Below are 46,458 nucleotides of genomic sequence, written 5' to 3' on the forward strand. Positions count from 1 at the left end.
GCGGTGCCGGGCGTGGATTACCGTTTTTTCGTATCAGAGCTCATTCCTCACACTTCAGGGGTGATGGCGAACCCTCCCATCACCCACCACGGTGCCTCGCGAAGGGGTTCCGGGGGGACTTGGATCCCGCTCGTGGTTGTGGAATACAACGCGGTGTAGTGCACGTTGTATGGAGACCACTGGCGGGCGTCGGGGGTATACGCCCCCTCAATCAGTGTGTTTCCGTCGTTTCCATAGGTGGGGGGGTAGAACGGTGCGAGAATCCCCTCGATCGCGCCGAAGTTATCCGGGAATGTTAATACACATTCGGCGGCGAGCTCGCGGGCTACATGCGGCTGGTTGCCGACCCATGCTGCTGCGCTGTCCAGACGCATTTTCCCCCAAGTCCTCTTTATCCGGTACACATTGGACACAGTCACCGCGTATGATGCGGTCCTGTTATATCGGTCCACCACGGTCACTCGTGCGGTCCCCCTTTTGAGCCCGGCTACCTTCCCGTTCGCATCCACACTGGCAATACTCGGATCGGCCGAGGTGTAGGTATACGGGGCCGCACCACTGATGGGCACCCGAGTCTCAACGTTGCCTTCCACCTCCTTCGTCGGCCAGCCATAGTCCTGAATCAATTTGAGCCCATCCAGCACCATAGGCGTCGGATCGATGATCAACTCGGGCGCCGTCTCCACCTTCACGATGCGTGGCGCGGATGACTGCTCCGAACCATACAGGGCTTTGGCGGTCAGGCTGTGCGTCCCGTCGTCCAGGTTCTCCAGCGTATGGGTCCAGACGCCACTGGCGTTGACAGGACGACGGCCTTTGGAGGTGGCGCCATCAAAGATTTCGACTTCCAGGTTCGCGGTTGCCGTGCCGGTCAAAATGACAGTGGTGTCGATGGTGGTGCTATTGTTGGGGATGTCGTTACCTTTGGAGTCTTTCACCGAGGTGATCGCAGGCGTCACCGCTATGGCCACTTTAAAGGTCCTGGCCGCCGATACCGGACTGCTGCCATACAGGGCTTTGGCGGTCAGGCTATGCTCCCCGACACCCATGCCCTGAACCCTGCGGGTCCAGACGCCACTGGCGTTGGCCGTGCTTCGGCCTTTGGACGTGGCACCATCGAAGATCTCGACCTCAAAACCGGCCGTAGCCGTGCCGGTAAGGTTGACATAATCGTTGACGATGGTAGTGCCGTTGGCGACTTCGTTGCCGTAGGCGTCCTTGACCGAGGTGATGACGGGAGTGGCCGCGTTGGCGACCGTCAGCGTGCGTGCAGCCGACACCTGACCTGCGCCGTACAGGGCGGTGGCAGTGAAACTGTGTGCCACCGCGCCCAGTCCGGTCATGGTCAGCGTCCATTCGCCGGTGGTGGCATCGGCGGTGGCTTCGTCCTTGACCGTTGCGCCGTCCTTGATCTGCACCTTTTGCCCTTTGCTGGCCGTGCCGGTGAGTTTGACCGTGGTGTCGACGGTGATGCCACCTTGCGGGATCAGGTCCCCCTTGGAGTCTTCGGCCTTGGTGATGGTCGGGGCGACCGAGGCGGTCACTGTCAGAGTCCATGCATCCGATACCTGACCCGCGCCGTACAGTGCTTTGGCGGTGAAGCTATGCGCCCCGACGCCCATGCCCTTGTTCTCGAACGTCCAAACGCCACTGGTGTCGACTGGGCGTGTAGCCAATGAGAAGCCTCGGTTAAAAATCTCTACCTCCAGGCCCGCGGTCGCCGTACCGGTCAAATTGACCGTGGTGTCTACGGTGGTGCCGCCGTCGGGGATGTCGTTGCCCTTGGAATCCTTGACCGAGGTGATGACGGGAGCGGCCGCGTTGGCGACCGTGAGGGCGTACGGGTCTGACACCAGACCCGCGCCATAAAGCGCTTTGGCCGTCAGGCTGTGCGCCGCGCCCGCCAGCCCGCTGACCAGCAACGTCCAGATCCCGGTTGAAGCATCGGCGGTGGCTTTGCCTTTGGAAACCGTACCGTCGAACACCTCAACCTGCAGACCTTTGCTCGCCGCACCGGTCAGGGTGACCGCTGTCTCGACGGTGGTGCCGCCATGCGGAATTTCCACGCCACTGGGCGAGCCTTTGATCGAGGAGATGGTCGGGGCTTCTGCTATTGGCAAGATGCTCAACTTCAAGATTGGCGACCTCCCGGCCTGCCCACCATCACGATTCAGGTTCCAGCGAAACTCGATGTCCTTGCCTTGCCGTGCTGTCAGGAACTCGGGAGTCAGAAGGGTATTCACCCGCTTATTCACGTTGAACGCCACTAACGGAAACTGCGGCGCCCCGGCCGGCGGATTGACCTCCACCAACCTTGCCCGGTCGCCGGGCAATGCACCCAGGTACTCGATGCGCATGGTTACACCTTCGAGATAAGCCGGAATATCAATCGGACTCACCGCCGGCGACACCAGAGAAGGTGGTAGCAAATCAATCGTGTCCCCTCCCGTCACCTGAGCCGTGGTGGTTTTCGAGGTGGCAATGACTGCCCCGGTTCTTACCAACTCATACCTGGCCCGCACCACGCTGTCAGCGATGACCTTGGCGTTGGGCACCAGCAATTTGTAGGTGAAAGGAATCCGCCCAACGCTGGTTTCCACGGTGTGCTGCACAACGGGGCCGCTGGGTGGGGTAGCACTGTAAAGCATACGGATCACGTCGTTGAGCTGCCACAGCGGGGCAAAGGCATGCACCAGCACGCTCAGGTCTTTGCTGCCGAGTTTGTCCAGATCGATAGTCGCCGGATCGTCGTTGGGGTCGTCCGGATCTTCCGTCACGTCGGGCGCCACCAGACGCTGTTGTGTGAGGTTTACATCCACTGGCACGATGCCTGACCACGGGGAATCGGTGTCCGGTCCATTGCCGAGCTGGTCGGTGACGGTGAAGGAGAATACGAAGTTGGGGTGATCTCCCGCACGTATAAATACCTCTTCTTCAACCATCACACAAAGCGTGGTGGGCTCACTTGAAGGCGTCGCCGGCGCTTCCGAAACGCTGACAGTGCGGTAGACGTCCTGACCGTTGCAGTTCAGCCATATCACGTCGTGGGCACGGCAATAGGGGTAGGCAAAACAACACAGCACGCCTTGTTTGGCGCGCTCTGCGTCGATGCCCTCTTCAAGCACGTCTGCCGGCAGGATCAGTCTCAGCTCCGAATGCGCGCCATCGCCAGGAGTAACGTCTTCCATCCCGGGCCGAATAGTGTTGTAAAGCAGGGTCAGCGCCGGCGTCGAAGTGCCGATATTCGAACTGCCACGGGTGATGGTGTAAACGAGTTCGTTAATTCTGTCCGGTAACAACAGGCCTTTGTTGATGTACAGCGTGGTGATGAAGTTCTCTTCACCGGCATTGATGGATTTGCTGTTCCCGGACAGCCCGTTCAGTACCAGCGTGATGACATCGCCAGGTTGCAGCGTACCCGCGAGCGGCGGATCGATATCGACTTTCAGGCCCATGGGTTTGAGGTCATAGACATGCTTGGGCACGCCATAATGGGCGCCGATCACCGGTGTTGTTGCCTCTGGGGCACGGGGTGGTGACAGTGCCAACACGGTGTTCTCGGGGAGTTCGCGGGTGTTCATGACGGAGTCTCCTGAGCGGGAAAAGGCCAGGAGCTATCAAAGCGTTTTATCGAGGGATGTACACCTGTCAGATCTGACAGGTGCAGACAGGTTTGAGACAAACGGTCGAAGTGCGCTGACTGAAAATACAAAACCCGCCGCCCCGGTTGATCGGGGTGGCGGGTTTTTTATGCCAGCAGAGTGTGTGTTGTCTGCGAGTCAGTCTTCGCGAGCAAGCCCGCTCCCACAATTGATCTTCGTTGCTTTGAGCATTGAGTTCGCTTAACTGATGGTCATTATCCGCGGCGGCCCGTTTCTTATTGAAAGCGAGGCTCGGAGTGTGATGCGCGGTTCGTAATACTGCTAGGCCAAAGTGTCGCGCTCAGCGAAGATTCTTGCCATTTGTGCCGCGTTTTCGGTGCCCCAGGTGCACAGTGGCACGATCGCTTCAGCCAGGCTGCGACCGAGTGGGGTCAGCGCGTAGTCCACGCGCGGCGGCACTTCCTTGTAGTCGGTCCGCGCCAGCACATGATCGGCTTCCAGATCCTTCAACTGCTGGATCAGCACCTTGTCGCTGACGCCCGGGATCAAACGCTTGAGCTCGCCATAGCGTTTCGGGCCGCTGCGCAGGAAAAACAAGACCAGCGGTTTCCACTTGCCCGAAATGATGCGCAGCGTGGCGTTGAGCCCGCAACCGGTGTCGCAGATTTCAGAAGTCGTCGTCATATTTTGATACTTACCTAAAGGTGCATACTTGTCCTTAGGTTACCTGAGCTGCATCCTCGTTCTCAAGCAAGCAATTTCCTGCTTGGGTACAACGCCAACGAAGGATGCACGCATGACCAGACTGAATGGAAAGACCGCGGTGATCACCGGCGGTGCCACCGGCATAGGCCTCGCCGCAGCAAAACGCTTCATCGAGGAGGGAGCCTTCGTGTTCATCTTCGGCCGCCGCCAGGAAGCGCTCGATGTCGCCGTGGCCGAGCTCGGACCGAATGCCCGCGCGGTAAAGGGCTCGGTCTCCGATCGGGCCGACCTCGACCGACTGTACGCGGCGGTGAAGGCCGAGCGCGGAACCCTCGACATCGTCTTCGCCAATGCCGGGGCGGGGAGCCCGCTTGCGCTCGGCAAACTCACCGCCGAGCACATTGACGAAACCTTCGACACCAACGTGAAGGGCCTGATCTTCACGGTCCAGAAGGCGCTGCCGCTGATGGGCCAGGGCGGTTCGATCATCCTGACCGGATCGAGCGCCGGCACTACGGGCGCCCCCGCTTTCAGTGTCTACAGCGCGAGCAAAGCGGCAGTGCGCAATCTTGCGCGGACCTGGGCGGAGGATCTGAAGGGCACGGGTATCCGGGTCAACGTGCTGTCGCCCGGGCCGACCGCGACCGAACTCGCCAAGGCCGCGCTGGGCGAGGAAGGCATGAAGGTCTTCGCTTCGATGAATCCACTCCAGCGCATGGCCGATCCGGCGGAGATCGGCGCGGCGGCCGCGTTTCTCGCGTCGCAGGACAGCAGCTTCATGACCGCCAGTGAGGTCGCCGTCGACGGCGGCCTGGCGCAAATCTGATTCGCTACGCCCCGCCGGTCACTCGATCGATATTCGGAGCCCGCCGGGCGTAGTAAACCCAAGGAGAATATATGAACTACGCAATTATCGGTTTCGGCAAGCTCGGCCAGGCCCTGGCCAAGGCGTTTGCCCGAAGCGGCATCGAAGTATCCGTTGCAACCACTCGCGATCCGCAAAGCTTTGCCTCCACTGCAGCCGCGATCGGACCAGCGATCGTGCCAGCAACACTGGCGCAAGCCCTCAAGGCGGACATCGTCTTTCTGGCTGTCCGTTTTGAGTCTCACCGAGAGGTCGCGAAAGCGCTGCCGACCTGGAAGGGCAAGACCATTATCGATGTGACTAATGCCTACGGCGTGCCTCCTGAGCAACTGGGAGGGCAGCCTTCTTCCAAAGTCATTGCGCAGGCCTTCACGGGTGCAAGACTGGTCAAGGGCTTCAACCATTTGGTCGCCGGCGTGCTTGACCAGAATCCGGCCATACAGGGCGGCAGGAGAGTCGTGTTCCTGGCGAGCGATGACGACGACGCCGCAACGGAAGTCGGTACGCTTGCTGAAAATCTCGGTTTCTCGCCGATCAAACTTGGCGGGCTTTCGGAGGGTGGGCTGCTAGTGCAGGCGCGCGGAGACAGCTGGGGGCAACTGATCTTTAAGAACTTGGTAAGGTTCGATTGACGATCCGTGATCACAAATTTTGATGCGATCCGGCCTCGTGGACAAAAGGCAGCCCTGCCTGATTGAAGCGAGGTCGACGACGGCAGAAAGCCGCGATCCGATTATCTGGCAAGCGTGCTTTGAACTTAAGCATCGAGGTGAAAAAGTCCGCTTCTGGCCGGTAGTTGTCCTCACATGTCCAGAAACGGGAATTGGTAAGTGCTTTAGCCAGTAGACGTCAGGTTATGGCTGAAAGACGGGCATTCTGAATATTCCCTCACCAGTACAAAAATCACACTTGTCTATGACGCTGTGTGTCATACAGTCTTTCGCGTGGCATTCATCCCGCATTTCAAGGATTTTCAATGAACGTTCATTTTGTGGTCCACGAAGCATTCGAATCGCCCGGCGCCTACGAGACCTGGGTTCGGCAGCGTGGCCATGAGGCGGGTTATTCACGCGTCCATGCCTTTGATGCGTTGCCTGCGAGCGTGGAGAACATCGACTTGCTGGTGGTGTTGGGCGGCCCGCAATCGCCGGCGACGACCCTGGAGGAATGTCCGCATTTCAACGCGGCCGCCGAGTGCGATTTGATCGTTAGAGCGATCAAGGCGAACAAGGCAGTGGTGGGGGTGTGCCTGGGGGCGCAATTGGTCGGTGAGGCGCTGGGTGCTGCGCATGGTCACAGTCCGGAAAAGGAGATCGGCAATTTTCCGATCAGGTTGACGGCAGCGGGGAAGGGCAGCGCCAAGGTTGCGCACTTCGGCGATGTGCTTGAGGTGGGGCATTGGCACAACGATATGCCGGGGCTGACGGCGGACGCGAAGGTCCTCGCGGTCAGTGAGGGCTGTCCGCGTCAGATTGTCGAGTACAGCGATCTGGTCTACGGCTTTCAGTGCCACATGGAATTCACTGCGGATGTCGTGGAGCGCTTGATTGCCGCGTCCGGTGAAGAGTTGGCAGCCGCGCTGGATCAGCGTTTCGTTCAGCAACCGGCGGCGCTTCGCAACAACGTCTATGAGGCGATGAACCTGAAACTCTTCGAGTTTCTCGACCAGTTGGTTGCGCAGTATCAGCGGCAAACCAAGGGCTAGACACTCAACAAATGGCGCCGTCAAACCACGATTTCACGGCGCCCTGTGCTCAGATCCAGACGTCGTTGTCCGCCGTGCGCTCCCCACCTTCGTGCCCGGTGTTACGCACACCCCGAGGCTCGATCATCATCAGTCGCGCTTCTCCCTCTGCTGCCGTCCGATGTTCGATTCCGCGCGGCACGACGTACAACTCACCCGGCTCGATGTAGACGCTGCCATGGGGCAGATCGATCCGCAGCGTGCCTTCGATCACGATAAAGGCTTCATCGGTTTCCGGGTGGGAGTGCCAGATGAACTCACCTTCGATGCGAACCACCTTGAACTGGTAGTCATTCATTTCGGCGACCACTCGCGGGCTCCATTGCTGGTCGATCAGTGCGGCTTTTTGCGCCAGATTGATGGCGTGCAGACTCGGTTCTTTGCGGGTGTGTGGCATGACAGATCCTCTCTCAAACGGGAGTCGTCAGCCTAGCGAAGGGGCGATTGGCAATGCTTGTACGATCCTGCAAGTTGACCCTGTGTCCGCACGCGCTCCAGCCAACGCGACGGAGATACACCATACGTGCGGGTGAAGTGTCGGGTCATGTGACTTTGGTCGTGAAAACCCGCCGCCAGCGCGGCATCCACCAGCGAGAATCGGTCAAGCACCAGCGTGCGCAATACATCCAGGCGGCGCAGGGTCACGAAGCGATAGGGGCTGGTGCCGAACAGCACTCTGAAGTCCCGGGAGAGGCTCCACTTTTCACGGCCGCTGGCGTGCTCCAGCATCTCCAGCGTCACGCTCTGGTGCAGGTGGGCCATGATGAATTCTCTGGCGCGCTCGGCCGCCGGGTAATCGAGCAGTTTGCGTCCACGAGGTTTGCCCGCCACCGCGCGCAGGGCCATTGCCAGATCAAACAGGGCGTCCTGTTCTTCCAGCGGATCGAGTGCGTGATCCATCGCCTGCACGAACGCTTCGCTGGCCCGATACAGACGCGGATCGCTGGAGAGGCCGCCGGCGATGAAGGGTAACGGCTCACCCTTCAAAACCTGCTGAATCAGGGCCGGGTCGATATAGGCCATGCGATAGTGGAAACCTGCTTCGGTCCCGGCCATGCCGTCGTGCAGTTCATCCGGATGCAGCAGCAAGGTGTTTCCCGGCAAGCCGTGGCGCAGGGTGCCCTTGTAGTGAAAGCTCTGCACGCCGGAGAGTGTGCGGCCGATCGAATAAGTGTCGTGCCGATGTGGCTGGTAGCCATGGCCGCCAAACCAGGCCTCGATGCGTTCTATCCGCCCCGGCTGAGTGCTGCGCACTACCCAATCGGAACCTGGATCTGGTTTGGACTGTTCCATGGTTTCACTGTCCCTGAAGGAGAAAGCCAGCTGCGAAGGATGATAGCGAACCTTATCGAAAGCCGGGTGCTTACAGCTCCATCACCGTTGCCCCCGCGTGTTTTGCGCCAGACGCTCACGCCAGTTGCCACCGTACGTGCGCAGGCACTCTTGCTCGGAGTCGAAACGCACACAGCGGTCTGAAGGGCGCAGGTCGATGTCGGCTTCCCTCAGTGCGGTGGCCGTCAGTTCGAAGATGCGTGTTTTGGCTTGCGTCAGGGCGAGCGTTTTGTCTGCTTCGGTTTCGAACACCCAGATGACTGTCAGGGTTTCCGGCAAAGCGTTCAGGTCAGCGGTGTGGGTCAGCCAGGTGAAGCCTTTGATTTCACCTTTTGCGGTTTCACATGCGTCAGTGAGCGTGGCAATCAAGCGCCGCTCGATCCGCGCCAGTTCACGTTTTCCAGGGGGCATTGCGGGTTCCTTTGCGGATAATGGCCAGCGATCAACAGCGCTCATCATATATTGCCGGCAACGTGTTCTGGAGTCGCACTCAGGTTGCTTTCGACATTCAGTTGAGGATAACTGGAGCACCGTCCCTTGAATAAGGAGGCCCTGATGGCCACTGCCCACGTGTTCATTGCCGTCAGTCTGGATGGCTTCATTTCGCGCCCGGATGGCGGGATCGACTGGCTTTTGCAGCGTGATGATCAGACAGAGGATCATGGCTATTGGACCTTCATTGCCGACAAGGATGTGATCGTGATGGGGCGGGGTACCTATGAGAAGGTGATGACCTTCGACACATGGTTCTACGATCGGCCCGTGGTGGTGCTGTCCGAACAGTTGGTGAATACGCCGGTGCCCGAGGCGTTGCAGGGTAAACTGCGCTTTTCCAATCGCGCACCCGCAGAGCTGATGGCGGAACTGGCGAGCCAAGGCGTCGCGCGGGTGTATGTCGACGGCGGGCAGATGGTGCAATCCTTCCTGCGCGACGGCCTGGTCGCGGATATGGTGATCACCACGGTCCCTGTGCTGATCGGCTCGGGAAGGTCGTTGTTCGGGGAGCTTGCGCAGGACATTGCATTGGAACTGGTCTCCAGCCGCAGTTTTCCTTCGGGCCTGGTACAGTCGACCTACGACATCGTGCGCGGCTAGCGTACGCCACGCATACCAGACGCTTCGCGTATCGCCTGCACGTGCCGCAACTAAAAACAACGCGCGGGCGCAGCGAGGTGCAGCTGCGGTAACATGCCTCACCTCATAACCAACGAGCATTGAAAATGGATTCTCACTCGATTCTGGCCTTCACCCTCGTCGCGGCGATTGCCATCGCCAGTCCCGGACCTGCGACGCTGATGGCGATCAATAACAGTCTGGCGCACGGGCAGCGCAGTGCGATCTGGTCGTCGCTGGGCAATGCCAGTGGCCTGTTCTGCCTGTCGGCGGCGGCGATGCTGGGGTTGGGCGCGTTGCTGGCGAGTTCCGAGTGGTTGTTCAACGCGGTGAAAATTCTCGGTGCCGGCTATCTGTTCTATCTCGGGCTCAAACAGTTGTTCAAGAAGGGCCCGATGTTGCCCGACGGCATTGCCGATGACGTGAGCAAGAGCAGGCCGACCCGTATGAAACTCTACAAGTCGGCGTTCCTCACGGCGGTGACCAACCCCAAGGCGACGATGTTTTTCACCGCGCTGTTCCCGCAGTTCATCGATCAGGGCGCGACGTTGTTGCCGCAGTTCCTGATCCTGACGTCGATCTTCATGGCGTTGTCGGTGACCTCGCTGAGCCTGTATGCCGCGCTGGCCTCCCGGGCCAAAGGCGTGCTGACCCGGCCCGCGTTGTCGCGTTGGGTCAGCCGGGTAGTGGGCACTACGTTCATCGGTTTTGGTGCGGCAATTTTGACCATGCGCCGGCAAACCGTTTAAACCCTGGAATCAATCCAGGTCGCTGGCCTGATGCCGTTCCGCGACCTGGCTCGCCTCGTCACCCCAGGTGCGATTGACGCGTTGTCCACGCTTGACCGCCGGCCGATTGGCGATTTCTTCTGCCCAGCGTTGCACGTGGGTGTACTCCTGAGCCGCTAGAAACTCGGCAGCCGAATACACGTTGTTGCGCACCAGTTGGCCGTACCACGGCCAGACCGCGATGTCGGCGATGGTGTAGCTGTCGCCGGCCAGATAGCGGCTCTCGCCGAGGCGGCGGTCGAGCACGTCGAGCTGTCGCTTGGCTTCCATGGTGAAGCGGTTGATCGGGTATTCGAGCTTCTCCGGCGCATACGCGTAGAAGTGCCCGAAGCCGCCGCCCAGATAAGGCGCCGCGCCCATCTGCCAGAACAGCCAGTTCAGGGTTTCGGTGCGGCCTGCCGGATCTTTCGGCAGAAAGGCGCCGAATTTTTCTGCCAGATACAGCAGGATCGAACCGGATTCGAACACCCGAATCGGCGGCTGCGCGCTGCGGTCGAGCAGTGCCGGAATCTTCGAGTTCGGGTTGATCTCGACAAAGCCGCTGGAGAACTGATCGCCTTCGTTGATGCGAATCAGCCACGCATCGTATTCGGCACCGGTGTGCCCCAGTGCGAGCAACTCTTCCAGCAGGATGGTCACCTTCACGCCGTTGGGCGTCGCCAGTGAATACAGTTGCAGCGGATGTTTGCCAACCGGCAGCGTCTTGTCATGCGTCGGCCCGGCAATCGGGCGGTTGATGCTGGCGAACTGGCCGCCGGACGGGGCTTCGTGTTTCCAGACTTTGGGCGGTACGTAGGGCGCTTTACTCATGAAATGGGCCTCATCGTGATTGTGCCGAGAATGACCTGACGGGTATCAGACGCGACAGCATAAACGCTCTGGCTCAAGTCTGCGCAACCCCCGGAATCATCAAGCAGGCCGCCAGGCCAATCAGCGCCGCACCAATTACCTTGTCAATGACCTGCTGTTTTTCCAGCATGCGCCGGCGCAAGCGTTGCGTAGAAAAAAACAACGCGACCAGGCTGAACCACGCCCAATGGGTGAGCGACATGAACAGGCCATAGGCGAGGTTTGCTGTCAGGGAACTGCCGGCCTGCACCACCTGGCTGTACGCAGCCACCACGAACAACATGGTTTTCGGATTCAGCGCATTGGTCAGGAAACCGGAGCCGAACAGCTGCCATGCACCCGGTGCCGAGGCACTGGCCTCAGCCAATGTCAGCACGGATTTATGGGTGAAGGATTTGATGCCCAGATACACAAGATACCCACCGCCCAACAGTTTCATCGCCATGAACAGCATGGGTGATTGCGTGATGATCAGCGCCACGCCGAACACCGTATAAAACACATGCACCTGAACGCCGCAGGCAATACCCAGCGCGGCCAGTAAACCGCTGCGCCGTCCGTAGGCATAGCTGTTGCGGGTCACCATGGCAAAGTCCGGGCCGGGGCTGATCACCGCCAGGATGGTAATGGCGATTACCAGAAACAACTCATTCATCAATCCGCTCCTTCGCGCCTGGATATCCATTTGCGCTACTTGAATTCACAGATACTGAATTCACCAGCGGTTTCTGCAGGGAACCGTTGCGAATACGTAACTGGCGTCGCAGGCTGCGAACGGCGCCATGATGGACAATTGTCATTGGCAAAAAAAACGATTTATAGTCGCGAAAATCTGTGAGAAATCATCGTCTATATGAACCTGCCTCCGTTGGCTGCTTTGCGCTTCTTTAACACCGCTGCCCAGACCCAGAGCTTCGTCAAGGCCGCGGAGTTGCTGCACGTCACTCACGGCGCGGTCAGCCGGCAGGTGCGCTTGCTGGAGGAGGTGATCGGCGTTGAATTGTTCGAGCGACGCAATCGGGCGATTTTTCTCAATCACGCGGGACGCTTGCTGTTCAATGTCACTGCGCCGATGTTCGAGCAACTGCAGAGCACGATTTATCGCTTGCAGCGTGAAGTCCACGATGACGTGCTGGTGGTGTCCTGCGAGCCGACCATCGCCATGAAGTGGCTAATCCCGCGCCTGCCCGATTTCCACAATGCGCACCCGCATCTGCAAGTGCAATTGCTGACCGCTGGCGGGCCGATTGATTTCGCCCGTTCGGGGGTGGATCTGGCGATCCGTCGTGACGATTTCCATTGGGATGCAACCGTGCATGGCGTGACGATTTGCGAGGAGTGGATCGGCCCGGTCTGCGTCCCGTCCAGTCGTCCCGCAAGCGATCATTTGCGCGGTGCCTGCTTGCTGCGCAGCAAGACGCGACCGCAGGCGTGGGACAACTGGCTTCGACTGGCTGACATGACCGCGACGGATGTCAGTCGGGTCGACTACGAGCATTTCTACCTGTGCATTCAGGCAGCGTTGGCGGGGCTGGGGATCGGCATGGTGTCGTTTCTGATGGTGCAGGACGAACTCAAGTCCGACCAGTTGATCGCGCCATTCGGTTTTGTGCGCGACGGTTCGAGCTATTGCCTGTTGTCACCGCGACCATTTGAGCAGAGCGCCAATGCCATGCTGTTTCGCGAATGGGTAACGCAGCAGATGAGCGCGTGCGTTCGGCAACTTGGGGATGGAATTATGGTTTGCTCACCCGAGTCTGTTTAACGCCGCCATCAGTCGCCGCTATGTACCGTCAGTGCCGGGGAAAATCGGCCTGTGACCGACGGTTCAACGCTCGCGATGTGGCCAGTGATCTTGAATTTCATACCACGAAGCTTTGGATGTCACCTCGACATGCTGCTGTTTGTCAGGGATGAAAGCCGTGTCCAGTGTTCCCAGCGCTATTGAGATCCAGTCCGAGAACTCGCCTTGGCTGCGTGACCAAAACAACGAAGCGCCGCAGTGAGTGCAAAATTGGCGCAGCACTGCTTCAGAGGATGGATAGGACTTGATGTCGTCGGTGCCCCGCAGCAATTCAAGATCTTTGCGCAGTACGCTGCCATAGCTGGCAAATGCTGCACCATGGCTTTTGCGGCACTGACTGCAATGGCAGTGAGTAACCGCTTTTGGTTTTGAGTTGATCTGGTATTTGACTGCACGGCAAAGGCAACTGCCTCGCAAGGTCTGGGAAGCGCTTTTGAGCGAGTCCGGATCGAATGATGTGTTGGCGATCTCACTGATGTCAGGTGCCAGCTGCCATTGACCGCAGGTGTCTGTGATCTGGCGTACCACCCATTGCTGCGGGCCAGTCCAGGATAGCTCGAGGTAGGGGCCTGCAAGCTCCGCGTCGGCGATCAGCACGCTCGCTTCATCCGCCGGGCCGGGGCACATGCCCCCGGCCGCGAAAGGTACACGCGCAAGCATCAGCTCGTTGAGCAGGCGTACGAGCTCGGCGTGGGACGTGAAGGTTATCTTGCGTTCTCCGGCTGCAACACCGGCAAACAGCAGATGGCCCGTCATCGAGTCGGTCGAGTTGATCGACGCCAGATGTACGGGGGGCTGCCCTGAGCCTTTTGCATAACGTGGCGTGTTCACTGCAAATCCTTTTCATCAGGTGTGTGAAACGAGGTGGCCAAAGCATTTTCCATCGGCCAGCGCGTCTTCAAATGTTCCGTCAAATATTCCATGAACGCTCGAACCTTCGGCGTCAGCGCCGCACGTTCCTGCACGCAGGCATAGATTTCCATCGGTTCGCCGTAAGCCTGGTTTTCAGCTTGGTATTGCTCGAACAGCGGCAGCAGCTGACCGCTTTCGAGATAGGGGGCGGCGACGAATTCGGCCAGGCGCGTGACGCCCGCACCGTTGACGGCCATTTGTGCCAGGGCGTCGATGTCGTCGCTGATGGCGGTGGCGTTGATCGGGGTGTCGTAGTGCTGGCCGTCGCGGATAAAACCCCAGCGCAGAAAGCGCCCATCCAGTGGGTAGCGGAACGCCAGGCAGGCGTGGTGCTGCAGGTTTTGCGGGGCTTGCGGCACGCCGGCGCGCTCAAGGTAGGCAGGGGCGGCGCAGAAGACGAAGGGCAGGGACACGATCCTGCGTGCAACGATGCCGTCTTCCAGTTGCGGCTTGATCCGCAGGCTCAGGTCGATGTTGTCCTGGATATGGCTGATCTTGCCATTGGTGGTCGACAGCTCCAGCAGCAGGCGCGGGTGCAGTGCGGCGAAACCGGCGATCAGCGGTGCCAGCACATGGCGGCCGAACGCGGAGGTCGAGGCGATGCTCAAGCGGCCTTGCAGTTCGCCTTGATCACTGATGATCGAGCTCTGCGCCGACTCCAGATCCGCCGCGATGCGCCTGACCTTTTCGTAATACAGCGCGCCGTTTTCGGTCAGGGCCATGCGGCGGGTGGTGCGTTGCAGCAGGCGTACGCCGAGGTGCGTTTCGAGGCGACTGAGGGTCTGGCTCACCGCTGCCGCACTGACGCCCAGGGTCTTGGCGGCGCCGACGATGGAGCCGATTTCGACCACTTTGATAAAGCTGGCAATCGCCGCCAACAGATTCATCCGTGTCCCGCCGAGTAGGTTCGATTCGTAAGTTGTGCTTTATAAAGTACCTGTGGCGGGCCGTCTAGTTGGGGGCAGGGGGCTTTGCTAAGGTGCCGACTCCCTGTCAATGTCTGGAAAGCCATATGAATCAAAGAGCAGCCACCGAAGCCTTGTATCCCTCGCGTCGCAAGCTGTCACCGCGGGCGACGCCGTATGTGTTTGCGCTGTACATGGCGACGATCATGGCGTTCCTGATGTCGCTGGTGATCACCGCCGCCAACTCCGGCATTGATAACGACTACCTGGGTAATGCGCTGCATGCCTACAAACTGGCGATGCCGGTGGCGTTTCTGTGCATCCTCGTGGTGCGGCCGATCGTGATCAAGCTTGTATCGATGACGGTGCACCCGCATCGTTGATTTCACACCTCAGAAAAACTCGTCCAGCAACTGATAGAAGTCGATTTTTTGCGGATCCGGCTGGACCCCATAAGCCTCGAAAAATGCCGGCACCCACTGTTCGCCCAGGTTGTCGGTGATGCTGTGGGCCGCCAGTGCCAGATCCTGAAAGCGGTCGGCAACCCCCAACCGCCCGCAATCGACGAAACCGCTGAAGCGGCCGTGGTCGGCGAGCAGGTTGGGCAGGCACGCATCGCCGTGGGTCACCACTAGGTCTTCGCTGACCGGGCGTGCAGCGAGCATCTGCTGGAACACCGCTTCGGCGCTGTGGCCGAGGCGCGAATCGTCGAAATCTTCTTCATCGATCAGGCCGGCCAGCAGGTGCTCTCGCGCCAGAGCGATTTTCGGATCGAGGCGATGGTCGAACGGGCATTGGGTGATGTCGAGCGCGTGCAAGGTGCGCAAGGCATTCGCTGCCAGCGTGACGATTTGCTGCGGGGTGAGGCGCTCGCTGCTGGCGAGGTCGCGCCCCGGTACCGCGCTCATCAGCAGCCAGTAACGGTCATGCTCTTCGGTGCTGTCGAGTACTCTTGCTACCGGCAGATCCTGCTCCGCCAGCCAGCGCAGACGCTGCACTTCGCCGGGCAGTTCGGCGAAGGTGATGCGCGGTTCCGATTTGACGAACAGCGGCGCCGAGCCAGCGGGTGTGAGGCGGAACACGTCGGCGCGGGATTCACCGATGGTCTGCTGTTCGCAGGCGCTGTCAGCGAAGCGGCTGCGCCATGTCTGTGGTAGCTCCATTTTCATTCGTCCCTTGCGACAGTGGGCGCCAGTGCGCCTTCAGAAATTCGATAAACACTTTAACCTTGCGCGTGCTGCGGCGGTGGGCCAGATACAGCACGTAAATCCATGGGCCGAACGCGCTTGGCTCGCGCCAGTATTCGGGCATCACTTCCACCAGTTCCCCGCGAGCCAGATACGGCGCGGCGCTCCATTGCGGCAGAAACTGCAGGCCCTGGCCCTTCAGCAGGCAGGCCAGCAGGAAGTCGTAATTGTCGCTGGCCACGCGCGGATTCGGCTGGGTCAAACGAACCCGCCGGTCCCCTTGCTTGACCCACCAGAAATGCCGGTTGAGCAGCGGATGGCGGAAAATCAGCCAGTCGTGCTGCTGATAGTTGTCCAGTGACACCTCTTGGCCCTTGCGCGCCAGATACGCCGGGCTGGCGCACAGCACCACCTGATTCTCGACGATGGGCTGGGCGATGACGCCCGGCAGATCGATCGGGCCATCGCGCAGCGCCAGATCGTAACCGCCATCCACCGGGTCGTCATAGCTGTCACTCAAGTCGACCTCCAGATGCACCTGCGGATGGGCGTCGAGAAAACGGCAGCAGACCTCGTTGAGAAACGCCGGGGCGAAGGAGGGCGGGGCGGTGATGCGCAAGCCGCCGCTCAATGCGTGCTTGAGCTGCTCGACGCCTTCGCAGGCCAGTTGCAGTTGCATCAGCGCCTGTCGCGCACCGTCCAGATAAATCCGCCCGGCCTCGGTCAGCGCCATACGCCGCGTAGTCCGGTCGAACAGCCGTGTACCGAGTTCCTCTTCCAGCTGTGCCACGGCTTTGGTCAGGGCGGACGGGGTCTTGCCGAGCACCTCGGCGGCGCGGCTGAAATTACCGTGTTCGGCGGTGGCGACGAACATGGTCAGGGCGCTCATCTTGTCCATTGATCTATTCCTGCTGGGCACAGAAGTTGTGCGCGAGGTGGCATTCAGTTATCGCCAGGGCTTGGATAGGCTTGTTCGCAGCCTAACAAAAATAACGAGAAACCTCATGAAGCAGCTACTGACCCTGATGGTGTCATCGGCACTGGCCTGTGCCTCACTGGAAAGTCTGGCGTCAGCCGATCTGATCCTGCACAACGCCAAGGTCTACACCGCCGAACCCGGCCAGGCCTTGCAGCAAGCGGTCGCGGTGGAGAACGGCAAGATCCTCGCCGTGGGTACGGATGCGCAGGTGTTGCGCCTGAAAACGGCAGCCACGCAGGTGATCGACCTGCACGGCAAAGTGCTGATGCCGGGCTTCATCGACTCGCATTCCCACACGATCAAGGGCGGGCTGCAGTTGTTGCAGGCCAACCTCGATGGGCAGTTGTTGCCGCTCGAACAACTGGAACAACTGGAACAACGCCTGCGCCAGTGGCGCCAGGACGGCAAGGCGCAACGCGGGGAATTCCTCAGTGTCGGCGGGGTGCCGTCGACCTACTGGAGTGACGTCGCCGCCCTCGAACAGCGCTTCAATCAGGGCGAATGGGCGAACCAGCCGATCCTGCTGCTGGGCTGGGATCTGCACACCGGCTGGGCCAATCGGGCCATGCTCGAACGTGCCGGCGTCACGCCTGAAAAGGTCAAGGCCCTCAAAGGTGAAGAGCAGGCGACCATCGGCCATCACCCCGACGGCACCCCGGATGGCTTCCTCGTCGATGCCGGTCTGTACCCGGTGCAGGCCTTGCTACCGCCGCCGACGGCTGAGGCGTTGCTGGCCGGCGGGCGCGCGGCGCTGAGCTATTACAAGCGTCTGGGAATCACCGGGTGGATGGACCCGATTGCCAACGAAGTCCCCGGCAGTGACGTCACCAACAGCTCACTCGGGGTGTTGCCGACCTACAAGCAACTCTCGGAAAACGGCGAGCTCACCGCCCACGTTGCGGCGCTGCTGATGGCCGATTCCAAGGCCACGCCGGCCGACCTTGATGAGCTGGACAAGGTCCGTCAACAGTTCCTCGGTGTCAGCAATCTGACTTTGCCGGGGATCAAGATCTTCGCCGACGGTGTGGCCGAAGTGCCGGCGCAAAGTGCGGCGATGCTCGAGCCGTACCGCAACTCGAAAAAGACCGGCGAGCTGCTGATCGACCCCGCGCATTTCGGCGAACTGGTCAGCGCCGCCGATGCGCGCGGCTGGCTGGTGCACATCCACGCTATTGGCGACCGCGCGGTGCGTGAGTCGCTCAACGGCATCGAGCAGGCGCGCAAGGATCGCCAGAGCGGCATCGCGCATTCGATCACCCATTTGCAAATGGTCAACCCCAAGGAATTCGCCCGCTTCAAGGCGCTGAATGTCATCGCCTCAATGCAGATGTTCTGGGCCGCTGCCGATGAGTCGAGCATGGATCTGGTCAAGCCTTACGTCAGCGCGATGGCCTTCATGTACACCTACCCGGCGCGCTCGCTGCTGAAGAACGGCGCGACTATCGCCGGCGCCAGTGACTGGCCGATCACCACCCCCGAGCCTTGGAAAGCGATCTATCAGGCCGTCAGCCGCAAAGGCCCGAAAGGCGTGCTCAACGCCGCCGAAGACATCGACCGCCAGACCATGTTCCAGGCCTACACCCTCAACGCGGCCAAGGTGCTGCGCCTGGAAGACCAGATCGGTTCGCTCAAGCCCGGCAAGCAGGCCGACATGATCGTGCTCGACCGCGACGTGTTCAGCGTCGAGCCGCAGGCCCTGCGCGACACCCAAGTGCTCAACACCTGGTTTGCCGGTCGCGAAATTTATCGCCGCAAACCCTGACGGCATCTCTCTGTAACGTAAACAAGGAAAGCCTTTCGTGAATGTTCATTGCTTCGTCACCGACACCCGCAACCCGCAGATTCGCGGGCACCAGATTGGCGCCACCTGGGCCGCGCAGATCCGTCAGACGGTGGAGCTCTATCTGGATTTCTTCAATCAGGTCGGTGTTCCCCGGGCGCAGGTGCAGGCCATCGGCGAAGCCAGTCTGCAAGCCCTGCAAGGCTGGTGCCCGAGCCTCGCCGAAGAGATCGTCGCCACCGCTGAAGGTGCTGGCGTGCCGCTTTGGCAGCTCGCCAGCCTGAATGCCCGCACCGAGATTCTCGCAGTGATGCCGGCGTCCACCGAAGGCGAGTGTTCGACCGCCGTTTTCGCCCCTAACGGCGCACTGCCGCCACGCACCATCCAGACCTGGGACTGGCACGATTCGCTGGTGCCCAACGGGCTGATTCTGCAACTGACCACGGCCGGGGGCATGACGGTCAAGCTGTTCACCGAATTCGGCATGCTTGGCAAGATCGGAGTGAACAGTGCGGGGCTGGGGCTGCACTTCAATATCCTGCACCATGCCAGCGACAACGGGTCTGCCGGAGTACCGGTGCATGCGATTGCCCGGCGCATTCTCGAAGAAGCCACCTGTATTGATGAAGCGATTGCTCTGGCGCGTTCGGCGCGGGTGAGCGCCTCCACGGTGCTGACCGTGTTCTCCCGTGATGACTCCAGCCCTCGTGCGGTGAGCATTGAAATGTCACCAGCCTTCACCGCTGTGGTGCGACCTGATGCCGGGGGCTGGATCACCCACACCAACCACTTTCTCGACCTCGAACTGAGCCTTGGCGAGCGCACGCCTGACGCCTCGACGACTTACGCGCGTTTTGACCACGTCAACGCCGCGTTGCGCAACATGGCCAGCGGCAAGCTGAGCCGTCGGGCAGACGCCATGTGTGGCGAGGCGGGCGAAGATGCACCGATCTGCTTCCACCCGGATCTGAGCATGCCAGCGACCGAGCGCTGGGAAACCCTGCTGACGATTGGTATCGACACTGAAAACAGCGTGCTCGAATACGCCGCCGGCAACCCCAAACAACTGGCCCGAAACGGCTATCTGCGTTTCTGAGTCGCTGCTTCCAATAAAAACAAAACGAGCATTGCCCATGGCTACCGAGATTGATCGCAAGAGCGGTTCCCCGTCTGCGCTGAGGACGTTTTTTGTCTCCGGCATGGGCACCGCCCTGGAGTTTTATGACTTTGTGATTTACGGCACCGCCGCTGCGCTGGTGTTTCCCAGGGTGTTCTTCCCGCAGATGGACCCGCTGACCGCGACCCTGGTGGCGTTCGGGGCTTTCGGTGCGGGCTTCTTCGCCAGGCCGCTGGGCGGCATGGTGTTCGGGCATTACGGCGACAAACTCGGCCGGCAGAAAATGCTGGTGATCACGCTGCTGCTGATGGGCTTGAGCACGCTGCTGATCGGGTGCCTGCCGGGCTATGCCACCCTCGGTGCGGGCGCGCCGGTGTTGCTGGTGCTGCTCAGGTTGGTGCAGGGCTTTGCCGCCGGTGGCGAGTGGGGCGGCGCGGCGTTGTTCGGCATCGAGTCGGCGCCGCCCGGACGGCGTGGCCTGTGGGGCAGTTTCACCAGCATGGGCATCGGTATCGGCGGGATTCTCGGTGCCGGGGTGTTCGCCATCGTCAGCGTCGCGTCGCACGATGACCTGGCCGGATTCGCCTGGCGCATTCCGTTCTGGCTCGGTGGTGTGCTGGTGCTGATCGGTCTGTATGCGCGCTTGCACAAACCGCTCGAACAACCCGCCGAACCGCAGGCGCACGTGCGCATGCCGTTGCTCGAAGCGCTGCGCGCACGGCCCAGAGCCATGCTGCTGTGTACCGGCATTGCCTTTGGCTACGTGACCATCGCCTACATCGGCAGCACGTTCTTTCTGTCGTACGCCACGCAACTGGGTTATGGCAGCACCGACGCGCTGATTTTCGACTTGTCGCTGTCGATCGCCATCGTCATCACCGCACCGTTGTTTGCCTTGCTGTCCGACCGGATCGGCCGCCGTAAGGTGATGGTCCTCGGCGCGGTGATCATGGCCCTCGGCTTCTTCGCGTTCTTCCCGTTGGTCGGCCTCAAGAGCCTATTGATGTCTACCGCCGCGTACATCGCCATCGGTGCATTCATGGGGGCGACGCAAGGACCGATTCCGGCGTTCCTGGCCGAACAGTTTCCACGGCACATGCGTTATTCGGGAATGTCGGCGGCCTATCAGATCGGCGCGGCGCTGGGCGGCGGGACGGCATCCAGTGCGGCCACAGCGATTCTGATCGCCAACAACCACAACGCGTTCGGGGTGGCGGTTTACGGCGCGATTGCCCTGGGCATCGTGGCGCTGTGCTCGTTGCTCCTCAAGGAGACGGCGCACCTCAGCCTTGAACAGATCGACGAGGCCGATTGGCCGCAGACAGCGCCCGCCGTCACTGGCTAGCGCAAAAACAATCGAAACTTCGCGCGCGCCTCGACTGTCCAGACCCTTGTACCGCCCGGCGGATACCTCGCCGGGCAGGCTTCATGCATCGGTGACAGGCGAGGAACGAGATGACGACGACAGTGGGAGATTTTCTGGTTGAGCGGCTCAGCCAATGGGGCGTCACGCGGATTTTTGGTTATCCGGGAGATGGCATCAATGGCGTGTTCGGCGCGCTCGCCCGAGCCAATGGCAAGATCGAATTCGTTCAGGCCCGGCACGAAGAAATGGCCGCGTTCATGGCTTCGGCCCACGCCAAGTTCACTGGCGAATTAGGTGTGTGCATTGCCACTTCAGGCCCCGGCGCTACGCACTTGATTACCGGGCTGTACGACGCCCGCATGGATCACCAACCGGTGCTGGCGATTGTTGGTCAACAGGCGCGCACCGCACTCGGCAGCCATTACCAGCAGGAGCTGGACCTGGTCTCGATGTTCAAGGACGTGGCCGGGGCTTTTGTACAGCAGGCCTCGGCACCGTCGCAGGTGCGGCATTTGCTCGATCGCGCCGTGCGCACGGCGGTTGGCGAACGGCGGGGGACGGCGATCATCCTGCCCAATGATCTGCAGGATCTCGAGTACGAGCCACCGGCGCGGGCGCATGGCACCGCGCATTCCGGCGTCGGATACACCAAGCCGAAAGTGCTGCCCTACGAGGCGGATCTGCAGCGCGCTGCCGACGTTTTGAACAGCGGTGAAAAGGTTGCGATTCTGGTGGGCGCCGGCGCGTTGCAGGCGACGGATGAAGTGATCGCCATTGCGGAAAAACTCGGTGCTGGCGTCGCCAAGGCGTTACTCGGCAAGGCCGCGCTGCCGGACGATTTGCCGTGGGTCACCGGCAGCATCGGCCTGCTGGGCACCGAGCCGAGCTACAAGATGATGCACGAGTGCGACACCTTGCTGATGATCGGCTCGGGTTTCCCCTATGCCGAGTTCCTGCCCAAGGAAGGTCAGGCGCGTGGCGTGCAGATCGACCTGCAGCCCGACATGCTGAGCCTGCGGTATCCGATGGAGGTCAATCTGGTCGGCGACTCCGCCGAAACCCTCGCTGCACTGCTGCCGTTGCTCGAACCGAAAACTTCGCACAAGTGGCGCAAGAAAATCGAAGGCTGGCGCAGCACCTGGGAAAAGACCCTGGAAAAACGCGCGATGTCCAAAGCCGATCCGATCAATCCGCAGCGGGTGGTGTATGAGCTTTCGCCGCGTCTGCCGGAGCAGGCGATCATCACCAGCGACTCGGGTTCCTGCGCCAACTGGTACGCCCGTGACCTGAAGATTCGCCGGGGCATGCAATGTTCGCTGTCCGGTGGCCTGGCCTCGATGGGCGCTGCCGTACCGTACGCGATCGCCGCCAAGTTCGCCCATCCGGAGCGTGCGGTGATTGCGCTGGTGGGTGACGGCGCGATGCAGATGAACAACATGGCCGAACTGATCACCGTCGCCAAATACTGGCGCCAGTGGGACAGCCCGAAGTGGATCTGTGCGGTGTTCAACAACGAGGATCTGAATCAGGTCACCTGGGAGCAGCGGGTGATGGAGGGCGATCCGAAGTTTGAAGCCTCGCAAAGCATTCCCGACGTGCCGTATCACCTGCTCGCCATTTCCATCGGCCTGAAAGGGATTTTCGTCGACCGCGAAGAAGACGTCGCCGCCGCCTGGGAACAGGCGCTGGCCTCGGACGTGCCGGTGCTGATCGAGTTCAAGACCGACCCCAACGTGCCGCCGTTGCCGCCGCACATCAAGCTCGAACAGGCGAAGAAATTTGCCACGACCTTGCTCAAGGGCGACCCCGACGAAGCGGGCGTGATCGTGCAAGCCGCCAAACAGGTACTGGCCAGCGTCCTCCCCGGCAAAAAATAACCCCATGTAGGAGCTGCCGCAGGCTGCGATCTTTTGATCTTGAAAAAGCAAATCAAAAGATCGCAGCCTGCGGCAGCTCCTACAGAGGGCCGTGAGGGATAAACCAATGAGCAAAACCGTCAGCGCCCACGACCTGCACATCAGCCTTGATCCGTTAAGTGAGGAGGGGTTGTTCAAATGGTTGCTCGCCAGTTTCCTGATGGGCAAGCGCATTCAGGCCGGCATTGCCGCCGAGGCCTATCGAGTGATTGCCGAGCGGCATCAGCGCGATACGCTGCGCAAACTCGCCCACTGCACGCATCGACAATTGGTCGGCATGCTCGGTGAGGCGCATTACGTGCGTTACGACGAAACCACGGCCACGCGGCTGCTGGCCCTGGCGGCGCGGCTCAATGATGAGTACGCCGGCAAGGTCGGCAACATCGTCAAGGCCAGCGTCGATCGTGCCGAGTTCGAACAGCGCCTGATGGCGTTTGACGGGATTGGTCCGAAGACCGTGGAGATTTTCATGCGTGAAGCGGCGAGGGTGCTTTTTTGATGTTCATCGGTTGCGCAGGCTGGAGTCTGGGGCGTGAGTATTGGCCGCAGTTTCCGGCCGAGGGCACGCATCTTCAACGTTATGCCGCGCAGTTCAACTGTGTGGAAATCAACAGCTCGTTCTATCGCCCGCATCGGCGTCAGACCTATGCGCGCTGGGCGGACTCGGTGCCGCCGGGCTTTCGTTTTTCGGTGAAGATGCCAAAGCAGATCACTCATGAGTTGCGTCTGCAGAACTGTGATCAGGCGCTGGATGAGTTTCTCGGGCAGTGCGAGGGTCTGGCCGATCGGCTGGAGTGTTTGCTGGTGCAACTACCGCCGTCGCTGGTGTTTGAGCCGGCAAGTGCAGAGGCGTTTTTCGTAGCGTTGCGCCAACGCTTCGCCGGTGCCGTGGTGCTTGAGCCACGGCATGAGTCGTGGGTGGCGGCGGCGCCGATGCTGCAGGCGTATCGGATTGCCCAGGTCGTGGTCGATCCGTCGCGGATCAGCACCGATGGTTCGGCGCAGGGCTGGGCGGATGTGCGTTATTGGCGGCTGCACGGTTCGCCACGCATTTACCACAGCGCCTACGATGAGCGCTATCTGCAAGCGCTGGCAGAGCAAATGAAAGTCGCGGCAGCAGAGGGTGCCGCGGCCTGGTGCATCTTCGACAACACTGCCAGTGGTGCCGCGCTGGGTAACGCGTTGGCACTGGCAGCGTTGATGGCAGATTGAAGCAGGCGGACAACTACTCTTAGAAGGTTGTCGCGCCGACGAACATCAGCGGTTCAGGAAACCCAGCAGGTCTTCGTTGAGCGCCTCGGTGTGCGTCACCGCAAAACCGTGCGGTGCCCCGGCGTAGACTTTCAGCTCAGCGCCTTTGATCAGCGCGGCGGCTTGCTTGCCGGTGGTTTCGAACGGCACGATCTGATCGCCGTCACCGTGGATCACCAGGGTCGGCACGTCGATCTTCGCCATGTCCGGACGGAAGTCGGTTTCGGAGAACGCGGTGACGCAATCCACGGTGCCTTTCAGCGAGGCGAGCAGGGCGACGTTCAAGGTTTGCGTGAGCACGCCGTTGGAGACTTTCTGCCCCTGATTGGTACCGTAGAACGGCGCGGCGAAATCGGCGATGAACTGCGCGCGATCCTTGAGCAGGCCGGCCTTGATCCCGTCGAACACCGAGGTGTCGACGCCCTGCGGGTAGTCGGCCTTCTTGCCGAACAGCGGCGTCACCGCCCCGAGCAGCACCAGCCCGGCAACGCGCTCGCTGCCGTGGCGGGCGATGTAGCGGCTGACGTCGCCGCCGCCCATGGAGAAGCCGACCAGTGTGACGTCGCGCAGGTCGAGGTGGTTGATCAGTTGCGCGATGTCATCGGCGAAGGTGTCGTAGTCGTAGCCGGTCCATGGTTGATCGGAGCGGCCGAAACCACGGCGGTCGAAGGCAATCGTGCGGTAGCCGCGACTGCTCAGGTATTCCATCTGGTATTCCCACATGTCGGCATCCAGCGGCCAGCCATGGCTGAACAACACGGGTTTGCCGCTGCCCCAGTCCTTGAAATAGATCTGTGTGCCGTCATCGGTAGTGAATGTGCTCATGGAAACTCCTTGCTGTGGGCGATCGTTCGGGAAGGCCGGATGCCGCAATGGCCGCCCATCACTATCGGCGCAAATCGCGGCGGTCACTTGTACGCAAGTGCTCAATTGCCATGGCGGGCGGCGAGGTTCTTTTCCAGCGTCACAGTTGTAAGATGCAACCACACGCTGGTTTGATGGAGAAACACCCTGTGAAGCGCAAAAGCCTGCACGGCAATGCCTGCCCGGTCGCCCGTACGCTGGATCTGATCGGCGACTGGTGGTCGCTGCTGATCATCCGCGATGCGCTGGAGGGCATCCGCCGTTTCAGCGATTTTCAGAAGAATCTGGATATCGCCAAGAACATGCTCAGCGCCCGGCTCAAGGCCCTGGTCGAGCAGGGGATCTTGCAAACCGTGCCGGCCGCCGATGGCGGTGCCTATAAGGAATACGTGCTGACCGAACGCGGCAAGGCCTTGCAGACGGTGATCGTTGCGCTGTCGCAGTGGGGTGGCGAGCATTTGTATGCGCCGGGTGAGCCGGGTTCGGTGATGGTCGATGCGCAGCAGCGTCAGCCGATCAGCAAACTGGAATTGCGTTCAGCGGATGGCCGCCTGCTGGCACCGCAGGACGTGGCGACGAAGTTGGGCGTTGCGCACTGAACCAAGGATTACCCCCGGAAAACCGCAGCCGCGTCGATTGTTCAATCCCTGTTACAAACCCGACAAACGGTCGAAATGTTTGTTTGACGTCAAAATGATGGCCATCTAATATCGCGCCATTATTTTGATGTCACTTTCGTCTCGAGGGATCGAACATGTCCTCACCCGCCCTCGCGGCGAGGTTGTGCGTGGCTTTGCTGTGCCTTTCTCCGCTTCAAATGGCTTTCGCTGCACCGACCCCCGGCGAGACCGACCTGATCCGCGAGCGCCAGAATCGCCTGCTTGAAGAGCAGCAGCGGCGTCTGGAAGAACTCAAGGACTTGCCCGGCAAAGATGCCAAGCCTGCGCAACCGGCAGCGCCCACCGATACCCGCTGTTTCCCGATCAAGGACATCGAGCTCAAGGGCGCCGACAGTCTGTCCGACAGCGACAAAACCCGCTTGCTCAAGCCCTACATCGACCAGTGCCTCGGGGTGCCGCAACTCAACGAGTTGCTCAAGGTCATCACCGACCATTACATCGAGAAAGGCCTGGTCACCAGCCGCGCCTACCTGCCGCAGCAGGATCTGTCCGGCGGGCACCTGAAAGTGCTGGTGGTCGAAGGCAAACTCGAAGGCATGAAGGGCGCCGAGAACAGCAAGCTTTCGGAGCGTGAACTGGCGATGGCATTTCCCGGCAAGTCCGGCGAACTGGTCAACCTGCGCGAGATCGAGCAGATGGTCGATCAGCTCAATCGCCTGCCGTCCAATCAGGCCAAGATGGAGCTGGCGCCGGGCAAGAACGTCGGCGGCAGTGAAGTGCTGGTCACCAATAACCCGCAGAAGCCATGGCGTGCCGGACTGTCGCGCAGCAACGACGGCCAGCGCAGCACCGGCGAACAGCAGTGGGGCACCACTTTCGATTGGGACAGCCCGCTGGGCCTGGCCGATCAGTTGAGCCTGCGCGGCGGTCACGATGCAATGACCGATCACCAGCACACCTCCAGCAACGCCATGCTCAATTACAACCTGCCGTGGGGCTGGTGGAACTTCAGCTACACCTACAGCCAGAGCGACTACCGCTCGCAGATCGCCGCCAACGGCTACAACTTCAAGCAGACCGGCGACAGCGAAAACCATCAGATGCGCGCCGAACGGGTGATCCATCGCGACTCGGTGAGCAAGACCTCGCTCAGCGCCGGCCTGTCCTACCTGCGCACCAACAACTACATCGAAGACAGCAAGCTCAAGCTGAGCAGCAACCGCATCAGCGAAGCGCAGTTCGGTTTCAACCACGGTCGCCGCATCGGCAGCGCCTTCGTCAACTTCGACGCCGGCATGCAGGAAGGCATCGGCGCGTTCGACGCGCAGGGCAGCCACGATCCGGGCCCGGGCGAACCGGACGCACGCTACCGCAAATACACCGCGACCCTGAGCTACCTGCAACCGTTCAAGGTGTGGGGCGAATCCTTCACCTTCAGCAGCCTGATGACCGGCCAGCGCAGCGAGGACGTGCTGTTCAGTTCACAACGCACCAGCCTCGGCGGGCTGTCGTCGATCCGTGGCTACAAGGATCAGTCGCTGTCCGGCGACAGCGGCGGCTACTGGCGCAACGATCTGCGCTGGAGCCGTCCGATCAACGTCGAATGGCTGCGCCCGGTGTTCGCTGAATACGGCACCAGCCTCGGTTACGACCAGGGCGTGATTCGTGGCGATCGTTACAACGGTGAGCAGCATGGGCGCATGTCGAGTAACTCGCTGGAGCTGTTTGCCCGTGGTGAGCATGTGGCTGCCAGCGTGACCTTTGCTCACTCCCTCGAACGTCCGGATGTGCTGACCGAGCGCGAAGCGCCGATCTATTTCCGCCTCGACTTTTTCATCTGATAACCACTTTTCGAGATCATCGACATGGATGTTCGCCAATTCGCCTTCCTTGCAGGCCAGCCTTCTGCGGCCGTAAAAAACCGTGAGTCGTTCCTGGGCATGCCCAAGCGCGGGCTGGCGTTCCTGCTGGCGAACGTCATGTTCTGGCAGCCGATGTGGGCGCAGGCCGACGGCATAGTCGTGGCCAACCCCAACACCTCGTTGGATCGGGCCGGCAATGGCGTGCCGATCATCAACATAGCCACGCCCAACGGCAGCGGGCTGTCGCACAACCAGTTTCACGATTACAACGTCGGCGCGCAGGGCGTCATCCTCAATAACGGCTCGGCGCAGACCTCGAACACCCAGTTGGCCGGCCACATCATCGGCAACCCGAACCTGAAAAACAGTGGCTCGGCGCAAGTGATTCTCAACGAAGTCATCAGCGGCAATCCGAGCCAGTTGCGCGGTTACACCGAAGTGGCGGGGCAGTCGGCGCGGGTGATTGTCGCCAACCCGTATGGCATCACTTGCAACGGTTGCGGCTTCATCAATGCACCGCGCGTGACGCTGAGCACCGGCAAACCGGTGCTGGATAACGGCCGTCTGGATCGCTTCCAGGTCGACCAGGGCAGCGTCGCCATCGACGGCGCCGGTCTCAATGCGAGCAACGTCGACCGTTTCGAAATTATCACCCGCAGTGCGAAGATCAACGCGCAACTGCAGGCGCAGAACCTGACCATCGTTGCCGGTCGCAACGACGTCAACGCGCAGACCTTGAACGCCACGGCCCGCGCCGATGACGGCAGCGCCAAACCGCAACTGGCAATCGACTCCTCGGCACTCGGCGGGATGTATGCCGGGGCGATCAAACTGGTGGGCACCGAGGCCGGGGTCGGCGTGAAGCTCGACGGCAAACTGATTGCCAGCGGTGGCGATATTCAGCTTGATGCCAACGGTCAATTAAGCCTTGTCGATACCTCGGCGACCGGTGCGGTCAACGTCAAGGCTGCCAGTCTCGATGCGCGCGGGCCGGTGTATGCCGGCACGGCATTGAACGTCCAGACCTAGGGCGATCTGACCAACCGGCAAACCCTCGCGGCCCGCGACAGTATTGCCCTGAGTGCCGGCGGACAATTGACCAACGGCGGCGTCATCGAAGCGGGGGTCAATGCCGACGGCGGGCGCAACGCCAACGGTGATCTGAACCTGAATGCGCAGCGTCTCGACAACACAGGCAAGAGCCTCATCGCCAGCCGCAATCTCACCGTCAGCACCGCGCAAACCCTGAGCAACCAGGGCGGTACGCTCAGCGGACAAACCACGGCGATCACGGCGGGCACGCTGGACAACCGCAACAGAGGCCGCGTGCTCGGTAATGCGACGCTGAACGTCACCGTCAATCAGCTATTCAACACTCAAGGGGTGATCCATAGCTCGGGCAATCTGACCGGTAGTTTCGGTCAATTGGACAACAGCGACGGCGAGTTTTCCAGCAGCGGCGTCACCCGGCTCAACGCGGCAACGGTGAACAACCGCAGCGGTCAGATCCTCGGCGATCTGGGGCTGAATATCGACCTCAGCGGCGCGCTGGACAACCGTGATGGCGTGCTCGGCTCCGGCCAGTTGGTGAGTCTGCAGGCGGCCAGCCTGGATAACCGCGATGGCGGTGTGCTCGTCAGCGACGGTAGCCTGACCGTGCGTCTGCGCGGCGCACTCGACAACCGCAACAAAGGCGAGATCACCGCCAAGGGCGCCATCGATGCGCAAACCGGCAGCCTCGACAACCGCGACGGCAAAGTCATCGGCAAAACCACACTGGCACTGCGCAGCGATACGGCAGACAACCGCACAGGCGTGATCCAGGCTGATCAGCAACTGACGCTCAACGTCGATCGCCTGGACAACCGCGACAAAGGTCAGATCACCGGCAAGTCCGGTATCGCTTACGCCGGTACACGTCTGGACAACAGCGGCGGACTCATCAGTGCGGTCGGTCCGGTCAGCCTCAACGCGGGCGAAGTGCAAAACGCCGCAGGTCGGATCTCCAGCCAAGGTGGTCTGACTGCGGCCATCGGGTTGCTGCAACAGCAGGGTGGTGCGCTGGTCGCTCAGGGCAATCTGAGCCTGACCGGCAAGACGCTCGACAACCGCAATGGCGGTCTGGTCGGCACCACAAAAGCGCTGACCCTGACTGTCGACGACATCGACAACCGTAACGGCGAAATCTCCAGCAGTCTGCTGCTGAACATCAAGGGCCAGCGCCTGGACAACAGCGACGGCGGCAAGCTGCTGGCCGGCACCGATCTGGGCCTCGCCGTGGCGGAACTGATCAACCTGAATAAAGGCCTGATCAGCGCCAAGGGCGCAACCACGCTGACTGGCAGCAGCCTGGATAACAGCGGCGGTCGCTTCAACAGCCTCAACGGCCTGGTGATTACCCTCGACGATGCCCTGATCAACGAACAGGGCACTATCAGCAGCGAGGGCACGCTGACGGCCAATCTCGGCCGATTCGACAACAGTGCCGGTAGCCTGAGCACAGCCGGCGTCTTGTCGGTAACCAGCCGTGGCCTGGTACTCAATCGGGCGGGTTCGATCAACACCGACAGCTCCTTGACCCTGACCAGTGCCAGCCTCGATAACAGCCAGAAAGGTTTGATCAGCGCCAAAGGCGCCAGTCATGTCGATACCGGTGACTTCGATAACAGCCTGGGCGGCAAACTCACCAGTGAAGCGTCTCTGACGCTCAAGGCCGCTCAGGTCAACAACGCCACTGGCCGGATTGCTAGCCAGCAAGCGTTGAACGTATCGGTCACCGGGCTGGATCAGCAGGGTGGCGAACTGTTCAGCAAATCCGACCTGACCCTTGATTTGAACCATGGGCAATTGAACAACCAGAACGGTCTGATCAACGCGCCCGGCACCCTGCTGCTGAAAAACCTCAATGGCGTGAACAACCAGAGCGGCGAGATCTCCAGCCAGCAAGCATTCACCCTCGCCGCCAATGAGCTGGACAACAGCAACGGCAAGCTGATCAGCCAGCAAGGGCTGACGCTGCGTATTGCTCAAGCCCTGAATAACCTCAAAGGTGTTATTTCTGCGGCGGCACTCGACAGCCATTCCGTGAGCCTCGACAACCAGGATGGCTTGATCAGCAGTCGCGGCCAATTGCTGCTGACCACCGACAAGACCTTGAACAACCAGTCCGGCACACTCATCGCCGACGGTGAACTGACGCTGACCGCCGATACGCTGGTCAACCAGCAGGGCAGCATTGCCGGCAAGTCCGATGCGTCCATTAAGGTAAAAAGCCTCAACAACCAGGACGCTCAACTGATCGCCACCGGTGTGCTCAAACTGAGCGCCGAGACCCTCGACAATCGCCACGGTGGCTTGCTCGGTTCGACCAAGAGCATGACCCTGACGGTCGATGAACTGGACAACCGTGGCGGTGAAATCACCACCAACAGCGATCTGCTGCTGACCGGTAAAAAACTCGATAACAGCGATGGCGGCAAGGTTTTCACCAGCAAGGCATTGACGCTCACGGTCGATCAGTTGTTAAACCGCAACAAAGGCCTGATCGATACGGGCACGCTGCTGAAGCTGCAAGGTCGTACGCTGGACAACAGCGGCGGTGAATTGCTCAGCCAGCAGGACATGCTGCTGAACCTCAGCGGCGACTTCACCAACCACCTCGGTAACGTCAGCAGCGAAGGCGCGCTGACCGTCACTTCCGCGCAACTGAGCAACACTGGCGGCAGCCTGTCCAGCGCTGCAGATCTCACCCTCGACAGCACTGGCAAGGTCGATAACCAAGGCGGGCGGATCGTCACCGATAGCCTCCTCGCGCTGAAAAGTACTGGCCTGGATAACCGGCAGAAGGGCACCCTCAGTGGCAAAGGCGCGGTCACGGTCACGACCGGTGACTTCGATAACAGCAACGGTTCGCTGAGCAGCGCCGACACGCTCGACCTCGTCGCCGGCCAGGTCACCAACAGCGATGCCGGCAGCATCGGCAGCCAGGGCGCACTGACCGCATCGGTGACAGGCTTCGATCAACAGGGCGGCAAGCTGCTCAGCAACACGCGCCTTAGCCTGGACCTGAACCACGGCCAGTTGAACAACATCAACGGCGTGATCAGCGCGCCCGGTACTCTACTGCTCAAGCAACTCAACGGCGTCAACAACCAGGGCGGCACGATCTCCAGCACTGAAGCGTTCACCCTGACCGCGCAAAGCCTGGACAACAGCAACGGCAAACTCCTGAGCAATCAGGGCCTGACCCTGCGCATTGCCAACGCGCTGGACAACGTCAAGGGCCTGATCGGCGCGGCGTCGATTGATGCGCGGGCAGGCAGCCTGAACAACAGCGGTGGCAGCCTGGTCAGCCGTGGCGATCTTGAACTCACGGTCGATGGCCTGCTGCGCAACGATGCCAGCGGCCTGATCAGTGCCGCGCAGGCGCTGCACATCGGCAGTGCCGATCTGAACAACCAGAGCGGCACGCTACTGGGTGTCAGCGCGGTCACGCTCAATGCGATGGCGCTGAACAACCGTGACAGTGGTTTGATCAACAGCAAGGGCAACCTGACGCTGACCGCGACCGGTCTGGATTCCAGCAATGGCGGTGAAGTCTCCGCCGCGCGTGACATCGATCTGACCCTGACTTCGTTGACCCAGAACGGCGGCCGCCTGTTGGGCGACCAAGCCGTCACGCTGGATCTGGCCAACGGTGACCTCGATAACCAGAACGGCCTGCTCACCGCCAAAGGCCCGCTGACCCTCAAGCGCCTGCGCGATCTGAACAACCAGCGCGGTGAGATCTCCAGCAACTTGAGTTTCGACGTCATCGCCCGGGCCGTGAACAACAGCGCCGGCAAGTTGATCAGTGGCGAAAAACTGTTGCTGCGTGGCACCTCGATCACCAACCAGAAAGGCTTGCTGTCCGGCTGGCAAGGGTTGAGCGTCAGCGGCAGCAGCCTCGACAACCGCGACAGCGGCACACTCTCGAGCAAATTCGGTGATGTCGCGGTCGAGCTCCAGGACGCGTTGCTTAACAGTGGCGCCGGTGCGCTGGTCGCCGAGGGCAGCTTGACCGTCAAGGCCGGCAGCCTCGATAACAGCAACAAAGGTATTTTGAGCAGCGGAGCAGGGCAGGTCCTTACGCTGAACGGGGCGCTCAATAACAGTCAGGGCGGCTTGATCGCCAGCGACGGTGCGCTGGATCTGCTGAGCATGGCGCTGACCAACGTCGGCGGCGCGATCAATGCGCAGCAGGCGATCATCGCCACGGTTTCGCGACTGGACAACAGTGGCGGCCAGATCGCCAGCAACGACGCGATCACCCTCAACCTCAGCGGCGACCTCAACAACAACGGTGGCCGACTGGCTGGCGCGGGCCCCGTGCTGATCAAGGGCGTGACTGATCTGAGCAACCAGAACGGCCAACTCGCCAGCCAGAAGAATCTGGACCTGTCGACCGGCACGCTGGACAACAGCAACAAGGGCACCATCGCTGCCAATGATCTGCTGCAAATCACCGCCAGCGGCGCGGTACGCAACAATGCTGACGGCTTGATCTACAGTCAGAACGCGGCTCTGCAACTGAAGGCGGCGAGCCTGAACAATGGCAAAGGCGCGCTGCAAAGTGAAAACGGCCTGACCCTCGATGTCAGCGGCAATCTCGACAACCAGAGCGGCAAAGTCATCGCGCAAAACGGTGATGTGAGCGTCAACGCCGCCAACATCGATAACCGCGGCGGCATCCTGTCCAGCATCAAAGGCGCACTCGAAGCGCGGACGGTGGGTGTGCTGCGTAATGGCTACGACCTCAACAACAACCGCCAGGGCGGCATCATTCAGGCGCAGGGTCTGAAGCTGACGGCATTGGCGGGGCTGGACAACAACGGCGGACGCATCTCCGCGCAAGCGACAGACGCGAACATCGCCACCGCCGGATTCGATAACCGCAACGGTGTGCTTTATGCCAAAGGTCTGGTGAGCGTCAGCGGCACCAACCTGGACAACGGTGCCGGGCAGATTGCCGGTGAGCGCATCGACTTCGGCCTCAGCGGCGCGCTGAGCAACGTGGCGGGCGTCATTGAAAGCAACACGCAACTCGCCGTCAGGGCGGCCAGCGTCAACAACCAGAATGGTCGTCTGCGTTCGCTGGGCAACTGGGGCAAGACCGACTTCCAGATCGGCGGCCAACTCGACAACCGTAACGGCGTGCTGGAAACCGCCAACACCGACATGACCGTCAACGTCGGCAGCTTCCTCAATGACGGCGGGCAACTCAACCACGTCGGCCGCGGCAAGTTCGAAATTTCCACGGCCAATGTGATCGGTGCGGGTGGCAGCATCACCACCGGTGGGCTGCTGGAACTCAATGCTGATACCTGGAACAACTCCAGCGTGATTCAGGCCGGAACCTTGAACGTCAACGTCCGGCAGTTCAGCCAGAGCGCCAGCGGCAAGTTGCTGGCCTCGGATGTTTTGCAGGTGCGGGGCGGCAACTGGACCAACGACGGCTTGATCGCCAGTGATGGCCTTATCGATATGCAGTTGAGCGGCGGCTACAGCGGCAATGGCCGACTGTCGAGCCAGCGCGGGACTTACCTCTCTGCTGCACAGATGAACATCGGCGCGAACGGCAGCTTCGCCGCGGGTGCGACCTCGACCATCAGTGTGGGCGGGGCCCTCGTCAACGCCGGACGCATCACTTCCAGTGAAGACCTGACCGTCAATGCCGGTAGTGTGACCAACTACGGCACCCTCGGGGCGGCGCAGAACCTGAACATCAACACGCCTTCGTTGCTCAATGATCGCGGGCTGATTTTCAGCGGCAACGACATGACGCTCAGTGTGGGCAATCTGACCAACCAGAACGGTGATTTCTACGGGTTGGGGAATGTGACCATCAAGGGTTACGGGACCGCACAGGCCAGTCAGGTGTCGAACCTGTCGGGTTCGATGGAGAGCGGCAAGACCTTCAAGATTGACGCAGCCAACTTCGCCAACCGCACCTCGGGAGACGACGGTACGCAGAGCTTCGCCCTGAATCGTAAGCTGGTTTCCGGCTTCATCGGCGTTCAGTGCGGCGATTGTTCAGGGGGCACCTACGACGTCAATCTGATTGCTCACGAAGTCTTCGAAGGTGGGCAGGACAATGACACCACGGCATCGTCATTGCTGACAGCCGGTGGCGATTTCATCTTCAACGGCGGTGAATTCCTCAACAGCAAAAGTACGCTCAGCGCTTCTGGCAACATCACCATCAACGCCAACAATATGCGGAACGTCGGTGCGGTGAGTGGCAGCATCGAACGCACCCGAATCTTCCGTACCGGCGCGATCGACTCAGGCTCGTTCAATGTCTTCATGCCTGAGGTGGTGGCGTACAACCAGCGCAATAACCCTGATTTTCCGAACGTCTATTACATCGACGGAACCGGGAACTTTGCCCAGGGTGTCGTGACATCGGGATCGGGTCGAGAACCTGGTCACGACGGTGGTCTGACCCGGGTGGTCGTGATCAAGGACTCGGTGACAAACAAGTCGGTGGGCGACCTCACCCTGTCCGGTTATGCCTGGGGTAACACCAGTCCGCAATCGCAATATGATCCGAACAACCTGGTCGACATGCCGACCAGACTGCAGGGCTTCACACTGACCTCTGACAAAGAAGTCGCCACTGACGGCACCAGTCCAGTCGCGGGTCGCAACGCGGTCATTCAGGCCGGCGGCAATGTCTCGATCACCGCTACCAAGGAACTGCAGAACAGCGTGATCCACGAGGATTACGGCTCTACCGGCGGTACCAATAAAGTTGGCAACACCAACGTCGGCAACACCGGCACCACCGTTATCCGGATCAACAGCCAACTGCCGCCGGACCTCGCCCAGCAGCAGATCAACCCGCTGTCTCTGCCAGGCTTCTCCCTGCCAACCGGGGAAAACGGCTTGTTCCGCCTGAGCGGGCAGGGCGCCACGGATACCGCGCCAGTCGCCGCGACCGGCCCGGCGCCGACCTGGACCGTGGGCGGGCAAACCGTTGCCACAGAAGAGCACGTCGTGGCTGCAAGCACTGGCGGCCCGCGTAATCTTTTTATTGACGCGCCGCCCGCAGTCTCCGACAGCACACGCGCAGTGGATACGTTCCACCGCACCCCGAGCGTCGTTCAGGCCGTGGCCAGCACGGTCGACGTCAACGTGCCGGTGAAACCCGCCGGCCCGGGCATGAAAGACCGCGGCAACGACGCCAGGGAGTCGATCGACACCCGTCCGGTGACCCGCGTCACCGGTCTGCCGGACACCAAGGCGCCGTCCAACGCGCACAAATACCTGATCGAAACCAACCCAGTGCTGACCGACCTCAAGTCGTTCATGAGCTCCGACTACCTGCTGGAAAAACTCGGCTACGACCCCGACCAGAGCGCCAAGCGCCTCGGCGACGGCCTCTACGAACAGCGCCTGATCCAGCAAGCCGTCACCGCCCGCACCGGCCAGGCGTTCATCGACGGCCAGACCTCCAACGAGGGCATGTTCAAGTACCTGATGAACAACGCCATCGCCAGCAAGGACGCCCTCAACCTGTCGGTAGGCGTCGGCCTCACCTCGCAGCAAGTGGCCGCGCTGACCCACGACATCGTCTGGCTCGAAGAGCACGAAGTGAACGGTGAGAAAGTGCTGGTGCCGGTGGTTTATCTGGCGCAGGCCAATGGTCGCCTCGGCCCGACCGGTGCGCTGATTGCCGGTAATGATGTGACATTAATTGCCGGTGAGAACCTGGACAACGTCGGGACATTGAAGGCGACGAATAATCTATCGGCGACGGCGGGCAAGGATCTGGTCAACAGTGGCGTGATTGAGGCGGGCAACCGACTGGATCTGTTGGCGACCAACAATATCGTCAACAAGTCCGGCGGGATCATCACCGGGCGCGATGTGAACCTGACCACTCGCACCGGGGATGTGATCAACGAACGCACCATCACCTCGTCCGACAACAGCACCCGCTTCGGCACCCAGCATCATGACTACGCCAACAACGCTGCACGGATCGAAGCGGCCAATGATCTGACCGTCAAAGCGGCCAACGACATCAACATCACCGGTGGCGTGATGAAAAGCGGCCAGGACATGGTCCTGAACGCCGGGCGCGACATTAACGTGTCGTCGGTGCAAGTCACCAACAGCGTGTTCCATGACGATCGGCACAACAGCAGCGACATCACCCAACTGGGCGCTGAAATCGATGCTGGGCGTGACTTCAAGGCTGATGCGAGTCGTGATCTCACAGTCATCGCCAGTCAGATCGACGCCAAGCGTGACCTTGCGATGTCAGCCACGGAAAACCTTACTGTTAGTTCGGCAACTGATGAAGAACATTCTTTATCCAAGAATAAGAAAGTTACCCGTCAGGAAGATCACGTCAGCCAGGTCATGTCCGGTATTACCGCCGGCGGTGATGTGGCGTTGGCTGCGGGCCAGAATCTTGCGGTGATCTCCAGCCGCATCACCTCAGGGGATGAGGCTTATCTGGTGGCCGGGGACCGTATCGATATCCTTGCCGCGCAGGACACGGATTACTCGTTGTATGACATGAAGAAAAAGGGCAGCTTCGGCAGCAAAAAAACCAAGCGCGACGAAGTCACCAGCGTCACTCATGTCGGCACTGAAATCACCACAGGTGGAGACCTGATTCTGGTCAGTGGTGGTGATCAGCGCTATCAGGTGGCGAAGCTTGATAGCGGTAACAACCTGATGGTGCAAAGCGGTGGTTCCGTGACCTTTGAAGGGGTAAAGGACCTCAAGCAGGAAAGTCACGAAAAAAGCAGTAGCAGCCTGTCCTGGAACTCCATGAAGGGTAAGGGGCACACCGACGAAACCTTGCGACAAAGTGAATTGACCGCGGAAGGGAATCTGGTGATCAGAGCGGTCGATGGACTGAAGATTGATATCAGGCAAATCGACCAGAAAACGGTGAGCCAGACCATTGAGACAATGGTGCAGGCTAATCCGCAGTTAGCTTGGTTGAAGGACGCCGAGCAACGCGGAGATGTGGATTGGCGCAAGGTGCAGGAGGCTCATGAGAGCTTCAAGTACAGCCACTCTGGACTTGGTCAGGGTGCGATGTTGGCGATCATCATCATCGTGACCGCATTGACTGCGGGTGCAGCAAGTGCCGCTGTAGGTACGGCGGCTGGAGCGACGGCAGGGTCGGGAACCGCCATGGCGGCTGCAGGAACTTCGCTTGCAGGCACGGCGACTGCCGCCGGTTGGGCGAATATTGCTGCAACTGCTGTGTTGACGTCTGCTGCCAGTGGCGCAGTGATCAGTACGATCAATAATGGAGGGAATCTGGGAGCAGTTATCAAGGACGTCACTTCAACCGACAGTCTGAAAAATTATGTAGCGGCTGGGGTTAGTGGTGGTATTGCGGGTCAGGCTATTGGTGTTCGATTGGCGGTTAATTCGGCACTGAAAACTGTTGTCAACGGTGGGAAGTTCAAAGACAACTTGAGTCAGGCGGTAATCGGCCTGGCAGCAGATGCCTTGAGCGGTGCCATTTACGAAAAAGTCGGTGATAGCCTTCTTGGCAGTGGTTTACCAACCAAAGTCGCCGTGCATGCGATTGTCGGTGGATTGATCGGTGAAGCTGCCGGTGGAGACTTTGCAACTTCCGCATTGGCTGCCGGCGCGAACAAGGCACTCATTGACTTGGCCGGGGAGAAAATATTCCCGGGTGCTGCGCACGATCAAGTATTGGCCATGACCTCTCAACTGCTGGGCATGACGGTAGCTGCCGCAGCGGGAGGAAGCGATAAAGATCAACAAGTTGCAGGATGGGTGGCACAGCAGGCTACAGCTAATAACTACTTGACCCATGCGCAGAAAGAGGCCATTTCCAAGCAATTGGTAGAGGCGTGCGGGAAGGATGTGCAATGTCAGGAAAATGAGCTGAGCAAGTGGAAGCCTATAGCCGATAGCCAGAATGGTTTCAATGAGGCTGAGCAGGCTCAATTTGACCAGGCCAGCAAGACCCTGGGAGAGAAATTGCTGCTGAATTGTCAGTCGGAGTTCTGTAAGGCTTTCACTTTAGTCAGCGTAAAAATGGCGAACCTGAGCTGTGGCACTATCTCGTGTTTGCGAGAAACCGCCGGAGAAACTCAAAAGTCGCAATACCTGCTTCAAGGGCAATGGGGTAAACTTTTTCTTGATGCGTTAGGAGATGGTGGTGCCATCGCGGGTGCGATTCTCCCAGTCCTTACGGCCTCCAAGGCAGTGGGGGGGGCAGAAGCAATTATTGATGGCGCAGGTGGTGTAAAAGTAACTGGCGGCACTGTCGGAAAGGTAGATGATCTAGCTACTAGTGGCTTAAGTTCAGGGTCAAACCTTCCAAGTGGAACAGGCCTTGGTGGTTTCAAGGTCGGCTTAAGTGCAGACGACATCACTGCTATAAATTCACAGTTTGGCGGTTCGGTTTCATTTAGAGAAGTTGATACGGCTATTGCAAATGCTGCCAATTATGATGGTTTTTATAATAAGGTTGGCTCAATGATCAGGGATATTGCTGGCGGGCATCTGTTTGATAATGGGAACAAGCGGACTGCCGTCGAGGTGGTTGAGCAGTTGATTATAAGAAACGGCGTGGATGGCCCGCCAACACAAATTATTTGGAATGTGGTGGACAAAGTTGCGACAGGGAAGCTGACTAACGTCCAAGATATTTCAAAAGCATTAAGAGGGCTAGATTAATGTCTATCTATGAGCTTTCTGAAAAGTATGCAGCCCGTTTCGGTTCGCCAAGTATGAATAGCGTCGGGCTAGAGGAATTTATTCAAGTACTAGAGTTGGTGGCGATTAAAAATAAGGGTTTTTTCATCTTTAAGGTGGATGGTGAAAGAGAGTGTAATATTTATACTTTTGTTTTAAATATGTCGACAAGTAACAGTGTTGTAATAAGGAAGGATACAGATAGCGTGCGGGAAGGTATGGAGTATTTTTTCTCTGAGCTTGAGCGGCTCGGCATATATCCATAACTTGATGTTTAGATATTTTGCCTGGCCTCGATTGCATAACTCATATTGATGTTTGCTGTAAAAGTGATTTGAATTGCACCGGCCTCGCGCCGGTGTTGTTCTATCTACTTAGGGCAATAAAGGTAATGCAATAAAGGTAAATGGAGACAGTCCACGTTTAGAAAGCACTCCGAAAATGTGGTCTGTCCCCGTTAACCCTCAAAAATTCAATTGAATGTATTGACAGTGGGAAATTGAATATGCGAGTCGATAGTGTTTTTAGTCAGGCTAGAGCTATGGTTGCAGGGAACTATAGCTACGCGATTGATGAGCTTGGTTTTCGTCCGGAACAAGCATTTGCGTATACTCAAGATGAATTGGAGCGTCTTATGCGAAAGGATGCTCCTGGCGCTAACGCTGTTCTTCAGACTGCTATTTATATGGAAGGCATTCGTCGTGGGCTAAGGCTGTCAAGGGAAAGTCAATACGCGATTGATATGTTGGAGGTTTTGGCAGATACGTACGAAAAGTGCAGCGTTGAGAGTCTTATGGAAGTCGGCGTTGATGATAAAGAATTAGAGATTATCCAGTCTGATATGGACACTGTTAGAAAAGTGTTTTTGTGATTGAAGTATTAGGGCGGGTTTCAATTGCTTCTAGAGTAAATGGGGACAGACCACGTTTAGAAAGCACTCGGAAAATGTGGTCTGTCCCTGTTAACCGTGCAGGGCGATAGAACCTACAGGTTTTACCCAGAGTCAACATCGACGAAAGAGCCTTCCGCGTCATTGGATATAGCAGGAATCAAAAAAACGATTGTCAAAATCCGATTCAAGGGTAAGTAAATGGGCCTGTCAAAGACCGATTTTAATGAGGCGAGTCGGATAGCGAAAATACTATCGAATCGTCTTGAACTGAAAAAAGATCTGCCCGCGATGGTTTTTCGCGGTGCCGGGCATGAGTATTATTTTTTTGAAAGGCCGCTGCTAAGCTCCATTGACGTCTTGCACAAATTGGTCCGCTTGAGCTATGAAACTTTTTCAACGAAAGTTTTTGTCCTGTTTGGCGAGCCGCAAAACGGCGCCTACTATGTATTAGATGGTCAGGGCCTTGAGGAAGATATTGAAAATTTAAGTGCTGGATTTCTAGATTTTTTCAACGGAACCGTCGATTACCCAATGGTTATCGGTAATCTGGATTGTGATTGGTTGGCATTTGAAAGTGCGTGCGAAGAATATGGCGTATTGGCTTTAAATTCAGGTGGCAGTCGTCTGGAGTTCTCTGAGTTCCTTCGCGAAAGCTTGATAAGTTCCGAAGAGTTTCGAAACCTGAAAGGTAATTATGAGATTCTGGATAAAATCATCGATGCCTTTCATGAATATTTCTTGAGGTAAATGGGGACAGACCACGTTTAAAACCCACTCCGAAAATGTGGTCTGTCTCCGTGTTCTGCCCGTTTTCTGTAAATAGGATACGTATGTATCTCGATGATCAAGTAGAACAAATTGAAACCAAAGAGGATTTCGCGAATTTCCTCCATGCGTTTCGTGAAACTCTGTTGCGACAACCGGATGAGTGGGAAAATTCGACACTTGAAAGGTTTTTAGACGCGATGGAGGCTTGGGTCAATTCAATGGAAGGTTATGCTTTTAACTCTGGCGACGTTGACGTTCTGCGACCAAGCTGGAAAACCTTTGCCAAGATCCTATCAGCGGCTAGCGTTTATGAGTGAAGCCAAGAGCGCGACAATGCTTTCGTTCAGATAGCACTGGTCGACGTGTCGCGAGGAACCGTGGGGAAAAATAAAAACGCCCGAAGAGATTCGGGCGTTTTCATGATTGAAATTAGAAGAAATGTCACCGAAACGCCGGCACCACATCCCTGATAAACAACTCCAGCGACTTCTTCTTCTCCGCATGCGGCAAGCTGTTGTCACACCAGAAACTGAACTCATCCACCCCCAGTTCCTGGTAGTACTTGATGCGGGGAATAATCTCTTCCGGCGTACCAATCATCGCCGTCTTGTGCAGGCTCTCCAGTTCAAACTCCGGACGCCCGGCAAACTTCTCTTCAGGGCTTGGAGCGAGGAAGCCGTTGACCGGTACTTCCTTGTTGCCAAACCACGCATCGAAGGTGCGGTAAAAACGCGAGATGGCTTTTGCACCGACTTTCCAGCCGTCCGGATCGTCCGCCGAGTGCACGTGGGTGTGACGCAGCACCATCAGTTGCGGACGCGGCACATCCGGGTTGTTATCCAGCGCAGTCTGGAACTTGTTCTTCAGGTCGACGACTTCTTCGTCGCCTTTCATCAGCGGCGTGACCATCACGTTGCAGCCGTTAGCCACGGCGAAGTTGTGCGAATCCGGGTCGCGGGCGGCGATCCACATCGGTGGATTCGGCTTCTGGATCGGCTTCGGCACGCTGGTCGAGGTGGGGAATTTCCAGATGTCGCCGTCGTGGGCGTAATCGCCTTGCCACAGGGCGCGGACCACCGGAACCATCTCGCGCAGGGCCTGGCCGCCGCTGGAGGCGGGCATGCCGCCGGCCATGCGATCGAATTCGACCTGATAGGCGCCGCGTGCCAGGCCGACTTCCATACGGCCGTTGCTGATGACGTCGAGCAGCGCGCATTCACCAGCGACCCGCAGCGGGTGCCAGAACGGCGCGATGATGGTGCCGGCGCCGAGGTGAATGGTGGTGGTTTTGGCCGCGAGGTAGGCGAGCAATGGCATCGGGCTTGGCGAGATGGTGTATTCCATGGCGTGGTGTTCGCCGATCCACACGGTGCTGAAACCGCCGGCCTCGGCCATCAGGGTCAGTTCGGTCAGGTCTTCGAACAGTTGGCGGTGGCTGACGCTTTCGTCCCAGCGTTCCATGTGGATGAACAGGGAAAATTTCATGACGCTTCCTCGGATCTTTTATTGTTGAGGCTACAAAACTGTGTGGGAGCGGGCTTGCTCCCGAAAGCGGTGGATCAATCGACATCTCTGGTGGCTGACACATCGCCTTCGGGAGCAAGCCCCCTCCCACAGTGGATTTTTGTGGGGCTGAAATTTTGCTCAGGCCAGAACGGGCAGGGCGCCCATCTTGCCGTGGCAGTACACCAGCGGTCCGCTGTGCTGCTCGGGCACGATCAGGTTCTTCACCGCGCCGACCATGATCGCGTGGTCACCACCTTCGTATTCGCGCCACAACTCACACTCGATGATAGCCGTCGCATTGGCCAGGATCGGGTTGCCCAGCGCGCTCAACGTCCACTCGATGCCTTGTGCCTTGTCCTTGCCTTTACGGGCGAAGGCGTAGGCTTCGCTTTGCTGGCCGCCGGACAGGACGTGGATCGCGAAACGCTTGTTCTTGATCAGCACAGGGTAGGAGTCGGAGCTGTAGTTGGGGCAGAACAGCACCAGGGCCGGGTCCATCGACAGTGAACTGAAGGCGCTGGCGGTGAGGCCGACGATCTGGCCGTCATCGTCCAGCGTGGTGATGACGGTGACGCCGGACGGAAACGAGCCCATGACTTGTTTGTAGATGGCAGCATCGATCATTGGACGGTCCTCGGGTGTTGTGACGCGATTTTTATGTATTTGTTGGTCTGATGGTATACCAGTATTTTTTCTTTGCAAGGGCTTTTAGGCTGAACCGATAAACGTGGTGCTTTCGTCGGAAACTCAGCGTTTATTGGGCTTGTGGCTGGCCTGCAGGCGGCAGAATCAGTGAGGATGGCGGATCAGCTAGTGCCGTAAACTACGGATCAGCCTTGTGAAATGTTTGGAATACCATAATATGGTCTGCATCTGAGGGGCGACCCAGAGTCCCCCCGGTTTGGCTTCATACAAAGATAAGAACAGACAAACTCGAGTTCATGCATATGTCCCAGATGTCCCGGCAAGATCCGTTGATCGAGAATCACACGGTCGACTACGTCCCACTCGCGGAACGCCACGGGAAGGCCCGCGACCTTTTCACCTTGTGGTTCAGCACCAACATCGCGCCACTGCCCATCGTCACCGGCGCCATGGTGGTTCAGGTGTTTCATCTCGATTTGCTCTGGGGGTTGCTGGCGATTGCGCTGGGGCACCTGATCGGCGGGGTGGTAATCGCTCTGGCGTCGGCGCAAGGCCCGCGCATGGGCATTCCGCAAATGGTTCAGAGTCGCGGTCAGTTCGGCCGATACGGCGCGCTGTTGATCGTGTTCTTTGCGGCGCTGATCTACATCGGCTTCTTCATTTCCAACATCGTCCTCGCCGGTAAGTCGATTGTCGGCATTGCGCCGTCGGTACCGGCGCCGCTGAGCATTCTGATCGGCGCGCTGGCGGCCACGGCGATTGGCGTGATCGGCTACAACTTCATCCATACGCTCAATCGCATCGGTACCTGGGTGATGGGCAGCGCGCTGCTCGCCGGTTTCATCTACATCTTTGCCCATGACTTGCCGGGGGACTTCCTGACGCGCGGTAGCTTCAACCTGTCGGGCTGGCTGGCGACGGTGTCGCTGGGGATCATCTGGCAGATCAGCTTCTCGCCGTACGTGTCCGACTATTCGCGTTACCTGCCGGCGGACATCGGTATCGCCAAACCGTTCTGGGCCACGTATCTGGGCGCAACACTGGGCACGATTCTGTCGTTCAGTTTCGGCGCGGTGGCGGTGCTGGCAACGCCCGAAGGCACCGAAGCGATGGCGGCGGTCAAGCAGTCCACCGGGTGGCTGGGGCCGATTCTGATGGTGCTGTTCTTGCTCAACATCATCAGCCATAACGCGCTGAATCTGTATGGCGCGGTGCTGTCGATCATCACCTCGATCCAGACCTTTGCCAGCCAGTGGACGCCAAGCATCAAGGTGCGCGTGCTGCTGTCGAGCGTGGTGCTGGCGGGCTGCTGCGTGGTGGCGCTCGGTGCCTCGGCAGATTTCATTTCGCAGTTCATCGGGCTGATTCTGGCGTTGCTGCTGGTACTGGTGCCGTGGGCGTCGATAAACCTGATCGACTTCTACCTGATCAAGCGCGGCTCATACGACATCGCGTCGATCTTCCGTGCTGACGGCGGGATTTACGGGCGCTTCAACCTGCACGCGATCATTGCCTACTTCATCGGCATCATCGTCCAGTTGCCGTTCGCCAATACCTCGCTGTACGTCGGGCCGTACGCCAACCTGGTGGACGGGGCTGACCTGTCGTGGCTGTTCGGCCTGGTGGTGACGGTGCCGTTGTATTACTGCCTCGCCACACGTGAGCAGGCGCAGAAGCATTGTGGCGAGGGGGGTTATCCCCGCTCGGCTGCGAAGCAGTCGTGAAATCAGCGAGTGCGGTTGCCCTTTAGATAGAAAGGGGGCCGCTTCGCAACCCATCGGGGATAAATCCCCTCACCACAAGTGACTTTCGCCCAGCCTCCGTATTGCGGCGGTCATGCAAATTGGCCATTTCAATCCCCTTTTGGCCCATCACCCACTGTGCCGTGACCCCGCGGTCGGCAAGAATCAACGCTACAACGAAACGCTGGACCTTCCTTGCCCTTGGCTACCTTTACAGCCGCTGCCGTGGACAGAACATAAAAATCATCGATCTCACGTCGCAATCCGGGGAAACAACCATGGTCACGATCAAACGCATTCTGGGTGCCACCGTGTGTGGGCTGACGCTGCTGGCCAGCGCGGTGCATGCCGAACAGCGCGAACTGCGGGTGTACAACTGGGCGGATTACATCCTGCCGTCGGTGCCCAAGGATTTCGCCGCGAAGACCGGCATCAAAGTGACCTGGGACACCTTCGACACCAACGAATCGCTGGAAGCCAAGTTGCTTACCGGTAACTCCGGCTACGATCTGGTGGTGCCGTCGAATCAGTTCATCGACACCCAGATCAAGGCCGGCGTGTTCCAGAAACTCGACAAGTCGAAACTGCCGAACTGGAGCCACCAGGATCCGGCGCTGCTCAAGCTGCTGGATGCCAACGACCCCGGTAACCAGTATGGCGTGCCTTACATGTACGGCACCGTGCTGATCGGCTTCAACCCGGCCAAGGTCAAGGCTGCACTGGGCGACAATGCGCCGGTGGACAGTTGGGACCTGGTGTTCAAGCCCGAGAATATGGAGAAACTCAAATCCTGCGGCGTGGCGATGCTCGATTCGCCGTCGGAGATTCTGCCGCTGGCCCTGCATTACCTGGGCCTCGACCCGAACAGCCAGAACCCCGCCGACTATGAAAAAGCCAAGGACCTGATGCTGAAAATTCGCCCTTACGTGACCTACTTCAACTCGGCCAAGTACATGACCGACATCGCCAACGGCGACATCTGCGTGGCCATCGGTTACTCCGGCAGCTTCTACCAGTTCGGCAACCGCGCCAAAGAAGCAGGCAACGGTGTGGTGGTCGACTGGCGTCTGCCGAAGGAGGGCGCGCCAATCTGGTTCGACACCTTCGCGATTCCGAAGAGCGCGAAGAATGTCGAAGAGGCGCATGAATTCCTCAACACGCTGCTCGAGCCGAAAGTGATTGCGCCGATCAGTGACTTCCTTGGCTACCCGAACGTGAACAAGGATTCGATGCCGCTGGTGAACAAGGACATCACCGGCAACCCGAACCTGACGCCGACTAGCGAAGCGTTGAAAACCCTGTACGTGGTGCAGCCGTTGCCGCAGAAACTGGAGCGTGTACGGACCCGGGTGTGGACCAGCATCAAATCCGACAAGTAACGCCGCAGTCCCCTGCAGGAGTGAGCCTGCTCGCGATGCGTTGTGTCAGCCAGCATCGATGCAGGATGTGCCGGCCCCTTCGTGAGCAAGCCCACTCCCACCCTGAATCTCGGCCATCCCCGGATCCTCCATCCACCCAATATCCCTTGTAGGAGTGAGCCTGCTCGCGATGCGTTGTGTCAGCCAACATCGATGCAGGATGTGCCGGCCCCTTCGTGAGCAA

At 59.4% G+C, this 46,458-nt stretch carries 35 protein-coding genes and 1 pseudogene; 22 read left to right on the plus strand and 14 right to left on the minus strand.

The features are described from left to right. Nucleotides 1-47: 47 nt before the first annotated feature. Nucleotides 48-3,581 (minus strand): Ig-like domain-containing protein, encoded by a 3,534-nt coding sequence (locus tag PseAD21_RS21290; protein WP_102357629.1) that lies wholly within the window; start codon nucleotides 3,579-3,581, stop codon nucleotides 48-50. A 342-nt stretch (nucleotides 3,582-3,923) separates the two neighbouring features. Further along, nucleotides 3,924-4,286, minus strand: coding sequence for a helix-turn-helix domain-containing protein (locus tag PseAD21_RS21295; RefSeq protein WP_102357630.1), 363 nt, complete (start codon nucleotides 4,284-4,286; stop codon nucleotides 3,924-3,926). Between the two features lie 112 nt (nucleotides 4,287-4,398). Here PseAD21_RS21295 and PseAD21_RS21300 point away from each other — a divergent pair, with 112 nt between their 5' ends. The 3 genes from PseAD21_RS21300 (at nucleotide 4,399) to PseAD21_RS21310 (ending at nucleotide 6,877) form a co-directional block, all read left to right on the plus strand. Next, nucleotides 4,399-5,133 carry an SDR family NAD(P)-dependent oxidoreductase gene (locus tag PseAD21_RS21300; RefSeq protein WP_102357632.1) on the plus strand — a complete coding sequence of 245 codons (735 nt, stop codon included), beginning with the start codon at nucleotides 4,399-4,401 and terminating at the stop codon, nucleotides 5,131-5,133. 71 nt (nucleotides 5,134-5,204) lie between these two features. Continuing rightward, nucleotides 5,205-5,804: an NADPH-dependent F420 reductase gene (locus tag PseAD21_RS21305; RefSeq protein ID WP_102357633.1), complete on the plus strand. Its 600-nt coding sequence runs from the start codon at nucleotides 5,205-5,207 to the stop codon at nucleotides 5,802-5,804. A 344-nt stretch (nucleotides 5,805-6,148) separates the two neighbouring features. Beyond that, nucleotides 6,149-6,877, plus strand: coding sequence for a type 1 glutamine amidotransferase (locus tag PseAD21_RS21310; RefSeq protein ID WP_102357635.1), 729 nt, complete (start codon nucleotides 6,149-6,151; stop codon nucleotides 6,875-6,877). A gap of 49 nt (nucleotides 6,878-6,926) precedes the next feature. On the opposite strand, the gene PseAD21_RS21315 is transcribed toward PseAD21_RS21310, so the two are convergent. The 3 genes from PseAD21_RS21315 to PseAD21_RS21325 all read right to left on the minus strand — a co-directional run bounded on the left by PseAD21_RS21315 (nucleotide 6,927) and on the right by PseAD21_RS21325 (nucleotide 8,659). Continuing rightward, nucleotides 6,927-7,313: a cupin domain-containing protein gene (locus tag PseAD21_RS21315; protein WP_102357636.1), complete on the minus strand. Its 387-nt coding sequence runs from the start codon at nucleotides 7,311-7,313 to the stop codon at nucleotides 6,927-6,929. Nucleotides 7,314-7,345: 32 nt separating this feature from the next. Further along, nucleotides 7,346-8,209 (minus strand): AraC family transcriptional regulator, encoded by an 864-nt coding sequence (locus PseAD21_RS21320; RefSeq protein ID WP_102357638.1) that lies wholly within the window; start codon nucleotides 8,207-8,209, stop codon nucleotides 7,346-7,348. 81 nt (nucleotides 8,210-8,290) lie between these two features. Next, a complete protein-coding gene (locus PseAD21_RS21325; RefSeq protein WP_102357639.1) occupies nucleotides 8,291-8,659 on the minus strand; it encodes a hypothetical protein in 369 nt (122 codons plus the stop codon). Nucleotides 8,660-8,803: 144 nt separating this feature from the next. Here PseAD21_RS21325 and PseAD21_RS21330 point away from each other — a divergent pair, with 144 nt between their 5' ends. Both PseAD21_RS21330 and PseAD21_RS21335 read left to right on the plus strand, forming a co-directional pair. Further along, nucleotides 8,804-9,343 (plus strand): dihydrofolate reductase family protein, encoded by a 540-nt coding sequence (locus PseAD21_RS21330; protein ID WP_102357641.1) that lies wholly within the window; start codon nucleotides 8,804-8,806, stop codon nucleotides 9,341-9,343. A 125-nt stretch (nucleotides 9,344-9,468) separates the two neighbouring features. Beyond that, complete coding sequence (locus PseAD21_RS21335) at nucleotides 9,469-10,110, plus strand: LysE family translocator (RefSeq protein ID WP_102357642.1); 642 nt, start codon at nucleotides 9,469-9,471, stop codon at nucleotides 10,108-10,110. A gap of 9 nt (nucleotides 10,111-10,119) precedes the next feature. On the opposite strand, the gene yghU is transcribed toward PseAD21_RS21335, so the two are convergent. Both yghU and PseAD21_RS21345 read right to left on the minus strand, forming a co-directional pair. Further along, nucleotides 10,120-10,959, minus strand: coding sequence for a glutathione-dependent disulfide-bond oxidoreductase (gene yghU / locus PseAD21_RS21340; protein ID WP_102357644.1), 840 nt, complete (start codon nucleotides 10,957-10,959; stop codon nucleotides 10,120-10,122). Between the two features lie 73 nt (nucleotides 10,960-11,032). Then, the gene (locus PseAD21_RS21345) at nucleotides 11,033-11,653 is read right to left on the minus strand and encodes a LysE family translocator (RefSeq protein ID WP_102357645.1); all 621 of its coding nucleotides are present in this window, start codon (nucleotides 11,651-11,653) and stop codon (nucleotides 11,033-11,035) included. A gap of 198 nt (nucleotides 11,654-11,851) precedes the next feature. Here PseAD21_RS21345 and PseAD21_RS21350 point away from each other — a divergent pair, with 198 nt between their 5' ends. Next, entirely contained in the window at nucleotides 11,852-12,763 is a 912-nt protein-coding gene (locus tag PseAD21_RS21350) for a LysR substrate-binding domain-containing protein (protein WP_102357646.1), read from the plus strand. Between the two features lie 63 nt (nucleotides 12,764-12,826). Here PseAD21_RS21350 and PseAD21_RS21355 read toward each other — a convergent pair whose 3' ends face one another. Beyond that, nucleotides 12,827-13,270: a GFA family protein gene (locus PseAD21_RS21355; RefSeq protein ID WP_102357678.1), complete on the minus strand. Its 444-nt coding sequence runs from the start codon at nucleotides 13,268-13,270 to the stop codon at nucleotides 12,827-12,829. Between the two features lie 359 nt (nucleotides 13,271-13,629). Continuing rightward, entirely contained in the window at nucleotides 13,630-14,601 is a 972-nt protein-coding gene (locus tag PseAD21_RS21360; protein WP_102357648.1) for a LysR family transcriptional regulator, read from the minus strand. 125 nt (nucleotides 14,602-14,726) lie between these two features. Between PseAD21_RS21360 and PseAD21_RS21365 the strand changes: the two genes are divergently transcribed. Continuing rightward, a complete protein-coding gene (locus tag PseAD21_RS21365; RefSeq protein WP_102357649.1) occupies nucleotides 14,727-15,002 on the plus strand; it encodes a DUF2798 domain-containing protein in 276 nt (91 codons plus the stop codon). 9 nt (nucleotides 15,003-15,011) lie between these two features. On the opposite strand, the gene PseAD21_RS21370 is transcribed toward PseAD21_RS21365, so the two are convergent. Both PseAD21_RS21370 and PseAD21_RS21375 read right to left on the minus strand, forming a co-directional pair. Beyond that, nucleotides 15,012-15,788: an APH(3')-II family aminoglycoside O-phosphotransferase gene (locus PseAD21_RS21370; RefSeq protein ID WP_371859082.1), complete on the minus strand. Its 777-nt coding sequence runs from the start codon at nucleotides 15,786-15,788 to the stop codon at nucleotides 15,012-15,014. Then, nucleotides 15,745-16,704 carry a LysR family transcriptional regulator gene (locus PseAD21_RS21375; RefSeq protein WP_102357653.1) on the minus strand — a complete coding sequence of 320 codons (960 nt, stop codon included), beginning with the start codon at nucleotides 16,702-16,704 and terminating at the stop codon, nucleotides 15,745-15,747. The genes PseAD21_RS21370 and PseAD21_RS21375 overlap by 44 nt, the downstream gene beginning before the upstream one ends. A gap of 106 nt (nucleotides 16,705-16,810) precedes the next feature. Between PseAD21_RS21375 and PseAD21_RS21380 the strand changes: the two genes are divergently transcribed. From PseAD21_RS21380 to PseAD21_RS21410, 6 genes are all read left to right on the plus strand, one after another. Beyond that, nucleotides 16,811-18,547: an amidohydrolase gene (locus PseAD21_RS21380; RefSeq protein WP_102357654.1), complete on the plus strand. Its 1,737-nt coding sequence runs from the start codon at nucleotides 16,811-16,813 to the stop codon at nucleotides 18,545-18,547. A 37-nt stretch (nucleotides 18,548-18,584) separates the two neighbouring features. Continuing rightward, nucleotides 18,585-19,661 carry a C45 family peptidase gene (locus PseAD21_RS21385; RefSeq protein ID WP_102357656.1) on the plus strand — a complete coding sequence of 359 codons (1,077 nt, stop codon included), beginning with the start codon at nucleotides 18,585-18,587 and terminating at the stop codon, nucleotides 19,659-19,661. Nucleotides 19,662-19,698: 37 nt separating this feature from the next. Next, nucleotides 19,699-21,027, plus strand: coding sequence for an MFS transporter (locus PseAD21_RS21390; protein ID WP_102357657.1), 1,329 nt, complete (start codon nucleotides 19,699-19,701; stop codon nucleotides 21,025-21,027). A gap of 110 nt (nucleotides 21,028-21,137) precedes the next feature. Further along, nucleotides 21,138-22,925 carry a thiamine pyrophosphate-requiring protein gene (locus PseAD21_RS21395; RefSeq protein ID WP_102357659.1) on the plus strand — a complete coding sequence of 596 codons (1,788 nt, stop codon included), beginning with the start codon at nucleotides 21,138-21,140 and terminating at the stop codon, nucleotides 22,923-22,925. A gap of 106 nt (nucleotides 22,926-23,031) precedes the next feature. Further along, nucleotides 23,032-23,463: a DNA methylase gene (locus PseAD21_RS21405; RefSeq protein ID WP_096797193.1), complete on the plus strand. Its 432-nt coding sequence runs from the start codon at nucleotides 23,032-23,034 to the stop codon at nucleotides 23,461-23,463. Further along, complete coding sequence (locus tag PseAD21_RS21410; protein ID WP_096797194.1) at nucleotides 23,463-24,176, plus strand: DUF72 domain-containing protein; 714 nt, start codon at nucleotides 23,463-23,465, stop codon at nucleotides 24,174-24,176. The genes PseAD21_RS21405 and PseAD21_RS21410 overlap by 1 nt, the downstream gene beginning before the upstream one ends. A gap of 45 nt (nucleotides 24,177-24,221) precedes the next feature. Here PseAD21_RS21410 and PseAD21_RS21415 read toward each other — a convergent pair whose 3' ends face one another. Further along, nucleotides 24,222-25,040, minus strand: a complete 819-nt coding sequence (locus tag PseAD21_RS21415) for an alpha/beta fold hydrolase (protein ID WP_102357661.1) — start codon at nucleotides 25,038-25,040, stop codon at nucleotides 24,222-24,224. A gap of 188 nt (nucleotides 25,041-25,228) precedes the next feature. On the opposite strand from PseAD21_RS21415, the gene PseAD21_RS21420 reads away from it, so the two are divergent. The 7 genes and pseudogenes from PseAD21_RS21420 to PseAD21_RS21455 all read left to right on the plus strand — a co-directional run bounded on the left by PseAD21_RS21420 (nucleotide 25,229) and on the right by PseAD21_RS21455 (nucleotide 41,280). Then, a complete protein-coding gene (locus PseAD21_RS21420) occupies nucleotides 25,229-25,678 on the plus strand; it encodes a helix-turn-helix domain-containing protein (RefSeq protein ID WP_007960459.1) in 450 nt (149 codons plus the stop codon). A 155-nt stretch (nucleotides 25,679-25,833) separates the two neighbouring features. Continuing rightward, complete coding sequence (locus tag PseAD21_RS21425; protein WP_102357662.1) at nucleotides 25,834-27,540, plus strand: ShlB/FhaC/HecB family hemolysin secretion/activation protein; 1,707 nt, start codon at nucleotides 25,834-25,836, stop codon at nucleotides 27,538-27,540. A 24-nt stretch (nucleotides 27,541-27,564) separates the two neighbouring features. Then, nucleotides 27,565-39,285: pseudogene (locus PseAD21_RS21435) on the plus strand (filamentous hemagglutinin N-terminal domain-containing protein). Further along, entirely contained in the window at nucleotides 39,285-39,569 is a 285-nt protein-coding gene (locus PseAD21_RS21440; protein WP_102357667.1) for a hypothetical protein, read from the plus strand. Before PseAD21_RS21435 ends, PseAD21_RS21440 begins: the two are co-directional and overlap by 1 nt. 239 nt (nucleotides 39,570-39,808) lie before the next feature. After that, on the plus strand, nucleotides 39,809-40,174 hold the full coding sequence (locus PseAD21_RS21445; protein WP_146011305.1) for a hypothetical protein: 366 nt from the start codon (nucleotides 39,809-39,811) through the stop codon (nucleotides 40,172-40,174). A 219-nt stretch (nucleotides 40,175-40,393) separates the two neighbouring features. Further along, nucleotides 40,394-40,942 (plus strand): hypothetical protein, encoded by a 549-nt coding sequence (locus PseAD21_RS21450; protein WP_102357670.1) that lies wholly within the window; start codon nucleotides 40,394-40,396, stop codon nucleotides 40,940-40,942. Between the two features lie 83 nt (nucleotides 40,943-41,025). After that, nucleotides 41,026-41,280 (plus strand): hypothetical protein, encoded by a 255-nt coding sequence (locus tag PseAD21_RS21455; RefSeq protein WP_102357672.1) that lies wholly within the window; start codon nucleotides 41,026-41,028, stop codon nucleotides 41,278-41,280. Nucleotides 41,281-41,404: 124 nt separating this feature from the next. On the opposite strand, the gene PseAD21_RS21460 is transcribed toward PseAD21_RS21455, so the two are convergent. After that, complete coding sequence (locus tag PseAD21_RS21460; RefSeq protein WP_003225757.1) at nucleotides 41,405-42,448, minus strand: LLM class flavin-dependent oxidoreductase; 1,044 nt, start codon at nucleotides 42,446-42,448, stop codon at nucleotides 41,405-41,407. A 159-nt stretch (nucleotides 42,449-42,607) separates the two neighbouring features. Continuing rightward, nucleotides 42,608-43,093, minus strand: coding sequence for a flavin reductase family protein (locus PseAD21_RS21465; protein ID WP_102357674.1), 486 nt, complete (start codon nucleotides 43,091-43,093; stop codon nucleotides 42,608-42,610). A 323-nt stretch (nucleotides 43,094-43,416) separates the two neighbouring features. On the opposite strand from PseAD21_RS21465, the gene PseAD21_RS21470 reads away from it, so the two are divergent. Both PseAD21_RS21470 and PseAD21_RS21475 read left to right on the plus strand, forming a co-directional pair. Further along, nucleotides 43,417-44,838, plus strand: coding sequence for a cytosine permease (locus PseAD21_RS21470; protein WP_102357675.1), 1,422 nt, complete (start codon nucleotides 43,417-43,419; stop codon nucleotides 44,836-44,838). Nucleotides 44,839-45,134: 296 nt separating this feature from the next. Beyond that, nucleotides 45,135-46,235 carry a polyamine ABC transporter substrate-binding protein gene (locus PseAD21_RS21475; protein WP_102357677.1) on the plus strand — a complete coding sequence of 367 codons (1,101 nt, stop codon included), beginning with the start codon at nucleotides 45,135-45,137 and terminating at the stop codon, nucleotides 46,233-46,235. Nucleotides 46,236-46,458 lie beyond the last annotated feature (223 nt).

This window comes from Pseudomonas sp. AD21 (assembly GCF_002878485.1).
Taxonomy (GTDB): Bacteria; Pseudomonadota; Gammaproteobacteria; order Pseudomonadales; family Pseudomonadaceae; genus Aquipseudomonas.

Bases quoted from the DNA above. Each gene is read 5' to 3' on its own strand.
- PseAD21_RS21450 (WP_102357670.1), top strand. From the start codon at position 40,394: ATGGGCCTGTCAAAGACCGATTTTAATGAGGCGAGTCGGATAGCGAAA.
- PseAD21_RS21425 (WP_102357662.1), top strand. From the start codon at position 25,834: ATGTCCTCACCCGCCCTCGCGGCGAGGTTGTGCGTGGCTTTGCTGTGC.
- PseAD21_RS21390 (WP_102357657.1), top strand. From the start codon at position 19,699: ATGGCTACCGAGATTGATCGCAAGAGCGGTTCCCCGTCTGCGCTGAGG.
- PseAD21_RS21290 (WP_102357629.1), bottom strand. From the start codon at position 3,581: ATGAACACCCGCGAACTCCCCGAGAACACCGTGTTGGCACTGTCACCA.
- PseAD21_RS21465 (WP_102357674.1), bottom strand. From the start codon at position 43,093: ATGATCGATGCTGCCATCTACAAACAAGTCATGGGCTCGTTTCCGTCC.
- PseAD21_RS21310 (WP_102357635.1), top strand. From the start codon at position 6,149: ATGAACGTTCATTTTGTGGTCCACGAAGCATTCGAATCGCCCGGCGCC.
- PseAD21_RS21415 (WP_102357661.1), bottom strand. From the start codon at position 25,040: ATGAGCACATTCACTACCGATGACGGCACACAGATCTATTTCAAGGAC.
- PseAD21_RS21360 (WP_102357648.1), bottom strand. From the start codon at position 14,601: ATGAATCTGTTGGCGGCGATTGCCAGCTTTATCAAAGTGGTCGAAATC.
- PseAD21_RS21370 (WP_371859082.1), bottom strand. From the start codon at position 15,788: ATGAAAATGGAGCTACCACAGACATGGCGCAGCCGCTTCGCTGACAGC.
- PseAD21_RS21380 (WP_102357654.1), top strand. From the start codon at position 16,811: ATGAAGCAGCTACTGACCCTGATGGTGTCATCGGCACTGGCCTGTGCC.
- PseAD21_RS21470 (WP_102357675.1), top strand. From the start codon at position 43,417: ATGTCCCAGATGTCCCGGCAAGATCCGTTGATCGAGAATCACACGGTC.
- PseAD21_RS21405 (WP_096797193.1), top strand. From the start codon at position 23,032: ATGAGCAAAACCGTCAGCGCCCACGACCTGCACATCAGCCTTGATCCG.
- PseAD21_RS21395 (WP_102357659.1), top strand. From the start codon at position 21,138: ATGACGACGACAGTGGGAGATTTTCTGGTTGAGCGGCTCAGCCAATGG.
- yghU (WP_102357644.1), bottom strand. From the start codon at position 10,959: ATGAGTAAAGCGCCCTACGTACCGCCCAAAGTCTGGAAACACGAAGCC.
- PseAD21_RS21295 (WP_102357630.1), bottom strand. From the start codon at position 4,286: ATGACGACGACTTCTGAAATCTGCGACACCGGTTGCGGGCTCAACGCC.
- PseAD21_RS21410 (WP_096797194.1), top strand. From the start codon at position 23,463: ATGTTCATCGGTTGCGCAGGCTGGAGTCTGGGGCGTGAGTATTGGCCG.
- PseAD21_RS21325 (WP_102357639.1), bottom strand. From the start codon at position 8,659: ATGCCCCCTGGAAAACGTGAACTGGCGCGGATCGAGCGGCGCTTGATT.
- PseAD21_RS21375 (WP_102357653.1), bottom strand. From the start codon at position 16,704: ATGGACAAGATGAGCGCCCTGACCATGTTCGTCGCCACCGCCGAACAC.
- PseAD21_RS21305 (WP_102357633.1), top strand. From the start codon at position 5,205: ATGAACTACGCAATTATCGGTTTCGGCAAGCTCGGCCAGGCCCTGGCC.
- PseAD21_RS21330 (WP_102357641.1), top strand. From the start codon at position 8,804: ATGGCCACTGCCCACGTGTTCATTGCCGTCAGTCTGGATGGCTTCATT.
- PseAD21_RS21300 (WP_102357632.1), top strand. From the start codon at position 4,399: ATGACCAGACTGAATGGAAAGACCGCGGTGATCACCGGCGGTGCCACC.
- PseAD21_RS21320 (WP_102357638.1), bottom strand. From the start codon at position 8,209: ATGGAACAGTCCAAACCAGATCCAGGTTCCGATTGGGTAGTGCGCAGC.
- PseAD21_RS21350 (WP_102357646.1), top strand. From the start codon at position 11,852: ATGAACCTGCCTCCGTTGGCTGCTTTGCGCTTCTTTAACACCGCTGCC.
- PseAD21_RS21475 (WP_102357677.1), top strand. From the start codon at position 45,135: ATGGTCACGATCAAACGCATTCTGGGTGCCACCGTGTGTGGGCTGACG.
- PseAD21_RS21445 (WP_146011305.1), top strand. From the start codon at position 39,809: ATGCGAGTCGATAGTGTTTTTAGTCAGGCTAGAGCTATGGTTGCAGGG.
- PseAD21_RS21335 (WP_102357642.1), top strand. From the start codon at position 9,469: ATGGATTCTCACTCGATTCTGGCCTTCACCCTCGTCGCGGCGATTGCC.
- PseAD21_RS21365 (WP_102357649.1), top strand. From the start codon at position 14,727: ATGAATCAAAGAGCAGCCACCGAAGCCTTGTATCCCTCGCGTCGCAAG.
- PseAD21_RS21440 (WP_102357667.1), top strand. From the start codon at position 39,285: ATGTCTATCTATGAGCTTTCTGAAAAGTATGCAGCCCGTTTCGGTTCG.
- PseAD21_RS21345 (WP_102357645.1), bottom strand. From the start codon at position 11,653: ATGAATGAGTTGTTTCTGGTAATCGCCATTACCATCCTGGCGGTGATC.
- PseAD21_RS21460 (WP_003225757.1), bottom strand. From the start codon at position 42,448: ATGAAATTTTCCCTGTTCATCCACATGGAACGCTGGGACGAAAGCGTC.
- PseAD21_RS21455 (WP_102357672.1), top strand. From the start codon at position 41,026: ATGTATCTCGATGATCAAGTAGAACAAATTGAAACCAAAGAGGATTTC.
- PseAD21_RS21315 (WP_102357636.1), bottom strand. From the start codon at position 7,313: ATGCCACACACCCGCAAAGAACCGAGTCTGCACGCCATCAATCTGGCG.